This window comes from Pectobacterium jejuense (assembly GCF_026800125.1).
GTDB lineage: Bacteria > Pseudomonadota > Gammaproteobacteria > Enterobacterales > Enterobacteriaceae > Pectobacterium > Pectobacterium jejuense.
Window position 1 is genome coordinate 516554 of the sequence record NZ_JAPQKX010000001.1, and the last position, 57671, is coordinate 574224.

The 57671-nt window shown below is 51.1% G+C and carries 52 protein-coding genes and 3 pseudogenes (2 of these 55 running past the window's edge); 26 read left to right on the top strand and 29 right to left on the bottom strand.

Annotated features, from left to right (window positions below; all coding sequences use genetic code 11):
- Window positions 1–249: the beginning of an EAL and HDOD domain-containing protein gene (locus tag NXT09_RS02305; RefSeq protein ID WP_268578685.1), read on the bottom strand. It extends 969 nt beyond the left edge of the window; 249 of the gene's 1218 nt are visible here — the first part of the coding sequence; its start codon is at window positions 247–249; the stop codon falls past the left edge of the window.
- A 476-nt stretch (window positions 250–725) separates the two neighbouring features.
- Between NXT09_RS02305 and aspS the strand changes: the two genes are divergently transcribed.
- The 6 genes from aspS to ruvB all read left to right on the top strand — a co-directional run bounded on the left by aspS (window position 726) and on the right by ruvB (window position 6046).
- A complete protein-coding gene (aspS, locus tag NXT09_RS02310; RefSeq protein WP_268578686.1) occupies window positions 726–2522 on the top strand; it encodes an aspartate--tRNA ligase in 1797 nt (598 codons plus the stop codon).
- A 1-nt stretch (window position 2523) separates the two neighbouring features.
- Entirely contained in the window at window positions 2524–2967 is a 444-nt protein-coding gene (gene nudB, locus NXT09_RS02315) for a dihydroneopterin triphosphate diphosphatase (RefSeq protein ID WP_010275904.1), read from the top strand.
- Window positions 2968–2990: 23 nt separating this feature from the next.
- On the top strand, window positions 2991–3734 hold the full coding sequence (locus NXT09_RS02320) for a YebC/PmpR family DNA-binding transcriptional regulator (RefSeq protein WP_201878625.1): 744 nt from the start codon (window positions 2991–2993) through the stop codon (window positions 3732–3734).
- 63 nt (window positions 3735–3797) lie between these two features.
- Entirely contained in the window at window positions 3798–4319 is a 522-nt protein-coding gene (gene ruvC, locus NXT09_RS02325; RefSeq protein WP_010307920.1) for a crossover junction endodeoxyribonuclease RuvC, read from the top strand.
- 91 nt (window positions 4320–4410) lie between these two features.
- Window positions 4411–5028, top strand: coding sequence for a Holliday junction branch migration protein RuvA (gene ruvA, locus NXT09_RS02330; RefSeq protein WP_268578687.1), 618 nt, complete (start codon window positions 4411–4413; stop codon window positions 5026–5028).
- A 7-nt stretch (window positions 5029–5035) separates the two neighbouring features.
- A complete protein-coding gene (gene ruvB / locus NXT09_RS02335) occupies window positions 5036–6046 on the top strand; it encodes a Holliday junction branch migration DNA helicase RuvB (RefSeq protein WP_240585181.1) in 1011 nt (336 codons plus the stop codon).
- 76 nt (window positions 6047–6122) lie between these two features.
- Here the strand turns inward: ruvB and NXT09_RS02340 are convergent, their stop codons facing one another.
- The 3 genes from NXT09_RS02340 to NXT09_RS02350 form a co-directional block, all read right to left on the bottom strand.
- Window positions 6123–7502 (bottom strand): carbohydrate porin, encoded by a 1380-nt coding sequence (locus NXT09_RS02340; protein ID WP_268578688.1) that lies wholly within the window; start codon window positions 7500–7502, stop codon window positions 6123–6125.
- 165 nt (window positions 7503–7667) lie between these two features.
- Window positions 7668–7973: a PTS lactose/cellobiose transporter subunit IIA gene (locus NXT09_RS02345; protein WP_039481540.1), complete on the bottom strand. Its 306-nt coding sequence runs from the start codon at window positions 7971–7973 to the stop codon at window positions 7668–7670.
- Window positions 7974–8139: 166 nt separating this feature from the next.
- Complete coding sequence (locus NXT09_RS02350) at window positions 8140–9468, bottom strand: PTS sugar transporter subunit IIC (RefSeq protein WP_268578689.1); 1329 nt, start codon at window positions 9466–9468, stop codon at window positions 8140–8142.
- A 460-nt stretch (window positions 9469–9928) separates the two neighbouring features.
- Here NXT09_RS02350 and NXT09_RS02355 point away from each other — a divergent pair, with 460 nt between their 5' ends.
- Window positions 9929–10888: a LacI family DNA-binding transcriptional regulator gene (locus NXT09_RS02355; RefSeq protein WP_039556801.1), complete on the top strand. Its 960-nt coding sequence runs from the start codon at window positions 9929–9931 to the stop codon at window positions 10886–10888.
- Between the two features lie 100 nt (window positions 10889–10988).
- On the opposite strand, the gene znuB is transcribed toward NXT09_RS02355, so the two are convergent.
- A complete protein-coding gene (gene znuB, locus NXT09_RS02360; protein ID WP_014915159.1) occupies window positions 10989–11774 on the bottom strand; it encodes a zinc ABC transporter permease subunit ZnuB in 786 nt (261 codons plus the stop codon).
- The gene (gene znuC, locus NXT09_RS02365; protein WP_268578690.1) at window positions 11771–12529 is read right to left on the bottom strand and encodes a zinc ABC transporter ATP-binding protein ZnuC; all 759 of its coding nucleotides are present in this window, start codon (window positions 12527–12529) and stop codon (window positions 11771–11773) included. The genes znuB and znuC overlap by 4 nt, the downstream gene beginning before the upstream one ends.
- A gap of 76 nt (window positions 12530–12605) precedes the next feature.
- On the opposite strand from znuC, the gene znuA reads away from it, so the two are divergent.
- The 3 genes from znuA (at window position 12606) to lpxM (ending at window position 16119) form a co-directional block, all read left to right on the top strand.
- Window positions 12606–13625 carry a zinc ABC transporter substrate-binding protein ZnuA gene (znuA, locus tag NXT09_RS02370; RefSeq protein ID WP_205550725.1) on the top strand — a complete coding sequence of 340 codons (1020 nt, stop codon included), beginning with the start codon at window positions 12606–12608 and terminating at the stop codon, window positions 13623–13625.
- 12 nt (window positions 13626–13637) lie between these two features.
- A complete protein-coding gene (gene mepM / locus NXT09_RS02375; protein WP_095699307.1) occupies window positions 13638–14960 on the top strand; it encodes a murein DD-endopeptidase MepM in 1323 nt (440 codons plus the stop codon).
- Window positions 14961–15147: 187 nt separating this feature from the next.
- Complete coding sequence (lpxM, locus tag NXT09_RS02380) at window positions 15148–16119, top strand: lauroyl-Kdo(2)-lipid IV(A) myristoyltransferase (RefSeq protein ID WP_268578691.1); 972 nt, start codon at window positions 15148–15150, stop codon at window positions 16117–16119.
- 153 nt (window positions 16120–16272) lie between these two features.
- On the opposite strand, the gene pyk is transcribed toward lpxM, so the two are convergent.
- Both pyk and NXT09_RS02390 read right to left on the bottom strand, forming a co-directional pair.
- Window positions 16273–17715: a pyruvate kinase gene (pyk, locus tag NXT09_RS02385; protein WP_014915164.1), complete on the bottom strand. Its 1443-nt coding sequence runs from the start codon at window positions 17713–17715 to the stop codon at window positions 16273–16275.
- A gap of 383 nt (window positions 17716–18098) precedes the next feature.
- A complete protein-coding gene (locus tag NXT09_RS02390) occupies window positions 18099–18968 on the bottom strand; it encodes a MurR/RpiR family transcriptional regulator (protein ID WP_039286791.1) in 870 nt (289 codons plus the stop codon).
- A 383-nt stretch (window positions 18969–19351) separates the two neighbouring features.
- Between NXT09_RS02390 and zwf the strand changes: the two genes are divergently transcribed.
- Window positions 19352–20827 carry a glucose-6-phosphate dehydrogenase gene (gene zwf, locus NXT09_RS02395; protein WP_205550723.1) on the top strand — a complete coding sequence of 492 codons (1476 nt, stop codon included), beginning with the start codon at window positions 19352–19354 and terminating at the stop codon, window positions 20825–20827.
- A gap of 172 nt (window positions 20828–20999) precedes the next feature.
- On the top strand, window positions 21000–21641 hold the full coding sequence (locus NXT09_RS02400) for a bifunctional 4-hydroxy-2-oxoglutarate aldolase/2-dehydro-3-deoxy-phosphogluconate aldolase (protein ID WP_010275853.1): 642 nt from the start codon (window positions 21000–21002) through the stop codon (window positions 21639–21641).
- Window positions 21642–21695: 54 nt separating this feature from the next.
- Here the strand turns inward: NXT09_RS02400 and purT are convergent, their stop codons facing one another.
- Window positions 21696–22874 (bottom strand): formate-dependent phosphoribosylglycinamide formyltransferase, encoded by a 1179-nt coding sequence (purT, locus tag NXT09_RS02405; protein WP_161509378.1) that lies wholly within the window; start codon window positions 22872–22874, stop codon window positions 21696–21698.
- Window positions 22875–23074: 200 nt separating this feature from the next.
- Between purT and NXT09_RS02410 the strand changes: the two genes are divergently transcribed.
- A complete protein-coding gene (locus NXT09_RS02410) occupies window positions 23075–25126 on the top strand; it encodes a S9 family peptidase (RefSeq protein WP_268578692.1) in 2052 nt (683 codons plus the stop codon).
- 350 nt (window positions 25127–25476) lie between these two features.
- Here the strand turns inward: NXT09_RS02410 and NXT09_RS02415 are convergent, their stop codons facing one another.
- Window positions 25477–25707 (bottom strand): DNA polymerase III subunit theta, encoded by a 231-nt coding sequence (locus NXT09_RS02415; protein WP_010275841.1) that lies wholly within the window; start codon window positions 25705–25707, stop codon window positions 25477–25479.
- Between the two features lie 372 nt (window positions 25708–26079).
- Between NXT09_RS02415 and ftnA the strand changes: the two genes are divergently transcribed.
- Entirely contained in the window at window positions 26080–26586 is a 507-nt protein-coding gene (ftnA, locus tag NXT09_RS02420) for a non-heme ferritin (RefSeq protein ID WP_010275837.1), read from the top strand.
- 284 nt (window positions 26587–26870) lie between these two features.
- Window positions 26871–27227 (top strand): YebY family protein, encoded by a 357-nt coding sequence (locus NXT09_RS02425; RefSeq protein WP_268578693.1) that lies wholly within the window; start codon window positions 26871–26873, stop codon window positions 27225–27227.
- A gap of 316 nt (window positions 27228–27543) precedes the next feature.
- On the opposite strand, the gene NXT09_RS02430 is transcribed toward NXT09_RS02425, so the two are convergent.
- A complete protein-coding gene (locus NXT09_RS02430; protein ID WP_268578694.1) occupies window positions 27544–28614 on the bottom strand; it encodes a tyrosine-type recombinase/integrase in 1071 nt (356 codons plus the stop codon).
- Between the two features lie 437 nt (window positions 28615–29051).
- Window positions 29052–29339, bottom strand: a complete 288-nt coding sequence (locus NXT09_RS02435; protein ID WP_268578695.1) for a hypothetical protein — start codon at window positions 29337–29339, stop codon at window positions 29052–29054.
- Between the two features lie 313 nt (window positions 29340–29652).
- Here NXT09_RS02435 and NXT09_RS02445 point away from each other — a divergent pair.
- Window positions 29653–30491: pseudogene (locus NXT09_RS02445) on the top strand (terminase small subunit).
- Between the two features lie 218 nt (window positions 30492–30709).
- On the opposite strand, the gene NXT09_RS02450 reads toward NXT09_RS02445, so the two are convergent.
- Together NXT09_RS02450 and NXT09_RS02455 are read right to left on the bottom strand one after the other, a co-directional pair.
- Window positions 30710–30976, bottom strand: coding sequence for a DUF6953 family protein (locus NXT09_RS02450; protein ID WP_268578696.1), 267 nt, complete (start codon window positions 30974–30976; stop codon window positions 30710–30712).
- Complete coding sequence (locus tag NXT09_RS02455; RefSeq protein ID WP_268578697.1) at window positions 30966–31151, bottom strand: YodC family protein; 186 nt, start codon at window positions 31149–31151, stop codon at window positions 30966–30968. The genes NXT09_RS02450 and NXT09_RS02455 overlap by 11 nt, the downstream gene beginning before the upstream one ends.
- A gap of 247 nt (window positions 31152–31398) precedes the next feature.
- On the opposite strand from NXT09_RS02455, the pseudogene NXT09_RS02460 reads away from it, so the two are divergent.
- The 3 genes and pseudogenes from NXT09_RS02460 to cspG form a co-directional block, all read left to right on the top strand.
- A pseudogene (locus tag NXT09_RS02460) lies at window positions 31399–31959 on the top strand (TerL protein); the annotation flags it as partial.
- Window positions 31960–31964: 5 nt separating this feature from the next.
- Window positions 31965–33376 (top strand): annotated as a pseudogene (locus tag NXT09_RS02465) (DUF1073 domain-containing protein).
- Window positions 33377–33749: 373 nt separating this feature from the next.
- Window positions 33750–33962 (top strand): cold shock protein CspG, encoded by a 213-nt coding sequence (gene cspG / locus NXT09_RS02470; protein ID WP_010275831.1) that lies wholly within the window; start codon window positions 33750–33752, stop codon window positions 33960–33962.
- Window positions 33963–34181: 219 nt separating this feature from the next.
- On the opposite strand, the gene NXT09_RS02475 is transcribed toward cspG, so the two are convergent.
- A complete protein-coding gene (locus NXT09_RS02475; RefSeq protein WP_268578698.1) occupies window positions 34182–34490 on the bottom strand; it encodes an excalibur calcium-binding domain-containing protein in 309 nt (102 codons plus the stop codon).
- 237 nt (window positions 34491–34727) lie between these two features.
- Here NXT09_RS02475 and NXT09_RS02480 point away from each other — a divergent pair, with 237 nt between their 5' ends.
- Window positions 34728–34874, top strand: coding sequence for a hypothetical protein (locus NXT09_RS02480; protein ID WP_205550708.1), 147 nt, complete (start codon window positions 34728–34730; stop codon window positions 34872–34874).
- 42 nt (window positions 34875–34916) lie between these two features.
- Here the strand turns inward: NXT09_RS02480 and NXT09_RS02485 are convergent, their stop codons facing one another.
- A complete protein-coding gene (locus NXT09_RS02485; protein WP_268578699.1) occupies window positions 34917–35399 on the bottom strand; it encodes a cupin domain-containing protein in 483 nt (160 codons plus the stop codon).
- Between the two features lie 234 nt (window positions 35400–35633).
- Here NXT09_RS02485 and NXT09_RS02490 point away from each other — a divergent pair, with 234 nt between their 5' ends.
- Both NXT09_RS02490 and NXT09_RS02495 read left to right on the top strand, forming a co-directional pair.
- On the top strand, window positions 35634–36701 hold the full coding sequence (locus NXT09_RS02490) for a malate/lactate/ureidoglycolate dehydrogenase (RefSeq protein WP_268578700.1): 1068 nt from the start codon (window positions 35634–35636) through the stop codon (window positions 36699–36701).
- A 39-nt stretch (window positions 36702–36740) separates the two neighbouring features.
- A complete protein-coding gene (locus NXT09_RS02495) occupies window positions 36741–37436 on the top strand; it encodes an extensin-like domain-containing protein (RefSeq protein WP_268578701.1) in 696 nt (231 codons plus the stop codon).
- 19 nt (window positions 37437–37455) lie between these two features.
- Here NXT09_RS02495 and NXT09_RS02500 read toward each other — a convergent pair whose 3' ends face one another.
- From NXT09_RS02500 to yebS, 4 genes are all read right to left on the bottom strand, one after another.
- Window positions 37456–37647 (bottom strand): YdfD/YebW family protein, encoded by a 192-nt coding sequence (locus NXT09_RS02500; protein ID WP_039344362.1) that lies wholly within the window; start codon window positions 37645–37647, stop codon window positions 37456–37458.
- 125 nt (window positions 37648–37772) lie between these two features.
- Window positions 37773–39227, bottom strand: coding sequence for a 16S rRNA (cytosine(1407)-C(5))-methyltransferase RsmF (gene rsmF, locus NXT09_RS02505; protein WP_268578702.1), 1455 nt, complete (start codon window positions 39225–39227; stop codon window positions 37773–37775).
- Window positions 39228–39371: 144 nt separating this feature from the next.
- Window positions 39372–42011, bottom strand: a complete 2640-nt coding sequence (locus NXT09_RS02510) for a PqiB family protein (protein WP_268578703.1) — start codon at window positions 42009–42011, stop codon at window positions 39372–39374.
- 2 nt (window positions 42012–42013) lie between these two features.
- Window positions 42014–43294 (bottom strand): membrane integrity lipid transport subunit YebS, encoded by a 1281-nt coding sequence (gene yebS / locus NXT09_RS02515; protein WP_268578704.1) that lies wholly within the window; start codon window positions 43292–43294, stop codon window positions 42014–42016.
- Between the two features lie 297 nt (window positions 43295–43591).
- On the opposite strand from yebS, the gene msrC reads away from it, so the two are divergent.
- From msrC to prc, 3 genes are all read left to right on the top strand, one after another.
- Complete coding sequence (gene msrC / locus NXT09_RS02520) at window positions 43592–44098, top strand: free L-methionine (R)-S-oxide reductase MsrC (RefSeq protein ID WP_010275800.1); 507 nt, start codon at window positions 43592–43594, stop codon at window positions 44096–44098.
- A gap of 84 nt (window positions 44099–44182) precedes the next feature.
- Entirely contained in the window at window positions 44183–44926 is a 744-nt protein-coding gene (gene proQ / locus NXT09_RS02525) for an RNA chaperone ProQ (protein WP_014915232.1), read from the top strand.
- A gap of 19 nt (window positions 44927–44945) precedes the next feature.
- The gene (gene prc / locus NXT09_RS02530) at window positions 44946–46961 is read left to right on the top strand and encodes a carboxy terminal-processing peptidase (protein ID WP_205550694.1); all 2016 of its coding nucleotides are present in this window, start codon (window positions 44946–44948) and stop codon (window positions 46959–46961) included.
- Window positions 46962–47098: 137 nt separating this feature from the next.
- Here the strand turns inward: prc and NXT09_RS02535 are convergent, their stop codons facing one another.
- The 6 genes from NXT09_RS02535 to potA all read right to left on the bottom strand — a co-directional run bounded on the left by NXT09_RS02535 (window position 47099) and on the right by potA (window position 52829).
- Window positions 47099–47965 carry a helix-turn-helix domain-containing protein gene (locus NXT09_RS02535; protein WP_268578705.1) on the bottom strand — a complete coding sequence of 289 codons (867 nt, stop codon included), beginning with the start codon at window positions 47963–47965 and terminating at the stop codon, window positions 47099–47101.
- 44 nt (window positions 47966–48009) lie between these two features.
- Window positions 48010–48642 carry a YbhB/YbcL family Raf kinase inhibitor-like protein gene (locus NXT09_RS02540; protein ID WP_268578706.1) on the bottom strand — a complete coding sequence of 211 codons (633 nt, stop codon included), beginning with the start codon at window positions 48640–48642 and terminating at the stop codon, window positions 48010–48012.
- Window positions 48643–48962: 320 nt separating this feature from the next.
- Window positions 48963–50006 carry a spermidine/putrescine ABC transporter substrate-binding protein PotD gene (gene potD / locus NXT09_RS02545; protein ID WP_240585201.1) on the bottom strand — a complete coding sequence of 348 codons (1044 nt, stop codon included), beginning with the start codon at window positions 50004–50006 and terminating at the stop codon, window positions 48963–48965.
- Between the two features lie 90 nt (window positions 50007–50096).
- Window positions 50097–50873, bottom strand: a complete 777-nt coding sequence (potC, locus tag NXT09_RS02550; RefSeq protein ID WP_039277487.1) for a spermidine/putrescine ABC transporter permease PotC — start codon at window positions 50871–50873, stop codon at window positions 50097–50099.
- A complete protein-coding gene (potB, locus tag NXT09_RS02555; RefSeq protein WP_268578707.1) occupies window positions 50870–51730 on the bottom strand; it encodes a spermidine/putrescine ABC transporter permease PotB in 861 nt (286 codons plus the stop codon). Before potB ends, potC begins: the two co-directional genes overlap by 4 nt.
- The gene (potA, locus tag NXT09_RS02560) at window positions 51714–52829 is read right to left on the bottom strand and encodes a spermidine/putrescine ABC transporter ATP-binding protein PotA (protein WP_268578708.1); all 1116 of its coding nucleotides are present in this window, start codon (window positions 52827–52829) and stop codon (window positions 51714–51716) included. The genes potB and potA overlap by 17 nt, the downstream gene beginning before the upstream one ends.
- Before the next feature lie 359 nt (window positions 52830–53188).
- Here potA and pepT point away from each other — a divergent pair, with 359 nt between their 5' ends.
- Entirely contained in the window at window positions 53189–54421 is a 1233-nt protein-coding gene (gene pepT, locus NXT09_RS02565; protein WP_268578709.1) for a peptidase T, read from the top strand.
- 78 nt (window positions 54422–54499) lie between these two features.
- On the opposite strand, the gene NXT09_RS02570 is transcribed toward pepT, so the two are convergent.
- The 3 genes from NXT09_RS02570 to phoP form a co-directional block, all read right to left on the bottom strand.
- On the bottom strand, window positions 54500–55621 hold the full coding sequence (locus NXT09_RS02570) for a ribosomal protein uL16 3-hydroxylase (protein WP_205550684.1): 1122 nt from the start codon (window positions 55619–55621) through the stop codon (window positions 54500–54502).
- A gap of 135 nt (window positions 55622–55756) precedes the next feature.
- Window positions 55757–57211 carry a two-component system sensor histidine kinase PhoQ gene (gene phoQ / locus NXT09_RS02575; protein ID WP_268578710.1) on the bottom strand — a complete coding sequence of 485 codons (1455 nt, stop codon included), beginning with the start codon at window positions 57209–57211 and terminating at the stop codon, window positions 55757–55759.
- Window positions 57208–57671, bottom strand: partial view of a two-component system response regulator PhoP gene (phoP, locus tag NXT09_RS02580; RefSeq protein WP_205550680.1) — the 3' portion only. It continues 226 nt past the right edge of the window; 464 of the gene's 690 nt are visible here — the last part of the coding sequence; its start codon lies off the right edge, out of view; the stop codon is at window positions 57208–57210. The genes phoQ and phoP overlap by 4 nt, the downstream gene beginning before the upstream one ends.

Below are 57671 nucleotides of genomic sequence, written 5' to 3' on the forward strand. Positions count from 1 at the left end.
TTCCTGTGGTAATACTTCAGCCTGGCCGTTGATCAGCATCTGATGGGGAAAATTAATGTAGTAAGGCTGCTCAACCACGGACCTTGTCAACGGATTGGTTAAGAACTGATCGGAAATAAGCTGTGCGGTTGCAAATTCAGGACTCACGTCAGGAAATCTATTGGTGACGTCCATGCGAAAAAGTAGCTCGTAAGCAACGGTTTGGAGGTGTTGATTTAAAATGGGTTGACGGGCAACAAATGAATACATAGTTGTTCTCCATGTAAACCATACGCATTTGCCAGCAATGGGAAAGCGCTTTTTATTAAAATTTTTATAAAAATCAGCAGTTACTTGGTAATTTTAGCAGGTTTTACTAAAAGGGAAGGTCGGTTTCCGCAAATCCTCACGCGATGCGTGCCGGCGAGTTCTGCATCTTTGAGCCGATGATTGGGGGCTTCCGCAGACGTTCAGTTTTGCAACAACTCTATGCGGATTAGTGAACATTCCGTTAACCGGAAAGGAAATTTCGTAAAAAGAGTAGGCGGCAGCGTCGCAGAGCGTTACCTTCATGCTTATCGTTCGGGCGAATATCCTTTATAATAGCCGCCTTTTTTCATCGGACAGTAACCCAGAAAAACCATGCCGTGCAGCGAAAATGCCACTGTTTTTGCACTGTGATCTACCGTGAAAAGTAATCTACCGTGAGAACGTGTGAGCTGGCGGATGAGTAAAAGGACATCGTGATGCGTACTAATTATTGCGGGCAGTTGAATTCGTCCCATGTGGGCCAGGAAGTGACATTGTGCGGTTGGGTTAACCGCCGCCGCGATCTGGGTGGTTTGATTTTTATTGATATGCGTGACCGCGAAGGGCTGGTTCAGGTGTTTTTTGACCCGGATCGTCAGGACGCATTTAAACTGGCATCCGAGTTGCGTAACGAGTTCTGCATCCAACTTACCGGTGTCGTACGTGCCCGTCCAGAAAGCCAAATCAACAAAGACATGGCGACGGGGGAAGTCGAGATTTTTGCCAACGCACTGACGATCGTTAACCGTTCTGAAGCGCTGCCGTTGGACTCCAACCAAACCAATACCGAAGAAGCGCGTCTCAAATTCCGCTATCTGGATTTGCGCCGTCCTGAAATGGCGCAGCGCCTGAAAACGCGCGCCCGTATCACCAGTTTTGTGCGTCGTTTTATGGACGACCACGGCTTCCTGGACATCGAAACCCCGATGTTGACGAAAGCGACGCCGGAAGGCGCGCGTGACTATCTGGTGCCGAGCCGCGTACATAAAGGCAAATTTTATGCGCTGCCGCAGTCCCCACAGCTGTTCAAACAGCTGCTGATGATGTCCGGTTTTGACCGCTACTATCAGATCGTCAAATGCTTCCGTGACGAAGACCTGCGTGCCGACAGACAGCCTGAATTTACCCAGATCGATGTGGAAACCTCTTTCATGACCGCGCCACAGGTGCGTGAAGTGATGGAGAAACTGGTGCGTGAACTGTGGCAGGACGTGAAAGGCGTCGATCTGGGCGATTTCCCGATCATGACGTTTGCAGAAGCCATGCGTCGTTTCGGTTCCGACAAACCCGATTTGCGTAACCCGCTGGAACTGGTCGACGTTGCCGATCTGGTTAAAGACATCGAGTTCAAAGTCTTCTCCGGCCCGGCAAACGATGCCAAAGGCCGCGTTGCCGCTATCCGCGTACCGGGCGGCGCACAGCTGAGCCGTAAGCAGATTGATGAATACGGCAAGTTTATTGAGATCTACGGCGCGAAAGGTCTGGCTTACATCAAGGTCAACGAGCGTGCCAAAGGTCTGGAAGGCGTTCAAAGCCCAGTAGCAAAATTCCTGAGTGAAGACGTTCTGTCTGCCGTGTTGGATCGTACTGCGGCACAAGATGGCGACATCCTGTTCTTTGGTGCGGACAGTGCGAAAGTGGTGACTGATGCGTTGGGCGCGCTGCGTCTCAAGCTGGGTCGCGATCTGAACCTGACGAAAGACAATAGCTGGGAACCGCTGTGGGTTGTCGATTTCCCAATGTTTGAAGAAGATGGCGAAGGCGGTCTTGCTGCGATGCACCATCCGTTTACCGCACCGCGTGACATGCTGCCTGCTGAACTGGCTGCCAACCCGGTTTCGGCAATCGCCAACGCATATGACATGGTCATTAACGGCTATGAAGTGGGCGGCGGTTCCGTGCGTATTCACAGTGGTGAGATGCAACAAACCGTGTTCAGCATTCTGGGCATTACCGAACAAGAGCAGCGTGAGAAGTTTGGCTTCCTGCTGGACGCGCTGAAATATGGTACACCGCCGCACGCGGGTTTGGCGTTTGGTCTTGACCGTCTGGTGATGTTGCTGACGGGTACCGATAACATTCGTGACGTTATTGCCTTCCCGAAAACGACGGCAGCAGCATGTCTGATGACGGAAGCACCAAGTTTCGCCAACCCGGCTTCGCTGGAAGAGCTCGCCATTGCGGTTGTTGTGAAAGGGAAAGCGGCTCAGGATGGAAAATCCGAGAACGAATAAGATGGTATACAAGCGACCCGTTTCGGTTCTGGTGGTGATCTATGCCCGTGACACCGGGCGGGTGCTGATGTTGCAGCGGCGTGACGATCCTGAATTCTGGCAGTCGGTAACAGGCAGCATAGAAGAAGGGGAAAGCGCGCCGTATGCCGCACAGCGTGAAGTCAAAGAAGAAGTTAACATCGATATATCCGCGGAAGCGTTATCACTCTTTGACTGTCAGCGCTGTATTGAGTTTGAGCTATTTGCTCATTTGAGACGTCGCTATGCGCCGGGGGTTACGCACAATACCGAACACTGGTTTTGTCTGGCGTTACCTGCTGAGCGCGAGGTGCAATTATCCGAGCATCTTGCTTACCAGTGGCTGGATGTGCCCCACGCGGCACAGTTGACCAAGTCCTGGAGCAACCGGCAGGCGATTGAGGAATTTGTTATTTATCCGGCCTGAACAGGCTTTTTTCGGAGATTTTTATGGCAGGTCATAGTAAGTGGGCTAACACAAAGCATCGTAAAGCAGCACAGGACGCCAAACGCGGTAAAATTTTTACCAAGATTATCCGCGAACTGGTTACCGCAGCCCGTCTGGGCGGTGGCGATCCGGGTTCTAACCCACGTCTGCGCGCCGCGATCGATAAAGCTCTGTCCAACAACATGACGCGCGATACGTTGAACCGCGCGATTGCCCGTGGCGTCGGCGGCGACGATGATGCCAACATGGAAACCATCATTTATGAAGGCTACGGCCCGGGCGGCACAGCCGTCATGGTGGAATGCCTGAGTGATAACCGTAACCGTACCGTTTCCGAAGTGCGCCACGCGTTTACGAAAACCGGCGGCAATCTGGGTACCGATGGCTCCGTTTCGTACCTCTTCACCAAGAAAGGCGTCATTTCTTACGCGCCGGGTCTGGATGAAGATGCGGTGATGGACGCGGCGCTGGAAGCCGGTGCTGATGATGTCGTGACGTATGATGACGGTGCGATTGACGTCTTCACGCCGTGGGAAACGTTCGGTGATGTGAAGGACGCGTTAGACGCGGCTGGCCTGAAAGCGGAGTCGGCTGAAGTGTCGATGATTCCGTCTACCAAAGCGGATATGGATGCAGAAACGGCACCGAAGCTGATGCGTCTGATCGACATGCTGGAAGACTGCGACGATGTGCAGGAGGTTTACCACAACGGTGAGATCTCCGATGAGATAGCTGAACTGCTGTAATGGCAGGTCGGTAATGCAACGTAGCAACAGCTATCCACACGGGCGAATCGGCGGAACAGCACTATGACAATAATAGTCGGCATTGACCCCGGTTCGCGCGTGACGGGCTATGGCATTATCCGTCAGCAGGGGCGTCATCTGACGTATCTCGGCAGCGGCTGTATCCGTACCGTGGTGGATGACATGCCCACGCGGCTTAAACTGATTTACGCCGGCGTTAGTGAAATCATTACGCAATTTCGCCCAGACTGTATGGCGATTGAGCAGGTTTTCATGGCGAAAAACCCAGATTCAGCCTTGAAGCTGGGACAGGCGCGCGGAGTGGCTATCGTCGCGGGTGTGAATCAGGATCTGCCCGTGTTTGAATACGCGGCGCGGTTGGTGAAACAAACCGTGGTGGGAACGGGCGCGGCGGATAAAAAGCAGGTGCAGCATATGGTTCGCTCACTGCTGAAACTGTCGGCCAGTCCGCAGGCGGATGCCGCCGACGCGCTGGCGATTGCCATTACTCACTGCCACTTTAGCCAAAGCCTGCTGCGAACCGCGGCGGCGAAAGTGAACCCGCTGGCAGGAAGACTGCGCTGAAACAGGAGGCTGGATATTCATCCAGCCTTTTTTATGTTATATACTCGTCATACTTCAAGCCATTCTTTCCCTACGTAAAAGGAAGCGCAACGTGATAGGTCGTCTCAGAGGCATTATTCTGGAAAAACAGCCGCCGCAGGTGCTGATAGAAGCTAACGGCGTGGGTTACGAAGTCCATATGCCGATGACGTGCTTTTACGAACTCCCTGAACTCAATCAGGAAGCGATCATCTTTACCCATTTTGTTGTCCGCGAAGATGCACAGCTGCTGTTCGGTTTTAATGATAAGCAGGAGAGGGCGCTGTTCCGCGAACTGATTAAAGTGAATGGTGTCGGGCCGAAGCTGGCGCTGGCGATTCTCTCCGGGATGTCTGCGACGCAGTTTGTCAGCGCAGTCGAACGTGAAGAAATCGGTGCATTGATTAAACTGCCGGGCGTCGGTAAGAAAACGGCGGAAAGGCTGGTTGTTGAAATGAAGGATCGCTTCAAAGGCTTGAGCGGCGATCTGTTTAATCCGATCAGCGATATTCCGCTGGCCTCGCCCGCGACTGCAGACAGCCGTGTTAGCGATCCAGAAACAGAAGCTGCGGCGGCACTGGTTGCGCTGGGCTACAAACCACAGGAAGCCAGCCGCATGATTTCCAAAATTGCGCGTCCTGATGCTAACTGTGAAACCCTGATCAGGGATGCACTGCGCGCGGCGCTGTGAGGTATTCATGATAGAAGCCGATCGTTTAATTTCCGCTGACGCCGTTCCCGAAGAAGAATTTATCGACCGTGCGATTCGCCCTAAATTACTGACCGAGTATGTGGGGCAGCCGCAGGTGCGTGAGCAGATGGAAATTTTTATCCAGGCAGCCCGCAAACGTGGGGATGCACTGGACCATCTGTTAATTTTTGGTCCTCCCGGTCTGGGTAAAACGACGCTGGCGAATATTGTTGCCAATGAGATGGGCGTGAATATGCGCACGACGTCGGGCCCGGTACTGGAAAAGGCCGGCGATCTCGCCGCGCTGCTGACCAATCTTGAACCGCATGATGTACTGTTCATCGATGAAATTCATCGCCTGTCACCCGTTGTGGAAGAAGTGCTGTATCCGGCGATGGAAGACTATCAGTTGGATATCATGATCGGCGAAGGGCCCGCTGCCCGTTCGATCAAACTCGATTTGCCGCCTTTTACGCTGATTGGCGCAACGACGCGTGCTGGCTCGTTAACCTCGCCGCTGCGCGATCGTTTCGGCATTGTGCAGCGTCTGGAGTTTTATAAAGTTGAGGATTTGCAGTATATCGTCAGCCGCAGCGCACAGTGTTTAGGGCTAGATCTGACATCGGAGGGTGCGCTTGAAGTAGCGCGGCGCGCGAGGGGTACGCCGCGTATTGCTAACCGATTATTACGACGGGTACGTGATTTCTCCGAGGTTAAATCGGAAGGGGCGATTACCGGTGCCGTAGCAACGCAGGCGCTGGATATGTTGGCAGTCGATACCGAAGGCTTTGACTACATGGACCGTAAGCTGCTGTTAGCGATCATCGATAAATTCATGGGCGGCCCCGTTGGGTTGGACAATTTAGCGGCAGCGATTGGCGAAGAGCGCGAAACTATTGAAGACGTGCTGGAGCCGTTTCTGATTCAGCAAGGGTTCATTCAGCGTACGCCGCGCGGTCGAATGGCGACGCAGCATGCCTATCGTCATTTTGGCTTAACGCGTGAAGATTTGGGTTAACGTACGAAGAAGCGTATTGCCTAAGAAATAATTTCCACATTCAGGGAGACCACGCGGTCTCCCTGAGTTTATGTGATTAGAACCAGGCTTCCCACATTGCCCCAACGTTGAACGAATCCAGCTGCGTGTTGACGCCGGTCGTTGTCCGCGCGGTGTGTTTGTTATCCACTTCACCGCCGGTAACGTAGAAGCGCAGCATCGGTCTGAACTCCGGCCCCATAGCGATAGAGACATTCTGGGAAAGCGTCAGCTTCCACCCTTTGTTATCACCGCCCTGACCGTAATCTACGTGCTGGTAGCCCGCTTCAAGCCAGGTGGAATGCACATCATTCCAGAAATACATCGGGCGCACGATGGCATTGTAGTTACGACGATCGTCCTGACTGGCTGAGTCATTCGAGTAGTCGTGGTAGGCCAGCAGGTATTCGACCTGTGTTTGCGGTGTGAATTTGTATTTACCTTCAAAGCTGGCATAGAAGGTTTTCAGGTTGTCCGTTTTGTTGTAAACGCTGTTATCCGCATTGTTCGAATAGCGAGTGATAAACTGATTGAGGCTATTTTTCCCCGTGTGGCTCAGGACCGCGCCGCCTTGCCAGGCTTTCAGACGCGCATCGTTATCTACCGCTTTCGAGTCAAAACCGTAGTTCGCGTACAGCGCGAGATCCAACGGCCCCAGCTTGATGCCATGCACTTTGGACGTCAGCGCGTAATTGCCTTTATCGCCGGTGCCGGAACTGCCAGTACAGCTGATGCGTGAGGGGTTCGAATTACTCGTGATGATTTCGGGGTTACAGGATTCCACGGCCGCGACGGCCGCGACATCGAATTGAATACCGCCGAGATCAAAGTTCTTTATCCCCGCGCCCTGACCGTCGTGGTTCATCCAGAAGTAGTCGTTAATACCTTGTTGTGGACGCTGGTGGAAATCACGCCCGGCCCAGAGATAGGCGTTTGGCTGAGAAGCAAACAGGTTAGTGACGCCCGCATAGGCTTTTTTCAGGTTAACTTCGTCGCCCCAGTGGTCGATCATCACGACGACATCCCAGATTGCGCCGTTGTCACTCTTGAAGGCCTTGGAAAGCTGGAATTCACCGCCATTGCCTTCGTTGCCCAGACGGCCCAGCGCGGAGGCGCCGTTATAGGAACCGTCAACCGCAACATACTTCTGGTCACCGCTCTGGAATTGCGCGCCGTAACGCGCATAGCCGGTGAAGTTGATGCCATAAGGTATAGCCATGTCAGGCGTCTTGGAGGCTTCCGGCGTGGTCAGCGGGTCGACCTGTTTACTGGCAATCGCGTCTAATTTAGCCTGACGTTCCGCCAGCGCTTTTTCTACGGCCTGAGCAACGATACGATCTAATTGCTCTTGAGTAATCGTTTCTTGTGCGAATGCGGAACCGGAGCAAAGGGCAGCCAGCACCGCCAGCGTAACGGGCAGTTTTTTGGAGTTTGTCATAGTCATCTCAATTCGGTAAGTTATTTTCAGACAATAACCATCCCGCTCTGATTGACGTGAATAATGGCACGACGCTCAGAACAAGGTGATTGTTATTTTTTTAACGGTACAGCGTAATTAAATAACTGACGTAATCGACCCTCCCTATAAGGGTATTAAAATGAACTATTGCCTCTGATAAAGATGAATAATTTCTTCTGATAATTCGCGAGCGAGTAATGATGTCATTAAATGGTCTTGCGCATGCACCATAATTAATGTCATCGGCTGTCTGGCTTCTCCCGCATCCTGTTCAATCAGCTGGGTCTGCATATGGTGGGCTTTGCGCGCATAACCATCGGCTTCCTTCAACAGATTTTTTGCTTCATCAATGTGGCCTTTACGCGCGGCGTGTAGCGCCTCAAAACACAGGCTGCGCGATTGTCCAGCATTGACGATAATTTCCATTACTGCATCTTCTAATGTAATCATCATATGACCTATTTTTATGTGAACGAATATTCGCAGCATGTATTTTCTCTGCCGCGTTCTTGAATGTCGTCTAGGTCGGTGAATGTGAATAATAAAAACACTCCGACCCTGAACGATTTATTTTCTTTCTTCTATTTAATATTTATTGCTGTTTTTATTAACCCCATTAATTACTGCTCACGGTTTTCGTCAGTGATAGGTCGCCCTGTATTTTTTGTTCCTCGGTTTTCATTAATGTGCGTTCATAAGCTCGCAGGAACGGTAAATACATCAGCGCGGAAAACACCATGCACAGCAGGCACATGATTAGCGGGCTGAAACTCCAGTTTGCAGCCCACGATGCGCCAATGGGAGCCGGTGTTGTCCACGGCGTCAACGACACCACCTGCGCCAGCCATCCCATCTTGGTTGCGGTGTAAGCCAGCACGGCGTTAACCATCGGTACAAAGACAAAGGGGAGGAACAGCATCGGGTTCATGATGATGGGCGCGCCGAACATGATCGGCTCGTTGATGTTAAAGAAGCTGGGTACGACGCCCATTCTGCCGATGGTGCGCAAGTGCGTGACCTTGCTGCGTAACAGCAGAAATGCCAGCGGTAGCGTCGAACCGACGCCGCCAATCAATAGATAGTGATCCCAAAAGCCCTGTAAATAGATATGAGGCAAGACTTCACCGGCCGCCAGCGCGGCCTGATTCACGGCCAGATTGGTCATCCAGAATGGATTCATGATGCCCGTGACAATCAGCGAACCGTGGATCCCTGAAAACCAGAAAAGCTGGCATAGCAGCACGGACAGAAGAATGGCAGGCAGCGAGTCTGAGGCGGACACCAGCGGGGCCAGCAGGTGCATAATCGCTTCTGGAATGATCATGCCCGTTTGCGCTTCAATGAAAAGATTGAGCGGATGCAGCGTTGCGACAATCACCAACACGGGAATGAGAATTTCAAACGAACGAGCGACCCCCGTCGGTACTTCTTTCGGTAAGCGAATAGTAATGTTGTGCTGTTTCAGCGCCGCATAAACTTGGGTGGCATAGATAGACGTCAGTAAAGCGGTGAAGATCCCTTGCCCTGACAGATACTCGGTGGAAATTTTGTCATCGGCGTAAGGCGCGGCGACAAGCAGGAACGCCATAAACGCCAGCAGACCGGACATGACGGAGTCGAGATTAAGCTGTCGTCCCAGACTGGCACCCACACCTATGGAGATGAAAAAGGTCATGAGTCCCATACTCAGCTCGAAAGGCAGCATCAGCTGTGCGCGATAGGTGATAGAAAAATCGAGCCAGGTACGGGCAAACCCGACGGTGGTATCGGCGGAAAAGGGAGGGAAAATAAACACCAGCATAAATGAGCCGATGATCATAAAAGGTAACGCGGCGGTAAAGCCATCGCGGATAGCGATCACATACTTTTGTTGCCCTAAACGCCCAGCCAGCGGGGTAATCGATTGTTCGATAGCGGCAATCATTGATTGATATACGGAACCCATGTGAACACCTTTTTCGTGTGTCGCCGTAGCAGCGACAGCTCGTCACCAAGTATGTTATCGCCACGTTGTACGCCGTAACCCATTGTATCTAAAACTCTTACGGAAATGTCGCGTGTGGCAGTCTTTTATAAACGTGAGCCTATACCAGTTATCTTTCTTCCGCTGCGGACCGCATTTTCCGCCACGCACAATGTAAAAAGTTATTGCTAATATGATTGGATATCATATGGAAACCGTTTTCCATGCAAAGAAAAGAGAAGTGTGATGACCGTCAAGATGTGATGATTTCTGGCGGTATTAATTAGATTTACATCACATCTTATTGGCAGAAATACGCATTGGATGTTAAATGGATAATCGGTTTCCATGCTGGATAGAAACGGTTATACTGCGAATCAACACAATGCGCGGTTGGTATTCAGGGTTTTGAGTCAGATTTAGCGTTTTCCAGGGGCAAATGATGTCTACAATCAACGATGTATCGCGTTTAGCTGGGGTGTCTAAAGCCACAGTCTCCCGGGTGTTGAGTGGTTCACGCGGCGTAAAGGAAGCTAGCCGCCTTGCGGTGTTAAAAGCGGTTGATGAGCTTAAATATCGGCCGAACGTCATCGCTCAATCGCTGTTAAGTCAATCAACTGGATGTATTGGCGTCATTTGCGCTCAGGACAACATCAACCAGACGACCGGCTACCTTTATGCGCTGGAAAAACACTTTAGCCGACATCAAAAGCATCTCTTGTTGCGCTTTGCCAGCAGCAGGGCTGAAGTGATGAACGTGCTTGATGAGCTGACCAGCGGCCTGTGTGATGACATTTTAATCATCGGCGCGCGTTTTCCGCTGAATCTGGCCGATAAGAACATCATTCTGATCGATTGCATGGAAACGGATACCACGAATAGCCTGCAATTCGATCACGCTTTCGCCACAGAAACCGCGTGTAATTACCTGATTCGGCAAGGAAGACGGCAAATTGCGCTGATCAATCCTGCCGCCAGCAGTTCAGCGGAGCAGGTGCTTTTAGGATATAAGCGGGCGCTGGAAAATAACTTCTTACCGTTCAACCGCAACCTGATCTTTATGGATGCATCTTCATCGTCGTCGGTGGCACTGCAAGTGTTGCTCAATAACAGCACGACGCTGAATTTCAATGCGCTTCTGGTGGCGGATGAGCTGGAAGCCAAACGGGTTATTACGCAGCTTCAGGCGTTTAACAAATCCGTGCCAAAAGACATCATGGTATTCAGCCTGGCGGGATCTCTCGATATTCCAGGCATTCCGGCGATACCGGCCATTGAATATTCGATGGATGCGATAGCGGCCAGAATCGTGTCTTGGCTTAATGAGAAAACACAAGATGTGCTGGGGTCGTATGTCTTGCGGGGTGATTTAATCATTCCAGATATGGCTAACCGGAAATAAACGCTGTTCGTACAGCCGTAAAAATATAAAGCCCTTCTGAATCACGTATTCGGAAGGGCTTTTTGCTATTGAGTTTTTGTACTATTGGGTGATTGATAGGTTAGGCGGGTTGTCGCTTAATCAGGCTGACAATAAACAGCAGCGATGCGCACAGAACCACAGACGGCCCAGCGGGCGTATTGTAGCCCGCTGAAAAGGCCAAACCGCCCGTTACGGCAATCATTCCCACAATAATCGCGATGCTTGCCATTTGTTCCGGCGTCCGTGCGAAGCGTCTGGCGCTGGCGGCGGGAATAATCAGCAGTGACGTAATGATCAGCGCACCAACAAATTTCATAGCGATACCAATCGTTAACGCGGTGGTCAGCATCAAGAGCAGCTTGGTGCGCTGTAGCTTCACGCCATCGACATGCGCCAGCTCTGGGCTGATCGTCATAGAAAGCAGAGCGCGCCATTGCCAGCACATAATGGCCACAACAACGATGACGCCAGCGGCGATAACCCACAGATCCTCTGTTGTGACAGAGAGCAAATCGCCAAACAGGTAAGCCATCAAGTCCACGCGCACGTTATTCATCAGGCTGACGACTACCAATCCAAGCGACAGCGCGCTGTGTGCCATGATGCCGAGCAACGTATCGATAGCCAGATAAGGGCGTCGCTCCAGCCAGACAAGCCCCAACGCCAGAATGAGCGTCACGGCAATAACGGCAGCAAACAGGTTGATGTTCAGCAGCAGGCCGAAGGCGACGCCGAGTAAAGACGCGTGCGCCAGCGTGTCACCGAAGTAAGACATCCGTCGCCAGACGACGAATGAACCGAGCGGGCCTGCCGCAATCGCCAGCAAAATCCCCGCCAGCCAACCGGGAAACAGCAGTTCTATCATGCGTCGTTTCCACCTTGTCTCTTCAAAATGATACGTCCTTGCAGATCGTGACGATGATTATGATGGTGGCGGTAAACCGCCAATTGCTCCGCGCCGCGGTGGCCGAACATTGCTAAAAATTCGGGGTGAAGCGAAACGACTTCAGGCGTGCCGGAGCAGCAAACATGTTGATTAAGGCACAGGACTTCATCGGTTTTTGCCATCACCAAATGCAGATCGTGCGAGACCATCAGTACGCCACAGCGGAATTCCTGTCGTAGCTGATTAATGAGGTCGTACAGCGCCAGTTGCCCATTGACGTCGACACCCTGTGTCGGCTCATCCAATACCAGCAACTGGGGCTGGTTGAGCAGCGCGCGCGCCAACAGCACACGTTGGGTTTCGCCACCGGAAAGTTTCTGCATCGGCTGTTCCAGCAGATGTGCAGCCTGAACCCGCTTAAGCGCCGGTAAAATATCCTGCTTTTTCACGCCGGGGCGCAGCTGCATAAAACGGCTGACGGTCAAGGGCAGGGTGGTATCCAGATGCAGCTTCTGCGGGACGTAGCCGATACGCAGCGCGGGATCCCGTACCAGCGAACCGGAGGTGGGGGAAAGTAGACCTAATACCACGCGCACCAGTGTCGATTTCCCTGCGCCATTCGGCCCGAGTAGCGTCAGAATTCGACCTGCCTGCAAGGTAAGAGAGATATCTGACAGAACTTTTCGGCTGCCAAATGTAACTGAAATATTATTAAGTGATACCAATGTGGACATAGAATTCGGTTTGCATAACCCATGTAACGTTATAATATAACAAACAACACCATAAAAATCGATGGGATCGACTTTCATGCAGCAATCTATTCAACAAAAAAAATCTATTCAGCAAAAAAAATGGTTAAAGAGTGTGTTTGTTGCCAGCGCGCTACTCGCAAGCGGGATGTCAATCAGCGCGGCATCCGCTGCGGTCATTACGTCAATTCGTCCTTTGGGATTCATTGCGTCGGCTATTGCCGATGGCGTGACGCCCACTGAGGTTTTGTTACCTGATGGCGCGTCGCCCCACGATTATGCCTTGCGCCCGTCTGATGTCCAGCGTTTACAGTCCGCAGAACTGGTGATTTGGGTTGGGCCGGAAATGGAAGCCTTTCTCGGAAAGCCGTTAGCGAAAGTTTCACCTGAAAAGCAGATTACGCTTTCCGCGCTGCCAGCGATTAAATCTGAGCTGGAAAAAGAAGCCGGACACGACCATGAGGATGACCATGAACAGGCGCATGATGACCATGGAAAGGGACACGATCATAGCCATGCCGCCCATGATGACGGCGACGATGGTCACCATCATGGTGAGTACAATATGCACATTTGGCTGTCGCCGGAGATGACAAAACAGGCGGCAATTGCCATTCATGCAAAATTATTGGAACTTATGCCTCAGAATAAGGACAAACTAGACGCGAATCTGCTTTATTTCACGGATAAAATCGGGCAAGCAGATGAAAAAATTGTTAAGATGCTAGCGCCTGTGCAGGGTAAAGGGTATTTCGTGTTCCATGATGCCTATGGTTATTTTGAGAAACACTATGGGTTAAGCCCCTTGGGTTACTTCACGGTTAACCCCGAAATCCAACCCGGAGCACAGCGTTTACATCAAATACGAACACAGTTGGTTGAGCACAAAGCCGTATGCGTTTTTGCTGAACCACAATTCAGGCCAGCCGTTATTAATGCTGTTGCCAAGGGAACTGACGTGCGCTCGGGTGTGCTCGATCCATTGGGAAGCAATATTGCACTGGGTAGAGATAGCTATGCCGATTTCTTGTTGCAGCTATCGAACCAGTATGTGAGCTGTCTGGAGGAAAAATCATGAGGATACGAATAAGTGCAGCAGATAGTCCGAACTATCGCTCTGGCGTATAACAGCTTACCTCGGCCCCATCGCGTCATGCTGGGGTCGCTTACCGTTGTGACATTGGCCGTTGCCGTTTGGCGGCCTTTTGTTTATCCCCACGTCGATGATGCCCCCGTCATCGTGAAAGATATCGATCTGGAAACCAGCCAGCTGCGTACGCTGACACCTGAAGCCAGTGAACCGATAGACCAACCCTCGCCGGATGACGACATTCCACAAGATGAGCTGGATGATAAGGTTGCCGATGAAGGCGGCGTACATGAGTACGTGGTCTCTACGGGCGATACCTTAAGCAGCATTTTGACGCAATACGGTATTGATATTGCCGATGTCACCCAGCTCGCCGAGCAGAATAAAGATTTGCGGAACCTGAAAATCGGTCAGCAAATTTCATGGGCTCTGGCAGAGAACGGTGACCTGCAAAGTTTGACCTGGCAGATGTCCCGCCGTGAAACACGTATTTATGAGCGCGTGGGTAACGATTTTAAAGAGCGTATTGAGACGCTGAAAGGCGAGTGGCGCAATAGCGTTCTGAATGGCCGAGTCAGTGGTAGCTTCGTTAGCAGTGCAAAAAACGCCGGTTTGACCAGCACAGAAGTGCGGGACGTGATCAAAGCGCTGCAATGGCAGTTGGATTTCCGTAAATTACGTAAAGACGACACCTTCTCTGTCCTGATGTCCCGCGAAATGCTCGATGGTAAAAGTGAGCAGAGCGAACTGGTCGGCGTCCGTCTGAATACCGGTGGCAAAGACTATTACGCGATTCGTGCAGAAGACGGTAAATTCTACGATCGTGAAGGTTCCGGTTTGACGCGTGGCTTTATGCGTTTCCCAACCATGAAACAATTTCGTATTTCCTCCAACTTTAATCCACGTCGTCTGAACCCGGTAACAGGGCGCGTCGCACCGCATAAAGGTGTCGATTTTGCCATGCCGGTCGGTTCGCCGGTTCTGGCTGTCGGGGATGGGGAAGTCGTGATTGCGAAACGCAGCGGTGCAGCAGGAAACTATGTTGCCATCCGTCATGGTCGTCAGTACACCACGCGCTACATGCATATGCATCGCATCCTGGTTAAACCGGGACAGAAAGTGAAACGTGGCGATCGTATCGGGTTGTCCGGTAACACTGGTCGTTCTACCGGCCCGCATCTGCACTACGAATTCTGGATCAACCAGCAGGCGGTAAACCCGTTAACGGCTAAACTGCCACGTTCTGAAGGGCTGGCGGGTAAAGAGCGTCGTGATTATCTGGCGCAGGTGAAAGAGGTCGTACCGCAGCTTAAGTTTGATTAATTCTATTGACTGCGTGTTATGCCGGTGGCTTGCTGCCGGCATTTTCATTTATAGAACATTTGATAAAACACCAGTTCCTGATTTTTTATTATCGAGCAGACGTGTTTTTACGTAACTGTCGTCGGTGTTGCTAAACGCCGAGCGGCAATTATGATTATGTTCATTGATTGATCTGAAGAGTTTAGGCATGGAAAAAGAAAAAAAATCGAACGCTGAATTTGTTCCCCAGTTTCAACGCGCCTTTTTTCATCCGCGCTATTGGGGCGTTTGGTTAGGCGTTGGAGTGATGGCGCTCGCTGCCTATGTTCCCGCGCGATTAAGAAATCCGGTGCTGGGTGGGTTAGGGCGTTTTGTTGGGAGAATATCAAAAGGCGCACGCCGCCGTGCCCGTATTAATCTGCTGTATTGCATGCCGGAATTAACGGAAGCACAGCGCGAAGCTATCATCGATGACATGTTTGCGACGGCTCCTCAGTCGATGATCATGATGGTGGAAGTAGGGATTCGTAACCCGAAGAAAATCGAAAAATACGTTCGCTGGCATGGCGAAGACATTCTGGATCGCATTAAGGCACAAGAGAAGAACGTGATTTTTCTGGTTCCGCACGGTTGGGGTGTTGATATCCCCGCGATGCTGCTGACCTCACGTGGCCAGCGTATGGCGGCCATGTTCCACAACCAGAAGAATGCGCTGGTGGACTACTGGTGGAATCGATTACGTCGTCGTTTTGGTGGGCGCATCCATGCTCGTAACGACGGCATTAAGCCGTTTATCAGCTCTGTTCGTTCCGGGTGCTGGGGTTATTATCTGCCCGATCAGGATCACGGCGCGGAGCACAGCGAATTCGTTGATTTCTTTGGAACCTATAAGGCAACGTTGCCTGCCGTTGGACGACTGATGAAAGTATGTCGCGCTGACATCGTGCCGTTGTTCCCGGTCTATAACGCTAAAGACGGCTGCCTCGATGTGTTTATTCGCCCGCCGATGGACGACTTGGCAGACGCTGATGATGCATACATTGCACGGCGCATGAACGAAGAAGTGGAAATTCTGGTCAAACCGAATCCTGAGCAGTACACCTGGATTCTGAAATTGCTGAAAACCCGTAAGCCGGGTGAAATTGAACCGTACTGTCGGGATGATTTATACCGCGACTAGTTTATACGGTAGCTAGCAGTGGGCTGATAGGCCGCATAGATAAAAAGCCGGACGAGAAATCGTCCGGCTTTTTGCTATCACACTTTTTAGTCTCACGCTTCGCGCTAGCACAACACCGTCCGCCAACTCAGTCGCGGACGGTTGTGACAATGATTATTCCACGCGCAGGATGCGGATCGTGTTGGTGGTGCCCACGGTACCCATGATGTCACCCTGTGTGACGATGACGAGATCCCCAGACATCAGGAACCCTTTATCGCGCAGCAGGATCACCGCATCATTGGCGGCAGCAACGCCGTCCGTGTAGCTGTCGAAATGCACGGGAGTCACACCACGATACAACGCGGTCAGGTTCAGCGTGTGCTCATGACGAGACATAGCGAAAATCGGCAGACCGGAGCTGATACGGGACATCATCAGGGCGGTACGACCAGATTCCGTCATAGCGATCAGCGCTGTAACCCCTTTCAGGTGGTTGGCGGCGTACATGGAAGACATCGCGATGGATTCTTCGGTGTTATCAAACTGTACGTCAAGGCGGTGTTTGGAGACATTGATGCTTGGGATCTTCTCCGCGCCTAAACACACTTTCGCCATGGCGGCGACGGTTTCAGCTGGATATTGGCCCGCGGCGGTTTCTGCTGACAGCATCACGGCATCGGTGCCATCCAACACGGCGTTAGCGACGTCCATTACCTCTGCACGCGTTGGCATCGGGTTAGTGATCATCGATTCCATCATCTGCGTAGCGGTAATGACCGCACGGTTCAACTGACGAGCGCGACGGATCAACTTCTTCTGAATCCCCACCAGCTCTGGGTCGCCGATTTCAACGCCCAGATCGCCCCTCGCCACCATCACCACGTCGGACGCCAGAATAATGTCATCCATTGCGGCATCTGAGCAAACGGCTTCAGCACGTTCAACTTTTGATACGATCTTGGCGTGGCAACCCGCATCACGCGCGAGGCGGCGTGCGTAGTTGAGATCTTCACCGGTACGAGGGAAAGAGACGGCCAGATAGTCGACGCCAATTTTTGCGGCAGTAATAATGTCGGCTTTATCTTTTTCCGTGAGGGCTTCGGCAGACAGACCGCCGCCGAGTTTGTTGATGCCTTTATTGTTGGACAGCGGGCCGCCAACGGTGACTTCGGTATACACTTTCAGGCCTTCAACCTGAAGGACTTTCAACTGCACTCGGCCATCATCCAGTAACAGGATATCGCCAGGTACCACGTCGCTCGGCAAGCCTTTGTAATCGATCCCGACTTTTTCTTTATCGCCTTCGCCTTTCGCTAAGTTGGCATCCAGCAAAAATTTGTCGCCGATATTCAGGAAGATTTTACCTTCTTTGAAGGTAGAAACACGAATTTTTGGACCCTGTAGATCGCCAAGAATGGCAACATGGCGGCCTAATTTAGCCGCAATTTCACGAACTTTGTTGGCACGTAATAGATGATCTTCTGGTGTGCCGTGAGAAAAATTCATGCGTACTACGTTCGCGCCCGCACTGATAATCTTTTCGAGATTATTATCACGGTCGGTAGCGGGCCCCAGGGTGGTGACAATTTTGGTTCTTCTGAGCCGTCTGGACATGTATAACTCCGTTCACTTGTGAAACTGTAGTGTTGCGATTAAGCGTCGAATAACGGTGCAAAATGTCACTTTACAACAAAACTATTTCACCTGCGTTATCCGAACATCGTGTTGAGTCTGATTATCATACTGTACAGGTAATCCCCGCCATCTTTCCATGCCTGTAGTCTGTGGGCATATCAAGATGAAGCCGGTTGATGATACCGCTCATTTTAATTACCCGTCATACTTCAAGTTGCATGTGCGTTGGCTGCGTTCAGTCACCCGAATCACTTACTTGAGTAAGCTCATCGGGACTCCCTCGCTTGCCGCCTTCCTGAAACTCGAATTATTTAGGGTATAAAATATAACTAAAAAACAAAGCACAGTGTAAAACTTATCTATCACCTGAAGGGGTTAATCAGCCGCTCGTCTTTATCAAAGCGTGATTCACGCAGGGCCTCTTTGACCCGTTTCAGGTTATCACGAAATTTTTCCCCGCGGCGCAGCGTGAACCCGGTCGCCAGAACGTCAATTAGCGTCAACTGAGCGATGCGGGACACCATCGGCATGTAGACATCGGTATCTTCGGGCACATCAAGCCGCAAGGCCAACGACGCCTCACGCGCCAGCGGCGTGCCGTCCGAGGTGATGGCGATGACGGTCGCGTCGTTCTCGCGTGCCAGTTGCGCCATTTCGACCAGACTTTTGGTTCTGCCAGTATGGGAGATCAACACCACGACGTCGCCGTCGCTGGAATTCATGCAGCTCATGCGCTGCATAACGATGTCATCGAAATAGACAACGGGGATATTGAAGCGGAAAAATTTGTTCATCGCATCATGCGCGACAGCGGCGGAAGCGCCCAGGCCAAAGAACGAGATTTTCTTCGCCTGCGTCAGTAAATCCACGGCGCGGTTGACGGCGGCGACATCCAGACTGGATTTCACCTGCTCCAGGCCAGCCATGGCGGATTCAAAAATTTTACTGGTATAGGCATCAACGCTGTCATCTTCTTCAACGTTACGGTTCACATACGGTGTACCGTTTGCCAGACTTTGCGCCAGATGTAGTTTAAAATCGGGAAAACCTTTAGTTTCAAGGCGGCGACAGAAACGATTAACCGTTGGCTCGCTGACATCGGCCATTTTGGCTAAGGTCGCGATGCTGGAGTGAATGGCTGTTTGTGGCGTGCTCAGGATCACTTCAGCAACTTTTCTTTCTGATTTGCTCAAGAGTTCCAGGTGGCTCTGGATTTTTTCCAGCATATTCATACGACAAGGGCCATGTAAGTTTTTTCCAATTTCAACTAAAGGTACACTGGCATGCATTACGTGAAAAAATGTAAGTCGTGAAAATATACTACGACCCTGTAGTGGTTGGCAGAGGGCAACAGGTTAAGTTGGGGCCTTTTTTTGCCAGAACATGACATGTGTCTAACTTTCAGAAAAGTAATCGACTGTCAGAAACGACGGAAAATTTCGTTTTAGGGCGAATGCATAAGTGACTTCAGCCACTGCACAGACCGATTTATGCATGGTTTTCAGTCAATGCCGACCATTATTTGGCATTTTTATGATGGGTTTACTGGCTGTAGTCAAAAAGAGTACATTATCGCTGTAATAAAATTACAGCATCCTGCAACGAGGAGATGAACATGGCGGTAACTTCAACAGCCCAAGCGTGCGATCTGGTTATTTTCGGTGCTAAGGGCGATCTGGCACGCCGTAAATTGCTGCCTTCCCTTTACCAGTTGGAAAAAGCAGGTCACATCCATACGGACACCAGAATTATTGGCGTGGGCCGTGCGGATTGGGATAAAGCGGAGTATACCCGCGTCGTGCGTGAAGCGCTTGACACCTTTATGAAAGAAGCCATCGACGATAAGTTGTGGGAAACGCTAAGCAGTCGGCTGGATTTCTGTAATCTTGATGTGGAAGACACCAAAGCCTTCAACAAGCTGGGCAAGATGCTTGACCAGAAAAACCGTACCACCATCAACTATTTTGCCATGCCGCCGAGTACATTCGGTGCGATCTGCAAAGGGTTGGGAACCGCAGGGCTGAATAAAGAGCCCGCGCGCGTGGTAATGGAAAAACCGCTGGGTACCGATCTGGCGTCTTCTCGCGTCATTAACGATCAGGTCGCGGAATTCTTTAACGAGTGTCAGGTTTACCGCATCGACCACTATCTGGGTAAAGAGACTGTTCTGAACCTGCTGGCGCTGCGTTTTGCCAACTCGTTGTTCTCCTCAAACTGGGACAACCGGACGATCGACCATGTGCAGATCACGGTAGCCGAGGAAGTCGGGATTGAAGGGCGCTGGGGCTATTTCGATAAAGCCGGCCAGATGCGCGATATGATCCAGAACCACCTGTTACAGATTCTGACGATGATTGCGATGTCGCCGCCGTCTGATTTGACGACCGACCGCATCCGTGATGAAAAAGTGAAAGTGCTGCGTTCGCTGCGTCGTATCGATCGCTCCAACGTGCATGAAACCACCGTTCGCGGCCAATACACTTCTGGTTTTGTTCAGGGACATAAAGTGCCTGGCTATCTGGAAGAAGAGGGCGCGAACAAAAGCAGCAGCACGGAAACCTTCGTCTCGATTCGCGTTGATATCGATGACTGGCGCTGGTCTGGTGTGCCGTTCTACCTGCGTACTGGTAAACGCCTGCCGACCAAATGTTCAGAAGTCGTCGTGTACTTTAAAAACCCTGCACTGAACTTGTTCCATGATTCCTACCAGCAGTTGCCGCAGAACAAGCTGATCATTCGCTTGCAGCCGGATGAAGGTGTGGAAATTCAGATTCTGAACAAAATCCCGGGGTTAGAGCACAAACACCGTCTGCAAACGGTGAAACTGGATCTGAGCTTCTCGGAAACCTTTAATCAGCAGCATTTGGCCGATGCTTACGAGCGTCTGCTGCTGGAAACCATGCGTGGGATTCAGGCGCTGTTTGTCCGTCGTGATGAAGTTGAAGAAGCCTGGAAATGGGTGGATTCCATCATGGATGCATGGGCGATGGACAACGATGCACCGAAGCCGTATCAGGCAGGAAGCTGGGGACCAGTGGCATCCGTGGCGATGATTACCCGCGATGGCCGTTCCTGGAATGAGTTTGAGTAATTTTTTGGTAATACGTCAGTAATGGGGAGGCTGGCCGAGAACGGTCGGCCTCCCACAGTTTTTAATGTATGGCTCACGGTGCGGTCGGACATCTGCGGCGACGCAGATCCCTGTGGCAGGGGCGCGCTATATAATTAATGATGCCTTCGGGCATGACTGGAGATAACTTTTGATGAAAAACTGGAAAACGAGCGCGGAACAGATTTTGACAACGGGTCCCGTTGTTCCTGTGATTGTGGTCAACAAACTGGAACACGCGGTGCCGATGGCAAAAGCGTTAGTCGCGGGCGGCGTTCGCGTTCTGGAACTGACATTGCGTACCGACTGTGCCATTGAAGCGATTCGCGCGATTGCAAAAGAAGTACCGGAAGCTATCGTGGGCGCGGGTACGGTAACAAACCCTGAGCAACTGGCTGCGGTGGTTGAGGCGGGTGCGCAGTTTGCCATCAGCCCAGGCCTGACCGAGCCGCTGCTGAAAGCCGCAACGGAAGGCAACATCCCGTTGATCCCTGGTATCAGCACCGTATCTGAACTGATGCTGGGTATGGATTACGGCCTGCGTGAGTTCAAATTCTTCCCTGCGGAAGCTAACGGCGGCGTGAAAGCGCTCCAGGCGATCGCCGGTCCGTTTGCTCAGATCCGTTTCTGCCCAACCGGTGGCATTACGCCGAATAACTACCGCGACTATCTGGCGCTGAAAAGCGTGCTGTGTGTGGGTGGTTCATGGCTGGTGCCGAACGACGCGCTGGAAAGCGGTGATTACGCACGTATTACTGAACTGGCTCGTGAAGCCGTTGCGGGTGCAAAAGCCTAAGTTTGCTCGTGACTGAATGACAAAGGCCACTCACTGCGAGTGGCCTTTTTTGTATTAGCCGCTGACTTTTACGCCCGCAGCAACGCGCTTGGCGATGGCTACAGCATCATCCGTGGTTTCCGCACTGGCTAATGCGACACCCATACGGCGTTTGCCGCTGATATCCGGTTTACCAAACAGGCGAATTTGCGTATGAGGGAGCAGTGCGCTTTCCAGCCCCTGATAGCGCACGTTGTTGCTATCCAGTTCCGGTAAAATCACGGCGGAAGCCGATGCGCCATACTGACGAACTGCGCCAATGGGCAGTCCCAGGAAAGCACGCACGTGCAGCGCAAACTCGGACAGATCCTGAGAAATCATCGTCACCATGCCGGTATCGTGCGGGCGAGGGGAGACTTCACTGAAAATAACCTCATCGCCGCAGACGAAAAGCTCAACGCCGAACAGGCCATAGCCGCCGAGCGCTTTCACAACATCGCTGGCCATTTTCTGCGCGCGTTCCTGCGCCAGTGCACTCATCTGCTGTGGCTGCCAGGATTCCCGATAGTCGCCGTCTTCCTGTCGATGACCGATTGGCGCACAGAAATGAATACCGTCAACCGCATGGATGGTCAGTAAGGTGATCTCAAAATCAAAATTAACCAGTCCTTCCACGATGACGCGCCCGCCGCCTGCGCGTCCACCCTGTTGGGCGTAGCTCCACGCCTGATCTAACTGCTCAGCAGAGCGAATCAGACTTTGCCCTTTGCCAGAAGAACTCATGACCGGTTTAACAATACAGGGATAGCCAATCGCGTCTACCGCCTGACGAAAGTTCTCTTCGCTGTCGGCAAAACGGTAGGTGGAAGTGGGAACGCCGAGTGTTTCAGCAGCCAGACGACGGATACCTTCACGATTCATCGTCAGGCGCGTCGCTTCGGCACAGGGAACAACATGGTGACCCTGCTTTTCCAGCGTCACCAGCATGTCGGTTGCGATGGCTTCGATTTCCGGCACGATGTAATCAGGACGTTCGGCTTCAACCAGCGCTTTTAATGCATCGCCATCCAACATATTGATGACGTGGCTGCGATGCGCAACCTGCATGGCGGGGGCATCGGCATAGCGATCGACCGCAATCACTTCGATTCCCAGGCGCTGACACTCAATCGCGACTTCTTTGCCTAATTCACCGGAGCCAAGCAGCATCACTCGTGTGGCATCCGCACGCAGGGCGGTTCCAATTGTTAACATAACCTTATACCTGATCGGGTTGTGAAAAATGGCCGCAGTATAAACGAAAACGTTTGCGTGCGCATTAAAGAGGGCGTGCAGTGGAATGCGATGCGCAAAAGCGCACCAAGAGACAAGGACGTGGCTTGGCATTGCTGGGCAATCGTGCCACTCTTCTTACAAAGCGAAAATTTTATGTCAAGACAACGAGATCCGACGCCATGAAGACACCGCAAGCTGAAAAAAGACCCCATGCACTAAGTACACATGGCGATACGCGTATCGACAATTATTACTGGCTGCGTGATGACCAGCGTACCGATCCGCAGGTGTTGGACTATCTGAAGCAGGAAAACGCCTATAGCGAAGCCGTCATGGCACCTCATGACGCACGCAAACGGTCACTGTATGACGAAATGGTTAAACGCATTCCGTCGACGGATATGTCTGTGCCGTATGTCAGAAAAGGCTATCGCTACCAAAGTCGCTATGAGCAGGGGAAAGAGTACGCCATCTATCTGCGTCAGCCTGAGCAGGCAACGGATGCGTGGGAAACGTTGCTGGATGGGAATCAACGTGCTGAGGGGCATGAGTTTTACAGTCTCGGCGCGCTTGAAGTTAGCCCGGACAATAGGCTGATGGCGCTCTCGGAGGACTTTTTATCCCGTCGGCAGTACACGCTCCGTTTTCGCGATCTGAACAGCGGCGAGTGGTTACCGGATGTGATCGAAAATGTGACCGCAGGGGCGGAATGGTCGGCAGATTCGACGGTTCTGTATTACGTGCGTAAACATGAACAAACGCTGTTGCCGTATCAGGTCTATCGCCACCGTCTGGGGAGCGATCCGGCGTTGGATGAGCTGGTCTATGAAGAGAAAGACGACACCTATTACGTTAGCCTGAGTAAAACGACATCAGAGCACTACATCACCATTTATCTCAGTAGCACGACGACGAGCGAGGTGTTGCTGCTTGACGCGACGCGCCCGGATGCGTTGCCGCAGGTAAGCATTCCACGTCGAAAAGATCATGAATATGGCATCGATCACTATCAGGATAAGTTTTATCTGCGCTCCAATCGAGAAGGGAAAAATTTTGGCCTCTACCGTTCGGATAGGCCCGATGAGCAAACGCTGGAAACGCTGATTGCACCACATGAACACCGCGTACTGGAAGGTTTTGAGCTGTTCCGTGACTGGCTGGTGGTTGAAGAGCGGGAGCGCGGCTTGACCAGCTTGCGCCAAATTCACTGGCAGACGCAGGAAGAAAAAGCGATCACCTTTAATGATGCGAGCTATGTGACGTGGCTGTCGTACAACCCTACGCCAGAAACGGCCTTGATGCGGTATGGCTATTCATCAATGACAACCCCCAGCACGCTGTATGAATTGAATCTGGATACAGGCGAGCAGCAGTTACTTAAACAAGCCGAAGTGAAAGATTTCTCCCCGGACAATTACCGGAGCGAGCGCTTGTGGATCACGGTTCGGGATGGCGTCGACGTTCCCGTTTCCCTCGTTTATCATCGCGATCATTTCAGCCCAGGCAATAACCCGATACTGGTTTACGGCTATGGCGCTTATAGCCATAGCATGGATCCCGATTTTAGCGTTAGCCGTCTGAGTCTGCTGGACAGAGGGTTCGTATTTGCCTTAACGCACATTCGCGGTGGCGGTGAGTTGGGTCAACAGTGGTACGACGATGGGCGCCTGCTCAATAAAATGCATTCCTTCACCGATTTCATCGATGTGTCTCAGGCATTGATAGAAAAAGGTTATGGCGACAGGAACAACATGTTTGCCATGGGGGGCAGTGCGGGCGGACTATTGATGGGCGCGGTAGTGAACATGGCTCCCGATCTATTTAAGGGGGTTGTTGCCCAGGTTCCATTCGTTGATGTGCTGACGACAATGCTGGATGAGTCTATCCCGTTGACGACCGGCGAGTATGACGAGTGGGGCGATCCGAATGAACAAATCTATTATGACTACATCAAGCAATATAGTCCCTATGACGGTGTTACCGCGCAACGCTATCCGCATTTGCTGGTGACTACCGGGCTACACGACTCTCAGGTTCAGTATTGGGAACCTGCAAAGTGGGTGGCGAAATTACGGGAAGTCAAAACGGACGATCGTCTGGTGCTGCTATACACCGATATGGATGCGGGGCACGGCGGAAAATCCGGTCGTTTTAAACGTTATGATGATATTGCGTTGGAATATGCTTTTCTGCTGATGGTGCTTGAAATGGTTGAGGAAGCGCACGAATAAAGCTTTGGTTATGAGGGTAAACCCGTTTTCGGGTTTACCCGATCGGCACGGCACATTACTTAGGTCACATCACAACTCAGGTAATATCAGCCTGCGGTTTCTTTGCCCTTTTATCGGCCCGTTTTTCGGCGGCCGTTTTCAGGGGCTTCTTCTTACTGTTCTTTTTGCTATCCAGACCTTTACTCATATCTTGCCTCGCGTGATAAAAGGGTAGGTTGCCACTCCATTAACCTCTTGTGCGGGCCGATATGCAAGCAGAAAATCGTTTTTGCTGTGTAAGAATGTAACCCGTGGAAAGGGATGTTTTCCACGGCAAGGTCGTCGTAGGTTGGAATAATGAAGGGGTAAGACTACTTAGACTTCGGTTCGTAGGGTAAACGAGAGAACTGCAGCGAACGCTGGCGATAAAACATCACGCGCTCGCGAAAATAGTCACGCAAGTACTCGGGTTGTTCTCTCTCAACGACCTCGGGAATGACCGGCATATTGTAACGTTCTTTGAAGGCTACGCCTGATGCCGCCAAGTCCACGTTAACTTTATCCATCTCTTCTTTGGACAATTCTGCCAGATTGTATCCCATACCGTTTTCTCCTGCCTATTGGCCACAGACTGATGCGTGTCACGGTAAAGTAGTGACAGGAAAATGGCAAGCGTTCACCTTATTATGTGGATGTTTATTATTCTCATTACGAAATGGGAATCATTTTTAATACAAACGCGTCATACATGATATAACTCGCGGTTGTTATTTTTGATAATAACAATGATTCGCAATAATATATTTATCTCAAGACTTAAGTGATAATAAATATCAATAACATAAATGTTAACTTGTTGTTTAAATGGTATTTTTTGTTAATTTGATATCAATGTTAATAAAGTGTTTTTTATTTTATTTTTTCAGGCATAATGCCCTGAATAATTTCACCTGCCGGGAAAATAGGGAGTTAACATGTTAAAAAAAGAAATGATTCAGAAGCTGAATGAGCAACTTAATCTGGAGTTTTATTCCGCGAATTTGTATCTGCAAATGAGCGCATGGTGCGGTGACAAAGGTTTTGAAGGCGCATCCAGTTTCCTGAAGACGCATTCTCAGGAAGAAATGCAGCACATGCAGCGCCTGTTTGACTATCTGGATGACACCGGAAGCCTGCCTGTATTAGGCGCGATTGCTGCACCGCCGATTGATTTTGATTCTCTGGCTGATGTTTTCAAGCTGACCTATGAACACGAACAGCTGATCACTGCAAAAATTAATGAACTGGCGCATGAAGCGATGGCGCTGCAGGATTACTCTACATTTAACTTCCTGCAATGGTACGTTGCTGAGCAGCACGAAGAAGAGAAATTGTTCCGTTCTATTCTGGACAAATTGGCGTTAGTCAAAGCCAGCGAAGGCGGCCTGTTCTTCATCGATCAGGACCTGAAAAAAATGTCTGCGGCGGCACCGTCAACCTAACGACAAGCGACGCTTCTGTCGGCCAATGATTCATTGAATGACGCGGGATAATATTCTCCTTATCCCGCTATTTTCCTCTCCCGAACGACCTTTCTGCCAGTACCAAACTACCGATATTATTCCTGAACTCCGCACTCGACTTCACCTTCCTCTGCCGCTATGATCGCATCAGTCGTGATATACAACATTCTGTTTTATAAGGTTTGAGGCTGTCTTTCTCTGATTCGGATAAGGCCGCAAAACTTACACACATCATTGTTTGAATACGCCATGTCGGGAATACCATGATGAAGAAATTTTTGCTATCTATCGTGCTTGCTTCACTTTCTGTGAATGCTTTTGCTGCCGCTAAGCTGGCAAATGTCAGCCGGTTTGAATACGGCGATCGCTGGGCTTTTACGCGTGAAGAAGTTCAACTGATTTGCCGCCCTGGCAATGCGCTGTACGCCTTACATACCGGGACGCTGATGCAATATCCGCTAAATGATGTCGCCATTGCGCAAATGAAATCCGGGCAGGTGAGTGCGCAGCCGATAGACGCGATCTGGCTAGACGATCCTAAGTATCCCGGACAGAAAAAAAGCCTTCAGCCATTTATCGAACGTGCAGAGCAGTTGTGTCAGCCAGATGCTAAACCATGAAGTGATTGATTTACCTATTAATGTTAAATAATTACTTCTTTATGGTTAAGATAAAGTGTGAAATCTGTTCCATTTGTGATGATTGCGAATAGGTTAAGGCTGGAAAACGCGAGGGAGTTGGCTAAGCTTAAGTCTACAGGGCTAGTACAGCTTGTATAAATGCCAACTTTTAGCGCACGGCTCTCACAAGAGCCATTTCCCTAGACTGAATACAGGAATCGTATTCAGTCTTTTTTTTACCTATTGTTTTTAAAGGATTTATTTTTAAAAACCACGAAAATACACGAAAAATCCACGAAATTTGATATGCGGTCTTTTATAAATAGACGTAATCTTTCCCTCTCGTATCCAGATATTTTTCCGTCATTTTTGCTGATTTATGCCCCAATAACTTCTGAGCAAATTCCTTTCCTCGCTCTTTCTCATACAGTCTGCCAGCCAAACTTCTTATCTCATGAAACGTTGGCGGCTTCTCATGTAATTCAATCCCCGCCGCCTTTCTTGCTTTAACAAATCCCTTTGTTAGTCCGTTGAGTTCCACAGCCCCGCTAGGGTTATTTTTTCTAATACCGACACTAATCATGTAGTCAGTTTTGCTTGCATTACGGCACCGATCAATAACATCACTCAGGCACAACTCAATAGCATCAATTGTTAGATTGAGCGGGATCGCGATTTTATTTCCGGTTTTCCCTTGTTCGACGAGCAGCCGGTCATCAACAATATCGCTAAATTTAATTGCGGCAACATCCTCCCGTCGCTGACCAGTGACAAGCGCTAAATCCATCGCCAATTGAAACCACAGAGCCTGCTTTTTAGCAGCGATTCGAATGGCTTTATATTGCTCAAGCTCCAGCCTTTCTCGCTTTACGTTCGGCTGGGGCGTTCGCGTTGGCAGCACTGGGTTATTGTCGATATGTCCCTCAACAATAGCTTCTCGGAAGATATCAGATAAAACAGATCGGAAGCCTGCGGCCATTGACAACTTTTCTTGCTGCAAATAAATCTCCAGAAACCCAGCAATATTTTTCGTTGTAACCTCTTTTAATATTTTCACTCCCAGCGATTGCTGAATTGTAGTGAGCTGGCCAGAGCGTGTTTTGTAGGTATTAGCCGCCAAATCTCGGCGCTTAATAATTACATGATAACGTTCTAGCCACTCAGTCAGTGTGAGTTCGTGCCTCACTTTTAGCTTTTCAATAAGAGCGATAGGGAAGATATTTTGCTCAATGAAACTGCTTGCTTCTATAGCCTGGCTAATTGCATCCCTGCGAGCGATCTGTCCAAGAGAGATTTCTTTTCCCGTTAATGGATTGCGCCAATAAAATGATTTGTACTTCTTTCGGTAGACCCGCTGCTGACAGCGATTGAACAGGCCAACAGTCAACTGGCTGGCATTCGAGAAATTGAACGAACCCGACAAGATAACGGTGATTACACTTCGAGGTAATGATTATCTGGGCAGTTTCACGAGTAATTGGAGTAGTTTCCGAAAAACAATTATGAACAACCATTAAAGTGCAGGTGAGCTTAGTGAAGTAGCACGCCGAAATTTGTGTCGTAATTAAACAGTGTTTAGATAATATCCTATGATTATCACCACGGAAATTCTTGGTAATCCGTGATTAGTGATATATCAATCTCGAGCTTTGAAGAAAACTAATCCTGCTAACTGGAGATATGGTGTGCCATTTAATTGCAGAACTAAACGGCAAAAAAGCAAGAAGCTCGCGTAGCGAGAGAATATTTAAGCCATAAGGGCCACGCTTAAGTGGCCCTGTTACTCATCAGCGTCGGTAGTCCGCTTTAAAATTCAAAAATGCGCTAAACATCAAGTTTTTTTGTGGTGTCAATGTTTAACTGTTCAAAAATTGACTTTGTGGCTGGTGAGAAACCAAGCGCATTGACCAATTTATCATCATCCTTATGCTCAATAACTGTATGCTTAATTAATACGTCTTTGCCATCGGTTAGAGCAATTAACCAATGACCTTTTTCAGTGTCATAAACAGTAATAACGATGCCTTTTGATGAGTCGTAGGCCTGGGCTGCAAGCTGACCGTTAAAACTGATGTCTTGATCATTTTTAATATTTAAAACAATAGCTTCCATAATTTATCCTCATAGGGGTACAACATGGAATTCATCAACAATAACAGATTTTTTGTCGTGAATGCCTCATGGGTTTGAATACCATGCAAGCGGTCACCAAAGCATGCTAGAGTTAGAAAACTACAGACTGAGCCGAATCCGATGACCTCCCAAAGCATGTATTCGAGAATAGAATCGCCGAATTGAAACTGGCGATCAATTGATAATGAAAACTTATGGTTAATATAATTTTTTATACTAAAAAATTGGCCTATCGCCATCACAATGCCTGGCGTGCTGGGTATCGTAATGGCTCTAATCGAAGAGAACTCGCATGGCAAAACCGGACTGGGCGTCGCTACAGCAACGGTACCTGTCCGATCATGCCAAAGTCGGCATTTCTCCCAAAGACTGGTGTGAAGCGCAGGGACTGAATTACGAATCAGCACGACGCTACATAAAAAAACCAACTGCGCAAAAAGAGAAAATTGCGCACTGCACAACCCAAAGAACGTGCGAAAAAATCGATTCCTCAAATTGAAAATCAAATTGACTCCACTCGCAAAGCGAAGGCGAAACAGCAGCGCGACGTTTGTATCGAAATGTATCGGTTAATCAGGTTATACGTGATGCTCTGGACGCCGCACTCAAATCACACAGGATGACGTTCTGAAAGTGTGGTGGGAGATTGCGACCGCTGACGCCAACCAGATTACTGAATTGCGCCGCTTGTGCTGCCGTCACTGCTGGGGATTTGGTTTCCACTATCAGTGACAGGACGCCGTAGAATTTGAAGAAGCGTGTGACAGAGCAAAACAGGCCAAGAAGCCGGATCCGAAAGATAACGGCGGCTATGGTTTTGACGCTCAGCTCGATCCGAATCCTGAATGCCCACGCTGCAACGGTATGGGGGTTAGCCGGTCACACTTTCATGACACGCGGGATTTACGCGGTGCAGCTCGGCGGCTATATGCTGGCGTGAAAGAAGGTCAATTCGGTCTGGAGGTCATCACCCGCAATCAGGATGACGCCCTTAAAATGGTCGCTCAACACTTGGGCATGCTGAAAAACAAAACCGAAATTAGCGGACCTGACGGCGGACCCGTCCAAACAGAGACGACAAACCTATCACAGCAGGAAGCAGCTGACGCCTATAAAAAGCTGATGGGGTAAAACTGCAAAAATAGCCGCTTCGCCCTACAAAACGGCTATGCATTTTCAGTCCTGTTTTATGCATTATTTATTCACCGCTTTTTGACCAACTTCCGAGAGAAAACATAGGTAAATAAGCGCTTCACGCGGCCTGCGTGGTGAGTGCTGTTTCGGCGGTGCACAAAACTACTTATGTTAAATAGGGGCCAAGAGGCCCCAAAATATTGCGCTGTATGTATTTAACCCCGAGCGTTACGACCGGGTTCATCTTCTGGAACGCGGTAGCGCCAGTAGAAACCAGACCGAACCCAAACAACGTTGTCTGGTGTTAATTTTTTGAACGCATCTAATACTGGGCGGCCTAATACCTGATTGCCATCATTGTTTTCAACTAAAAAGGATTCCTGTTTCGAGCGAATCAGGAAATCAACGACATCATCTTGATATAGGCAGCTTTCAGTTGCTAAAGCATTTAGCATCCATACTGCGATATCATCATTCGTCATCTTTCACTGGCTTCAAAGATGACTCAGGGAAGCGACCACTTTCTAACTTTTTGCCGGCAAACCACTGACAAGTGTAAGAGTGAGCGCTCGGGTCAGCAGGTGAAACCTGAACCGTCATTTCAGGCCCACCTGAATTTATTTGGACAATGTCCCCTACTTTATATTTTGCACTCATAAAAAAATCTCCGTTATATAAGAGATTCTAATATTAATTTATTTTCTAACTTCTTCAATAGGCTGGAATTAGAATGCCGATCCCGTTCTCATTCAATTTCAATAAGCCTGACTATCAGCAGGTGTTCGAATGGCGGATGGAAAGGTTGCAGCGCATTCGTCAAAATCTGGAAATGCTGTCAGTACTCAAACAGTTCTACAGTTATAACCCGGCGCAATTCATCATCGATTGGGGTATGACTACCGAAGGTAGTGACATTTACGCTTCAGTTGTGAAGGTTTTTGGCTACTGTGATGACTTCGGGCTTGATGAATTCCGCTTCGATGAAGATGGACTGGGAGCGGGGGCGCGTGGCGATGCGAGGGTGATTAACGAGCTTCGTCAGGCCGAACGGTTGGGTTACATCACGGCGACGCCATTCCGAGGCAGTGGTTCGGTCTTTGACCCAGATGATGAAGCGGTACCAGGTGATAACGGTAAGCCAGCACGGCTGAATAAAGATTTCTTCGCGAATGCAAAGGCGCAGAGCTGGTGGCACCTTCGTAAACTCTTCCGAAATACCTTCAGGGCGATTCAGGGCATGGATTATGACCCTGACGAGATAATTTCTATCAGCAGCACAATAGAGAACAAGGATCGACTCCTAATGGAGTTGTCGCAGCCTACATGGTCAAAAAACGCAGTCGGTAAAATCCTTGTGGATAAGCAACCTGAAGGCACGAAGTCACCTAACTTGGCCGACTCAGTGATGATCAACTACGCACCAATGAATACGGCTATGGATATCTGGGCGAAACTCGGAGCATAAACGCTATGGCGAAAAAAACAGGACGAGTCGCCACGGCGGATTCGTATGACAACTTCATTGCCCGCGTAGGCATGCAGCAGCCTAACCAGCACGCCGCATCCACCTATCGGGCAAACTATACCAGCCGCAACCGTCTGCTGATTGAATACGCATACCGTTCTTCCTGGATTATCGGCGCTGCTTTCGATTCAAAAGCAGACGACATGACGAAAAAGGGCGTACGCATCACCAGCTAGATCAACCCGAAACGGCGGGGTATTCTCGAATCGCGATTTGATGAGCTTCAGTTATGGGATTGTATCAACGAAACATTGAAATGGTCCCGGCTGTACGGTGGTGCTGTTGCGTTGCTCCTTATTGAAAGTCAGGCACCATTAACCCCGCTGATACTGGATAAGGTTGGCAAAGGTAGCTTTAAAGGGCTGGCTGTTCTTGACCGTTGGATGATAAACCCACAGCTCAACAGGCGCATTAAGGCGCTAGGGCCAAACCTCGGCAAGCCTGAGGTCTGCGACATCGTGACAACAGTGCAAGGATTGCCAGCCTGGACAGTTCACCACAGTCGTCTGAGTCGCATGGACGGTGTGAAGCTGCCATATCAGCAAAAAATAACCGAAAATGAGTGGGGGATGTCCATTGTCGAGCGTATTTTCAACCGACTGACCTTCTATGACAGCACCAGCGTTGGCGCTGCACAGTTGGCCTATAAGGCGCACCTGCGTACCGCGAAGATCAAAAAGCTGCGCGAGATTATTGCCATGGGTGGTAAGCCATTCGAGGCGCTGCTCAAAAATATGGACATGGTCCGCCAGTTCCAGACGAATGAGGGCATGTCTCTGTTTGATGCGGAGGACACTTTTGAAACCCATTCGTATTCTTTTGCTGGCTTATCCGATCTGTTGAGCGAGTTTAAAGAGGACATTGCGGGGGCCGTGGGTATTCCTCTGGTTCGCCTGTTCCGTCAGTCACCGAAGGGGTTTTCAACTGGCGATGCTGACCTGGCAAATTACTACGATGATGTCGGAACGCTACAGGAGCGAGATTTACGCCCTCACGTCCGCTTGCAATTCGATGTGTTGCACCGCTCAGAGTTTGGCGAGCCGTTGCCGGAAGACTTCACGTTTGAGTTTAATCCCCTGTGGCAGATGTCCGATGTGGACCGCTCTACGGTAGCAACTAACACCACGACCGCGTGGCTACCGCCGTTCGGGATTTAGGCATGTCTCCTGCTGCTGCCCTGACGGACTTACGAGAGCTTGCGGATGTTACTGGTGTCGGCGCTTCAATAACGGACGAGGATATTAAGAATGCGGCGAAAGAGTGGGCGGAGTCTGAACCTGAAGCCGGGCCTCCGCCGCAAATCGGAGCGATCGTGGCTGGTTCGTACGATGGTTTGCGACAGCAGGATCGGGACTGAGCATGCAGATTATCGATATATCAAGTCATTTCCGTGCTTGTCTCAGGTAGTCTATCGGTCAAACTTGCGTGTTTCAGACAGATGTTGTGTCCTTATGGCACAACATCCTGTTAAGGATTTTCGCCAGCAATGTTGGATGTGCGCAGTAACCTAGTTAGCTTTTAAAAATAAACGCTTGCTAAAGATATTTATACATGCGTTAATGAGTGGTCGGTTTGATTCGCAGACCTAAAAAGCAGTTTAGTAAAGCAGTTCTCATTTCCAAGTGTTATCCATAGATATCCCTTCTTTTGAGCCTCCTTATCGTTGCTAATTAAATTCTGTGCACAGGCCCTATTTGCCGGAAGGCACTATACAAATTAAGGTAATTTCTATGTCTAATAAAATGACTGGTTTAGTAAAATGGTTTGACGCTGGTAAAGGTTTTGGTTTCATTACTCCTGACAACGGCAGCAAAGATGTATTCGTACATTTCTCTGCTATTCAGAGCAACGATTTCAAAACGCTGGACGAAGGCCAAAAGGTTGAGTTCACCATCGAAAATGGCCAGAAAGGCCCAGCAGCTGGCAACGTTGTCGCACTGTAAGAAGTTGCGCTGTAATAAGCCAAGTTGAATTAATGTTTCTCTTGCGATAGCGATGATGGTTTAATCCGGAGCAGTCAAGAAAAGCACTTAGAACCCCTAGCGTAAAGCTGGGGGTTTTTGTTTATCTATCCATCATAGAGAATTACAGCAGCTTTTATCTTCCAGCTTTACCAGAATAGCCGGACTATCATCTTAATAGCGCATGTTCTTATGAGATAGCTAATACCGCTTTGCTTTAATTGGAGGAAAACGTGAGTCGTTTTCGCAAGGAATCCCATCATGGTCGCCATCCATTCTGGTATCAGGACAGTTTTGAATGAAAAAATAGGCCTCATCTCTAGAGTCCATCTGGCTACAATACTTCCTGCCGTCACAGACAAATCGATTTTCTTTTTGTTCTCGACTTTCTGTTCTTATTTTTTCCTCTCTGCGACTATCACCATCATTACGATATTGATGGTGCGATGCTGCCTGAACAGTAAAAGAGAATGCTGTAGATAATAAAATAACGAGAAGTTTTCGTTTCATCGATATAGCCATGAAAGAAGTTGTATAGGGCAAGCCTATCACTCTTGATTGAGCATAATGATTAATAATTCTTCATTATCAGCGGAAAAGTTGTGATGGCTACCATATTGAAGCTGTTCAAGAATTAATCTTTTCTGCGCGGGATTGTTCTGTACTCGGTGTTTCTTTACGGGGGTTATCTATCGTTTTAATGACTATCGACTAAATTTATAGAACACGATGTGATAGGAGGAAGCGATGACTGAGAAAAATACGGGTACGGGACGCAAGGATGAAAATGATCATCCGGCAAAAGATGCGCCAAAAGATCAGGGAGAGATTCCGCGCAAACGTGATGACAGCAAGGACGATGTCGATGATCCGTTTGATGCGAACAAGGCTTAATAGGTTGGCGACAGGCTTCTGTCGCCAATATGCAGCGAAAAGCTAGTGCGCTTTAGGCGCGACGGTGGCCGATGCATCGGGGGTGAAATAATCGCTATCATCCACAATTGGAATATAAATCCTGACCCATTCAGTCCCTTCAACCATCTCCCAGCTATGTCCTTCTCCCTGTGTATCGGCAGCAATCAAGACGGTTCCAGGAGAAAGCAGAAAAGTGGAACCATCGCTAACCCGAAATTTCAACGTGCCTTTCAGCGTGATGACATATTGTTTGCGCGGTGCCGGGTGAACGTTCATCTCCCACGCTTCCGTGGAATTACTGAGCCAAAATTTTTGTGCGGTGATTTTTTCTAGCGCAGGCACGCTGCCTGTTACAAAGGCCGAGTGATTATCTGGCGTATTGATGAGTTTGATGGCCGGTATCCGGGTTTCCTCAGTCTGAGTCGAAGAGGTCGTTGCGGAATAAGCCGTAACGGAAAACCATAATCCGGCAAGCGCCAGAAGAAAACGCGATGTCTTTTTCATTTAAATAAAATCCATATTATCTATGCCCGATAAGCAGGCAACCCTATATATGTCAGCCGTCTCTGTGTACGTCTTACAACGTCGGGGATGGTACTGCTGGGGGAGATCCTTCACCAGATGGTTAAAGCAATCGCACTGATTGGTATCTCGCTTGATTTGTTTAGATTTTATTCGCTCCAGTTCCGCAGTAGGATGAAATCGGTGAAGCGTAAATCAATAGATGAAGGGAGAGATATGCAGATTTCAGCCAATCGTCTGATGGCGACGACACAAAGCGTATTGCAAAAAGCAGGATGTGAAGAAAACGAAGCTCGAACTGTCGCTGAACACCTTGTGGCTGCAAACCTGAAAGGGCATGACAGCCATGGCGTGGGGATGTTGCCACATTATGTGGCGTTCATCGAGAAAGGCATCATGCACCCGAATACGCCCGCGCGCTTAGTGCGTGACAGTGGGGCTGTGCTGCAATTTACCGGCGATCGCGGTTTTGGTCAGCGTACGGGAAAAGAAGCGATGCAGGCGGCTATTGATCGAGTGAAAACGACGGGCGTGTGTTTAATGACGCTGTCGTCTACCTGCCATTTGGGACGCATCGGCACCTATGGAGAAATGGCGGCGGACGCCGGGCTTGTGTCGATACACTTCGTCAACGTTAACGATCTCGACCCGATTGTGGCTCCCTGGTGTGGCAGCGAAGCTCGTTTCGGGACTAACCCTATCTGCATTGCATTCCCGCCAACGGAGCATAACGCGGCCTTTGTGCTGGATTTCGCCACCAGCGTGGTTGCGCTGGGGAAAACCCGCGTCGCGTATCTGGCGGGCAAAACGTTTGATGAAGAAGTCATGTTGGATTGCCACGGCGTTTCCACTAACGATCCGAAAGTCATGTGGGAAGGCGAAAAGCACGGTGCTCTGAAACCCATTGCGAAGCATAAAGGCGGCGGGTTGATTTTAGCGGCTGAAATGCTGGCAGGGCTGTTGTCTGGCGGCGGAACCATTCAACCGGAAAACGCGCGTCAGGGTGCGATAGTGAATAACATGACGACGATTGTTATCGATCCCGCCAGTATGGTTTCTATGGCGTGGTTGCAGAAAGAATATGATGCGATGCTGGACTACGTTCGCACGTCAACGGCTCCCGATCCGGCACAGCCTATTTTAATTGCCGGTGAACCGGAGCGTATTTCACAGGCGCAGCGTCGTGCAGACGGTATTTATGTGTCCGATCAGGAGTGGCAGAAAATCGTGGAGGCAGGGATCTCTTTGGGGATGAATCCAGCCGAGTTCACGTTAATAGCATAATATTATTCAGGAGAAGACAATAATCGGGAGACGAAACGGATGCGGGGATGGGTAATAGTTGTGATGATACTCGGGGCGTTGGTGGCTCTGGCACCCTGGATCCAACGTCAACTCCCGCCCGGCTACGATCCCTTTTCTCCGCTGTCTGTCGATGACCCACCTACATTTATAACTCGGCTGAAAATGAAGTCTGTCGCCAGCGATCCTGAGGCCTGTCTGGCAGTGTTAAAGCAGGCGCAGGAAAGCGGGCGACTGCGATTCTCCGAGGCCAATGATATCAGTGGGCAATGTCCGGTCGTGTCACCCGTGCGGATACAAGGCTTTGGCTCAGTCACACTTAGTTCCAGTTTTCTTGCCAGTTGCCCGCTGGCGCTGAGTAGCACCATGTTTGTGGCACAGGTCGCGGTGCCGCAGGCGCAATCTCTTGGCACGTCGCTGACGCGTATCGATCACATGGGTAGCTACGCCTGTCGAAATATCTACCATCGACCGGAAGGGCGTTTGAGCGAACATGCAACGGCGGACGCGTGGGATATTGCCGCGTTTCGTCTCTCTGACGGTCGGCAGATTAGCGTGCTGAATCAGTGGTCGGCAACGGACGACCGCGGCAGCTATTTGCGTACCACGTTCAGGGAAAGCTGTCGCTTTTTCGGTAACGCGCTGGGGCCGGAATATAACGCCGCACACGCTAATCACTTTCACTTTGGCATGCGCGGTTTTGGCGTGTGTCGATGAAAATACGCAGGTGGGAAAACTAGAAATCAGCGTATTCCTGAGCGGGGATCCAGAAGCCGTCAATATACTCTTCGATGGGGAAGCAGCCCGCGCGGCGCAGACGCTGTTCGTCCATCGCTTGCAGACACTGTGCTTCGGTGTTGTAGGCACCGGCGACCAAATCGTCGCAGCCATGCCCGAGATAACAAACAAATATTACTAACGCAAACATGTCGTTCTCCAGACATTGCCGATTTTCTCTATCTGTCAGGATAATTGTAGATGAAAATCAGTGAGGAAAGGGAGAACGGGCGGTTCATCAGGTGGTTTTATCGCCACCTGATGCAGAAACCGCATTTATTCTTTAGAAAGAGGCTGAGCGGAGGCCGCGCCATCCCGCACCAGGTCGCGCGGAAGATTGTTTTTTATCCGGCTGCTGATACGTTTGGCCAGGCCGACAGGCGTGTTCTGGTAGGTCAAAATGAGTTCATCCGCAGCAGGAAGCGGTTCTGGATAGCTGTCTTTCCCCTGAAACCACTCGCAGGCGATGCGATCGGTGAGCGCGTAGGCATTCTTCGCGTTCGGATCGGCCAGCGCAACAATGGCTTCATGCTGCCAACGGAAACCTTTAGGGAAGCGTTCAGCGAGTTTAAGGCCAATTCGTGAGAATTTGATATTGCCAAAAGCGGAAGTCAGCGCCGCAGGGAAGAGCCAGATCTCGCTATCACGCTGCCACAGCTGAAGTAACGTCTCATCCCAGTGAATGCCCTGTTTGCCTGCCGCCTGCGTGAGTAATGCAGAATCTTTGGGCGGCATCGTAGAGAACGGGAATTTACCCACTTTATAGCCAGGCCGCGGCAGCGGTGGCACGCTGGCGGTTTTCCGCAAACGGGCAACAAAGAAGCCCTCGCTGTCATAAATCTGTGGGAAGACGTGCAGGAAACCTTCTTCGGTTGTAGCGCGTTCGGCGTCGGTGAAGAGATCGTGTAGTGATTCAAACTCGCACGCATCAGGAAACTGTGCCTGTAACCAATGGCAAACCTGCTGATTTTCCTGTCTATTCAGCGTGCAGGTGGAGTAAATCATCACGCCGCCAGGCTTCAGTGCATGGAACGCGCTCAGAATCAGGTCGCGCTGTGTGGCGGCAATATCGGTAATGCTCTCTTGCGACCAGTGGCTCATCGCCGCGGGATCCTTACGCACCACGCCTTCACCCGAACACGGGGCATCCAGCAGGATCGCATCAAAATACTCCGGCAGTGCCGCACCGAAAACCCGCCCGTCGAAGTGTGTAATCGCGGTATTGCTGACGCCGCAGCGGCTGATATTGGCATGCAACACTTTTACCCGGCTGGCTGAATACTCATTGGCGACGATAGCCCCTTCATTATTCAATCTAGCCGCAATCTGAGTTGTTTTAGAACCCGGTGCGGCTGCGACGTCCAAAACCGTTTCCAGCGCATCGTTACGATGGAACAGGGCGCTGACGGGCAGCATGGAGCTGGCTTCCTGAATATAAAACAGTCCGCTCAGGTGCTCCAGCGTATTGCCTAGCCGCGTGTTTTCTTCTTCCGCATTCAGCAGCCAGAAACCTTCCTGACACCAGGGAATCGGCTCAAGCTGCCAGCCATAAGGCTGTACAAGCTCAAGAAAGGCATCGACGCTGATTTTTAACGTATTCACGCGGATGCTCCGGCGCAGCGGACGCTGGCAGGCGGCAATAAAATCCTCCATCGAAAGGGATGAAGGCATGATGTCCCGCATAGTGTCGAGAAATTCAGCAGGTAGGTTGGCTGGGGTAAATTTTGCCACGGCGTGGTTCCGTACAGGTTATTCAGTAATACGAGGGGAAGAAGCGGCGAAGTGTAGCACGGATCCTTCATACATCATGTGAAAACGGCAAGACGGCGCATGAAAACGACAGGGCGACCAGTGTCGCCCTGTCAGGTAGTGAGTTTAATTATTGGGGGTTGGAATCGCCGTACCCCATTGCCGCCACTCTTTGGGCTCTTCGTTCCTCAACAGGAAATGCTTTCCTTCCTGTGCTTTGGGGGCGAGCGGTGTGCTGGGCGGTGTGGCAAACGCGATACCACCGCGAATGAACTGTTGGAAGGTTCCGCTCTTGATGACGCCGCCCGTTAGGCCGAATTCCAGATTGTAACCCGAAGCCAGCCAGAAGACGGAATTGTCACGCACCAGATGCTGATAGCGTTTGCTGATGCGCAGCGATACGGCGATACGGTCGGAAAGCGTACCCAGCGACAGTCCGGTTACCGTACCGACTTCAATACCGCGGAACAGCACTGGTGTACCAACCTGCAACGCCCCGGCTTCCGGTGCATCAACGCTGATATTCAAGCCGTCCTGATAGCGAGAATCAGAGATTGTGGCCTGTTGCAGCTCAAAAGTCCGCGTTACGCTGCCGTTACCCGGTTCGACGTTGATATAAGGCTGGAATAGCGTCTCCAGATGATTCACACCGGCAGCGGAAATTTCCGGTGTGACGACGGAGAAACGCGTCCCAGAACGGGCGAAATTACGCACGTATTCAGGGTAAAGCACGGCTTGTACCAGCACTTCATTACGCTGTTCGGACAGCTTCAACGAATCCAACTGGCCGATATCGATTCCCAGATAGCGGATCGGCATGCCTGGCGCGAGCTTGCTGGCATCGTAGGTGCGCAGAATGATGCGGCTTCCCACGGCGCGTGCCGACGTTTCGTTGTTATACAGGACGCGTTTGCCGCCTTTAATTTCTGGTGCGCCCTCCAGATTATCAAAACTGATTGCCCCTTTAAGCGCTCGGTTCAGCGGAGAAGCCTGCACGGTCAGGCCTGACGTATTCAACTGTACACGGGCCCCGCCTTCTGCCCAGAACACGCTGTTTTCCGTCAGTAGCTTGCGGTGTTCGGGACGAATATAAACATCAACCTCAAAAGTATCCGCTTTCGGCCGCACCCGCATGATTTCGCCTACCTGAAATTTACGGTACAGCACAATGGAGCCGTCCTGAATATCCGGCAGGCTGTCGGTCACTAAGGTGAGCGTCGGGGACGGCGTGGCACCGCGAATGCCTTCTTCGGCTTTTTCGAGATCGCTGAACAGCGGGTAACGCGTCTGAACGTCACCTTTACTGCCAGGTAAAACTTGAATACCGCCGCTGACCCACTCTTGCGCACTGGCACCCAACACTTGAATACCATCCAGCCCCATCTTCACATTCACACGGCTGTTCACGATGAATTTGCTATCGCGGTGTAATAGCTGGCGATATCGTGGCTCGATCACCAAAAGGAAGCTGACACCTTGTTCGTCCAGCGTGCGCTTCACTACCTGACCGACCTGCACGCCATGCAGCAGCACGGGTTGTCCACTATCAATGCCATAGCTTTGTGCTGCCGTGAGCTGAATAGAAAGCGCGCCGGGTTGGGTGAGCTGCTGTTGCCCGCTATCCAGTACGTCAAAATGCTGGCGCGGTTCGCCTTCGCCGGGGATGAGCGTCAGCGTTGGGCCGCTCAGCAGACGTGAAACATTCAGGTCACTGAGCGAAAGCTGGGGCTTGCTGAGTTCGATACGCGTGCCTTCCCGCATCAGCGAAATGACGGAAGGATCGATGATGAGCTCTCCGCTGACCTTGCCGTTGGCTGGGTTCAACATGATTTTATTTAGCGTGCCGACTTCCAGTCCCTGATACATCAGCGGGGTGCGCCCTTCAGATAGGCTGTCTCCGGACGGTAAATCCAGCGTAATTTTCACCCCGCGCTGGCTTTGTGCTAGGTCGGGATAGAGGCGGTAGGATTGTTCAGCACCCGCATTCTCGCTCTCTTCCGGTGAATCGAACGCGATCGCGCCGTTAACCAGTGCCGCCAGATTCTCCATCTCAATTTTTGCGCCGCTGACGCTAATGTCCGCATTAAAGCCAGACACATTCCAGAAGCGGCTATTTTTCTTCACCAGATGGGTAAAGCGACGTTCAACCAGCACGTCAATCATCACACCGTGGCTATCTTGGGAAACGGTGTAATCGTAGACTTTCCCTACCGGGATTTTACGGTAGTAAACCAGCGAACCGGTATTCAGTGAACCGAGATCGTCGGCATGGAGATGAATCAGCAGTTCCCCGGTATTCACGCGATATTTGGGCTGCGTATCCAACGCGGAAAAGTGCTCTTGCGCTTCGCCGGAACCGGGCATCATGCCGATATAGTTACCGCCCACCAGCGCATCCAGCCCCGAAACCCCAGCGAGAGACGCTTTCGGGGTAACCAGCCAGAACTGCGTGCCGCTGCGCAACGCTTCCTTCATATCGCTCTTGATACTGGCTTCGACCTGTATGGTGCGCAGGTCTTCACTCAGCTTGATATTTTGCACGGTGCCGACTTCGACCCCCTGGTAGCGCACGGGGGTACGCCCGGCGACAATACCGTCAGCGGAGACAAAATCGATAGTGACCGTTGTGCCGCGCTCCTGCTGATTGGTGTAAATCAGCCAGCCGGCAATCATCAACGCAATCAGCGGCAGCAGCCAAAACGGCGACAGGCGACGCTTGTTCTTCACGGTAGCTTCAGTTGGTGTCCCAGGCGTATTATCTTGCATTGTTATTCCACATCAGTGTTATCCCACATCAGTCGGCTATCCAGCCATTCAACGGCAAGGATAGTGAGAATCACCGCTGCGCCAAAGTAAAAGGCAGCAGGCCCCATGGTGAAAGCGAGTAATTGATCGCGGTTGACGAGCGACATCGTCAATGCAATCACAAATAAATCGAGCATGGACCAGCGACCGATCCAACGGATAACGCGCAGCATCTTCATGCGCATCATTATGTTGCTTTCTGAGCGGAGATGGATACTCACCAGCAGCCCGAACAGCACAATAACCTTAGTAAACGGCACCAGAATACTGGCGATAAAGACCACCAGCGCGATCGGAACATTGCCTGACGCAAGCGAAAGAATACCGGAAAAAATCGTGTCCTCCGTACGCGCACCGTTGACATAAATAATTGATATGGGCAACAGGTTAGCGGGGATCAGTAAAATTATAGAAGCAATGAGCGCTGCCCAGGATTTTTGCAGGCTTTGCCGCTGGCGCAAGCGAAGCGGAATATGGCAACGGGGGCAACGACCCCGGTTGTCGGGTGAACTGGTGAAGTGACAGGAAAGGCAGATTCGATAGCGATCCGGCGAAATCAACGGCCTCATGCGCGGATAAAACCGCTGCCAAAGCTGGTCGGTATTTAAGTGAATCAGCGTCAATAGGCTTAAGGTCATCAGTGCCAGAAAGGCGACTAGCCCGATTCCTGCCTGAACATCCGCAAATTCACGGACTTTGATTGCGGCAACGGCCATGCCGACCAGATAGATATCCAGCATCATCCACTCTTTTAGCCGTTGCAACATGAGGAGGATGGGCCGCAGATTCATCCCGATTCGGGGAGCAAAGAACAGGTATAACAGAGAAAAAACCAGCGTGAGCGGGGCGCCAACGGTACAGAAGGCGACCATGCTTGCCGTCAGTGGGTGTCCCTGCCGTGTGATTTGCCAAATGCCTTCAAACAAGCTGGCATTGATGGTGACGCCCAGCAGCCGAATACTGATCAACGGTTCAGTGAAGGCGAACGGCATCAGTACCAGCATAGCGACGGCCATCGCAGCAAGACGAGAAATGTTCCAATCTCGGCCTGAACTGACTTTGGCATCGCAGCGTGGACAATTCGCCGTCTGCGTTCGCTTCAACTGCGGCAGCGCAAAAAAGGCATCGCATTCAGGGCAGCGATGATAGCGATCGATCGCCGGTACGGTACTTTTCGATCCCTCGGTTAACGGCGGCCGGGGAGAAGGAAACGGCGCAGGGCTGGCTATACTCTGTATTTTCATCTTTCCTGCGATTCGATAGAAGGTGTCAAGTCTACGATGGATAACGTATTCACAGCTATTCAGTGTAACTGAAGGCTCACTGAATGATAAATTCATAATAAGGCTCTGATCTCTGCCCGATATTATTTTACAGGTGGAAATAGCATGATATGTACGACAGCGGTACAGTAAAGTGGATGATTCTTCGCGCGAAGGCGCTAATCTTATGGCATTCTGTAACCGATGCTAATGCAGTCTGTGTGGAAACTGTTTGCACTGTTTTGAAAAGACAACGATATACTTTATGAATAAGCAAGTATGAATAAACAAGAATTTTATCAGGATCTCATTCGCGACATGTCATCGCTTATCGCGGATGAAAACCGTTTTATTACGATTTTATCAAACAGTAGTGCGCTGCTGTTTGAGCGTTTGGATGGGGTTAACTGGGCAGGGTTTTACCTCTTGGATAACGACACGCTTTTCCTGGGACCGTTTCAGGGCAAGGTTGCTTGTGTGCGTATTCCGGTTGGCAAAGGTGTATGCGGTGCGGCGATAGCTGAAAATCGCATTCAGCGCGTGGATGATGTCCATGCGTTCCCTGGTCATATCGCCTGTGATGCCGCGAGTAATGCTGAAATTGTGCTACCGCTTGTCGTTAACGGGCAACCGATTGGCGTTCTGGATATTGACAGTACCCTTTATCAGCGTTTTGACGCAGATGATGAAGAAGGGCTGAAGGCCGTGGTGAGCGTACTTTGTGCTCAACTGGAAGCGAGCGATGTGATGACATTCATCAATTCTCTCACGTTGAGACAAGGTTAACGTGGCAATTGCCGATGGCGTCATTATAATGACGCCTGTTCATGCCTGCGCCGGTTGGCAAACCCGTTGTAATCAGGAAATTTCATGGAAAATCAACCTAAGTTGAACAGTAGTAAAGAAGTCATTGCCTTTTTGGCAGAGCGGTTCCCGCTTTGTTTCACCACTGAAGGTGAAACTCGTCCGTTAAAGATCGGTATTTTTCAGGATCTTGTTGAGCGTGTGCCGGAGTCCGATAACGTCAGTAAGACGCAATTACGCTCTGCGCTGCGTCTTTATACCTCAAGCTGGCGATATCTGTACGGTGTAAAATTGGGTGCCCAACGTGTGGATCTGGATGGTAATCCATGCGGTGAGTTGGAACAGCAGCATGTCGATCATGCTCGTAAGCAATTGGAAGAAGCGAAAGCGCGAGTTCAGGCTCAGCGTGCTGAGCAACAGGCGAAAAAACGTGAAGCAGCCGGAGAATCGGCAGAAGCAGCGCGTACTCCTCGTCCCGCTCAGAAACGTGCGCCGCGCCGCGATGCTTCAAACAATGCATCCCAAAACCGTGCACCGCGTAATCCACGTCAGCCTTCTTCCGGCCAATCGCAGCCTTCTTCGCAGCAATCCGCGAATGCTCAATCTCGTCAGGCAAAACCTGCCAGCAATGAGCGTCAACGGGTAGCGGTTACGGATGTTTCCAAACTGCAAATCGGTCAGGAAATCAAAGTCAGAGCCGGCAAAGACGCCATGGATGCCACCGTGCTTGAAATTGCCAAAGGCGAAGTCAGAGTACAATTGGCTTCTGGACTGGCAATGATTGTACGCGCAGAACACTTGCAGTTCTGATACGGAGGCCAACCTGGGCATGAACAACTTAGTCAAAATAACCGCCATTGCAGGCTTACTGCTGGCGGGCTCTAGTTTTGCAAATGAAAACATTACGCGTGTTGAACAGATTCCTCAGCTACATCAGGAGCCTCAACACGCTACCGTTAGCGACAGGGTGGCCTCACGTTTCCTGCGTTCGCACTATCGCCAGTTTATGCTGGATGCGCAGTTCTCTGAGAAAATTTTTAACCGCTACCTCAATATGCTGGACTACAGCCACAACGTGCTGTTGGCCTCTGATGTGGCACAATTTTCCGGGCAAAAAGCCCAGTTGGGCGACGCGCTGAAATCCGGTCAACTGGATGTTCCGTACGCGTTGTACAATCTGGCGCAGAAGCGTCGGTTTGAGCGTTTTCAATATGCATTGTCGCTGCTGGATAAACCGGTCGATCTGACGGGCAATGAGACGTTTGAGCTCGATCGCAGCAAAGCCCCTTGGCCGCAGAACGTGGGTGAACTTAACCGCCTGTGGGATGCCAAGGTAAAATATGACTGGCTCAGCCTGAAGCTGACCGGTAAAGATGATAAAGACATCAAAGAGACGTTGACCAAGCGTTACCAGTTTGCGATTCGCCGTCTGGCGCAAAGCAACAGCGAAGATGTTTTCCAACTCGTCATGAACGCCTTTGCGCGTGAAATTGACCCGCATACCAGCTACCTGTCTCCGCGTAACACCGAGCAATTCAATACCGAAATGAGCCTGTCGCTCGAAGGGATTGGCGCGGTGTTGCAGATGGATGACGACTACACCATGATTAATTCTATGGTGCCCGGTGGTCCGGCAGCGAAAAGCAAAAACATCACCGTCGGTGACCGCGTGGTTGGCGTAGGCCAAAGCGGTAAGCCAATGGTGGATGTTATCGGCTGGCGTCTGGATGATGTCGTTGCACTGATTAAAGGGCCGAAAGGCAGCAAGGTACGTCTGGAGATTCTGCCTGCTGGCAAGGGGACGAAAACCCGCATTGTCACGCTGACGCGTGAACGCATTCGCCTTGAAGACCGCGCGGTTAAAATGTCCGTCAAGACGGTCGGCAAGGATAAAGTCGGCGTGCTGGATATCCCTGGTTTCTATGTCGGCCTGACGGATGACGTAAAAGTTCAGCTTCAGAAGCTGGAAAAACAGAACGTCAGCAGCATTGTGATTGACTTACGTACTAACGGCGGCGGTGCGCTGACGGAAGCGGTAGGGCTTTCCGGTCTGTTTATCCCAGGCGGCCCTGTGGTTCAGGTACGCGATAATAACGGCAAAGTGCGCGAAGACAGCGACACCGACGGCATTGTGTATTACAAAGGCCCGCTGGTGGTGCTGGTAGACCGCTTCAGTGCTTCTGCTTCCGAGATCTTCGCGGCGGCAATGCAGGATTATGGGCGCGCCTTGATCGTGGGTGAACCGACGTTTGGTAAAGGCACCGTGCAGCAGTATCGCTCGCTGAATCGGATTTACGATCAGATGCTGCGCCCTGACTGGCCAGCACTGGGTTCTGTGCAATATACGATTCAGAAGTTCTATCGCATTGACGGTGGCAGTACTCAGATGAAAGGCGTGACGCCTGACGTGATGATGCCAACCGGCACGGAAACGGTCGATACCGGTGAGAAGTTTGAAGACAACGCGCTACCGTGGGACAGCATCAAAGCGGCTAACTACACGAAGAGCGGCGATCTGAAGGCGCTGATTAGCAAACTGAATGAACATCATCAGGAGCGTATCGCCAAAGATCCTGAGTTCCAGTATGTCGCGCAAGATATTGCCCGCTACAACGCACTGAAGGATAAGCGCAACCTCGTGTCGCTCAATTTGGCCCAGCGCGAGAAAGAGAATGACGATGATGAAGCGATGCGTCTGAAGCGGATTAATGATCGACTGGCGAGAGAAGGTAAAAAACCGCTCAAATCGCTGGAAGAGCTGCCGAAGGACTATCAGGCACCCGATCCTTATCTGGATGAAACGGTGAAAATCGCTAACGATTTGGCACAGGAACAGAAAGAGTAAGAAATAAAGAGTAATTCGCTAAAGTCGTTCCGATCATCTGAGATCATCAAACGCCCTGTCTGGTTTATCCAACGGGGCGTTTTTTTTAACTTATGTTGAGCGTTTTGGGATGACAGCGCTGTACTGTCAATGACGGACTAACGAATCTTGGTTGGCGAACAGCCAAAGCGGGTTTTAAACCGTTCGGAAAAACGCGCTGAGGATTTATACCCGCAGGCTTCGGCCAGACGCTGCATACTCCATGATGTCGTCTGCACCAGCATCATCGCGTGCTGCATTCGCGTCTCCAGCAGCAACACTTCAAAGTGTGTCTGCTCGGCGGATAACCTCCGGCGCAGTGTGGCCTCGCTCATCGCCAGCAGGCGACCCGCAGACTGTGCGGTCCAGTGGTGTTCCGGCTCTTTACTGATAAGTGCACGCAACTGAGTGGTAACACCGGGCTGTGGCGGCGCGCCAAAACGATATCCCCGTTCCGACAGTGCCAGCAGCATATCCATCAGCCGTAGTTCGAGACGTGATTCATTCAGTGCGTTGCCCGTAATTCCCTCGACCAGATACTGCAATGTGTGGGTGAGGTCGTCATCCAGCGTGAGGATAGTGAAGGGACGTGGGTGATGCGCAGGGGCCAATTTCTCAGGGTAGCGGTGATAAAACCGCGCCAGAAGCGTGGAGGAAAACGTCAAAAAGATCGACCGGAAAGCGGAGTCATGGCCGCCGGGCGTTTTCGCCAGATCGGCGCTTGCGTCAGGCGTAATCAGACAAAGCTGAGATGGCGTGTCTACAACCGTCGTTTCGTTCTGTTCAAGAAGGGTTAATCGGCCAGAGAGAACCAGCAGAAACGTGGCCTCATAAAAATGAAAACGCGTTGTCTGCTGCGGTGTGCGCAAGTGGGGCTGAGCTAGCGCACACAGGCCATGCCGCTGTAGCGGCTGGCCTGATGGCAATTGCCAGTCCGCCTCTGCACTAAGAGGCGGAGCAGCAGGGCGTAAAGCGGTCACGCCCATAGCCGGTCATTCTTATAACGAGTCATTATCATAACTTATGATTATCACAACAATGCAGGGTTCAGCGTATACAGCCCGGTGAGTTTTGCTTCAGCCAATACGGGGGCGCTAGCCAGAGCAGCGCGGACATTCGCTCCGTTAAGTTCACCTTCTATCGTTAAAGCAGGCGTCGCGAGAGCGTAGAGAGTGAAAATGTAATGGTGGACGACTGCATCGTTCCACGGTGGGCAAGGGCCATCATAGCCATAGTAGGTGCCTTTCATCTGTTCGTCCGTGGCGAACCAGCCTGTGTAATCATTGATGCCGTGCCTGAGTCCTGCCGGTGCCTCCGGACCTGCTTTCCCACGCGGTGTGATGCCGCTGGAATGTGAAGCGGCAGGAATTTCGTTGATGCTGGCTGGAATGTCCAGCAATAGCCAATGGTAGAAATCGACACGCGGCAGAGAGGCGCTAACCTCGCGGCCTTCCTGATTCACATCGTCACCGCGGCTGGGTACATCTGGGTCGTGGCAGATCAATACGAAAGACTGTGTTCCTTCGGGCGCGCCGTGCCAGGCAAGATGGGGATTGTGGTTAGAAGACAGTGCAATGTGGCTAGTTGCGTCCGGTACGGCAAAGGCAAATTCGCCCGGGATAGTGTCGCCGTCCTGAAAACTGTGGCTGGAGAGTTGCAGCATGGTGGTGCTCCTTATCGTGATTCCGGTGGGTGTGGAATCATTATAGAAGAAGCGGAGCGTAATTATTTTCCTAATGCCGTCAGGATAATGCTTTTAGCTGTCAATTTGATGGGTTGAGATGCTGTGAGGCAATAAGGCAGCCAACGCTGCCGATAAATTTATCTGTGAAATTGAAACGGCGGTAATGGAATAGAAGAGTAAAGCGTTTGCGCCATGGATGGCGCAATCCGAGCGTACAGGGATGTATTCACCGCGTCTTTACGATCATCCATTACCACCGCTCGACAGGTGATAATGGACGCTGTTGTGATTAATCGCGACTAGCGACCCGCTTTTAGCTGCTGGAAGTAGGTTTCATACAGCGTGCTGGCGCTGCCAACGTCGTTCTGCCATTCGCCTTTTGCGATGGTTTCATCATCTGGGTACAGCGTTTTGTCCCCTGAAACGTCTGGCGGCAGTAATTTTTTCGCCGCCAGGTTCGGCGTTGGATAACCGATCGTTTCCGCAACCTGTGCCGCGACTTCTGGGCGCAGCAGGAAGTCGATCAGCTTCATCGCACCGTCAACGTTTTTTGCATTGGCCGGAATCGCCAGACTGTCCATCCAGAAGATGCCGCCTTCTTTGGGCCAAATGACATCCAGCGGAGTACCGGCCTGACGTGCCACGTAGGCAGAACCATTCCACACCATACCCAGATTGACTTCACCTTCGATGAACGGGTTGCCGGGGTTGTCTGAGTTGAATGTCAGCACGTTCGGCATCAGAGCCTGCAGTTCTTTATAGGCCGCTTCAATCTCTTTGGGATCGGTAGTATTTGCGGAGTAACCCAGTTTACGCAGCGCGATTTGGAACACCTCACGCGCGTCATCCGTCAGCAGCAGGCTGTTTTTGTACTTTGTATCCCACAGATCGGCCCAACTGGTGACGCTGGCAGGGTCAATCATTTCGTGATTAATACCAATCGCCGTTGCGCCCCAGATGTAGGGAATGGAGTAGTCATTGTTCGGATCGAAAGATTTGTGCAGCAGATTCGGATCGAGATTATGGAAGTTGCTGAGCTTGCTGGTATCAATCTTTTGCAGCATGCCTTCTTTGCTCATCTTGGAGATGAAATAAGTTGAAGGCACGACCAAATCGTAGGCACCGTCCTTATAGGTCTTCAGCTTGGCATACATACTCTCGTTGGATTCATAGGTGGAGTAAATCACCTTGATGCCCGTTTCTTTAGTGAACTGTTCCAACAGGCCCGGCGGCACGTATTCGGTCCAGTTATAGAAATAGAGCGTTTTGCTATCGTCGGCGTTGGCGGTGCTGATGCCAAACGCCATCGCGCAGGCTGCCAGTAGGTGTGGCCACTTTTTCATTATGTTTACCTCCTTACAGGTCCCAAAGGAAATACCAATGCTATAGAGCATGGTATGAAAAAAACGGTATTCATTGTGCTCGCTGCCACCTTATTTTCCGGTGCGGTCGCGTAAAATCAGCTGGCTACTGAGCACCAGCACCAGCGACAGAATGAGCAAAATCGTTGCCAGCGCGTTGACTTCTGGGGATACGCCGACCTTCACCATCGAGTAAATCTTCAACGGCAGAATCTCATACGCGGGCCCGGTGACAAACGAAGACACCACTACGTCATCCATCGACAGCGTAAAGCTGAGCAGCCAACTGGCGGCTACTGCCGGCATAGCCAGCGGAAGAATGATTTTGCGTAGAATAATCACTTCGCTGGCCCCCAAATCGCGCGCGGCTTCCAACATCCGCACGTCAAAGCCTTTCAGGCGTGAATAGACCGTCACTACCACAAACGGCAGGCAGAACGTGATATGGGAAAACAGCAGCGACCAGAATCCGAGCGATATTCCCAGCAGCATGAAGAGCACCAGCAGTGAGATCGCCATAACGATATCCGGCGACATCATCACCACGAACAGCATGCCGCCGACAAAAGGCTTGCCGCGAAAGCGGTAGCGATACAGCGCCACGGCCGTCAGGGAGCCAATCAGCGTAGCGAACGTCGCAGAAAAAACGGCCATTGTCAGTGAGTGCTGTGCGGCCTGAAGCAGGCTGTCGTTGTTTATCAGCAGCCGATACCAGTCCAGCGTAAATCCCTGCCAGTTGATGCCGAACCGCGCCTGATTAAACGAGTTCACGATCAGAATGATGATTGGGATGTACAGGTAAGCGTAAATGATGGACATAAATCCACCGCGGATTAAGCGTCCGGTCATTCCAGCTCTCCCTTTTTATTCAGCAGGCGGGCCGTGCGGTAGTAGATAAACAGCAGTACGCCCATGACCAGCGTCAGGCAGATGCTGGTGGCGGCACCAAACGGCCAATCACGGATATTGAGGAACTGGCTTTTAATGACGTTACCGATCAGCAAATTCTTGGCACCGCCCATCAGATCGGCAACGAAGAACAAGCCCATCGCAGGCAACAGCACCAGTAGGCAGCCGGCGATAATCCCCGGCATGGTCAGCGGGATGACCACGCGAATGAAGGTTTGCCATTTATTCGCCCCCAGATCGCGGGCGGCTTCAAGGTAGGATTTATCAAGCTTCTCAATGCTAGAGTAAAGCGGCAGCACCATGAACGGCAGCAGGATATAAATCAGGCCGAGAATCACCGCTTCGGAGGTATACATAATCCGGATCGGCGTATCGATAAGGCCCGTCCAGAGCAGAAATTCATTCAAATGGCCGCGTGTACTCAGAAAGATTTTCAGGCCGTAAATGCGGATCAGCGAGTTAGTCCAAAACGGCACAATCAGCAGAAACATCATCAGTGGCTGAATTTTTTTCGGTAAACGCGCCAGAATAAAGGCAAACGGATAGCCCAGCAGCAGACAGCAGAGCGTGGCGATCACGGCCATGTTTAGCGAATGTAGCAGCACAGAGGCATAAAGCGGATCGGCCAGTCGCGTATAGTTTTCCAGCGTAAAGACCAAACTGACGAAATGGGTGTCATCGCGCGTCAGGAAACTGGTTCCGATGATCATCAGGTTGGGCAGGAAAACAAACAGCACCAGCCAGGCAACGATGAGTGTGATAATGATGTTTTGAAAGCGTTTACGCGACTTCTTCATCGTGCAGGACTACCTCCCAACTTTCCACCCAGGTGACGTCTACTTTCTGGTTGAGTGAATGGTCGAAGTCGGGATCGTCTTCGTTAAAGAACTCGCTGACCATGACCATCTTGCCGTTTTCCAGCTCAATGTTGGATTCCAGCGTCATGCCTTTATAGTTGCGCTCGCGCACGTAGCCCACCATGCCTTCCGCCTGCATGCCGTCGCCCAGTTCTTCGACGCGTAAATCCTCCGGCCGCAGCAGCACGTTGAGGTGTTGCCCGACGTTGACCGGAAAGCTGACGGTGATAACGCATTCGTGGCCTTCGACCTGAGCGCGCACCCGCTGTTCGTCCAAAGGTTCCAGCACGATGGCATCAAAGATATTGATTTCACCGATAAAACTGGCAACGAACAGATTTTTTGGCTCTTCGTAGATTTCACGCGGCGTGCCGTCTTGCTCGATGCGTCCATCGCGCATCACGACGATGCGGTCAGACATGGTCAGTGCTTCTTCCTGATCGTGTGTAACGAAAATAAAGGTAATGCCCAGCTTACGTTGCAGTGCTTTCAATTCGTTTTGCATCTGCTTACGCAGCTTATAATCGAGCGCGGACAGGGATTCATCCAGCAACAGAACCTTCGGCTGATTGACGACGGCGCGGGCGATGGCAACGCGCTGCTGCTGGCCGCCAGATAACTGGTGCGGGCGACGCTGCGCCAGCTCCTCCAACTGCACCATTTTCAGCGCGTCAATCACGCGTGGCGCAATCTCTGCGGCAGGCGTTTTCTGCATGCGCAATCCGAATGCCACGTTCTCAAACACGCTGAGGTGAGGAAACAGGGCGTAGCTTTGAAATACGGTATTAACGTGCCGCTGTTCAGCGGGCTGGTGGGTAATGTCCTGCTTTTCCAGCATGACGTTGCCGCTATCGACCGTTTCCAGACCGGCAATCAGGCGTAGTACGGTGGTTTTGCCGCAGCCGGATGGCCCGAGGATCGTCAGAAACTCACCGTTATTAATGGTGAGATTAAAATGTGAAATGATGTCTTTGCCATCAAAGCCTTTATGGACGTTGAGCAATTCAACGACCGGCACAGTCAGGGAGTTTTCTTTCATTAAGGTCTTGCTCTATGTCCTGATTTGGCCGATTAACGGTATGTCCGTTGCGATCGTACCAAGGGTTATCACCTTTCAGCCAGCGTGCGCAGTTAAGGGCGGCATTTTACGGGAAACGTTGCCTGACGCCAACTTGTGTGACCCACTTACTGCCGATTGATGGCGATTAAGCCAATGAGTGAGGGCGTATGTTTCCCGATTGTTACCTGATTTGGGCATTCTTCGTGACGTGGTCATCGCTTTTTGGCCTGAATTCTGGTCTGCCGGTTTGTTAAATCGGAAAAAAACTGACCTGACGCAATATTTACCGTGGTAGCCCTATCCATAATGCCTTTCAGGGTTCAGGGGGCATAAATAAGATGGATAAATTACTCGACAGATTTTTGAATTACGTTTCGTTCGATACACAGTCTAAATCCGGCGTTCGGCAGGTGCCGAGCACCGACGGTCAGTTGAAACTGGCGCGTGCGTTGCAGCAGGAACTGCTCGAACTGGGATTTGAGCAAGTCGCGCTGAGCAAGCAGGGCTGCCTGATGGCGACGCTTCCAGCAAACGTTGCCTGGCCCGTTCCGGCCATTGGCTTTATTTCACATATGGATACGTCACCGGATTTTAGCGGCAAGAATGTTAATCCGCAGATTCTGGAAAACTACCGCGGCGGCGATATTGCCTTAGGCGTGGGAGATGAAGTGCTGTCTCCCGTGATGTTCCCGGTGTTACACCAGTTACTGGGGCACACGCTGATTACCACAGATGGCAAAACGCTGCTGGGGGCGGATGATAAAGCGGGGATCGCGGAAATTATTACCGCGCTGGTGCGTCTGAAGAAAAGCCAGCTCCCGCACGGCGATATTCGCATTGCGTTTACGCCTGATGAAGAAATTGGCAAGGGTGCTCAGTTTTTTGATGTCAACGCGTTTAACGCACAGTGGGCCTATACCGTGGACGGCGGCGGTGTCGGCGAGCTGGAGTATGAGAATTTTAATGCCGCATCGGTTCAGGTGAAAATCGTGGGCAATAATGTGCATCCCGGCAGTGCCAAAGGCGTGATGGTGAATGCGCTGACGCTGGCTTCTCGCTATCACCAGCATGTGCCAGAGAGTGAATCGCCGGAGCAGACGGACGGCTATCAGGGGTTCTATCATCTTCACACCATGAAAGGCTCTGTGGAGCGCGCAGACTTGCATTACATCGTCCGGGATTTTGACCGCAACGGCTTTGAACAGCGTAAACAGACGATGCTGGATATTGCGGAAAAGGTCGGCGCGGGGCTGCACCCGGATTGCTACATTGAAGTCACGATTACCGATACCTATTACAACATGCGTGAGCAGGTTGAGCAGCATCCGCACATTATTGCGTTGGCGCAGCAGGCGATGCGGGATTGTGATATTGAGCCGAATATGAAGCCGATACGCGGCGGCACCGACGGCGCGCACCTGTCATTTCAAGGGCTACCGTGCCCGAATCTGTTTACCGGCGGTTACAACTATCATGGCAAACATGAATTTGTCACGCTGGAAGGCATGGAAAAGGCTGTGTCTGTGATTATGCGCATTGCCGAACTGACGGCGCTGCGCGCGAAGCCGTAAGTGTTTCCATTTTGCAGAGATGAATAAGGCGGGATATTCCCGCCTTATCTTTGTACTAACCCGTATTCAAGATGGGTTTTAATCCGCGAAGTACCAGTAACCGCTGTTAATCAGAACGGTGAGCTGTGCGAGGAAAGAGGGATCTTCCAGCGCATCGCCCAGTTGTTCTGCACCAATAGCAGGATGCTCAGCCAGTGCAAACAGCGCCGCCTTGTGCGTACTGTTCACTTTTTCCCCGTTAACGAAGCAGCTATCGCCAACGCAGATGACTCGCAGGCCGCCTAAACGACGCAGTGGTTCGCCCTGTTGCAGATATTCATACACTTCGCCAGCTTGATAAGGTGGCTCCGGCGGTGAGAGATCGAGCTCGTGACGAGACTGGGAAATAAATTCACCAAACCAGTTTTGGAAATGCTCCGGTTGCTGCACCAGCTCCAGCATCATTTTTTGCAGCGCATCCAGTTCTTGCGGCAGTACGCTGGCGATATGATCGCGGGATGGAACATCGGGGTCGCTGTAGCGATAGCTGCCGAGTTCGCGGGAAAGCACATAATCCGCAAAGCCGCTGACCAGCTCGCGAGCATTCGGCGCTCGGAAACCCACCGAGTAGTTCAGCGAGTTTTCCAGCGAATAGCCTTCGTGCGGGAAACCCGGTGGAATATAGATGATATCGCCCGGTTCCAGTTCCTCATCGATAATCGCGTCAAACGGATCGACCTGAAGCAGGTCAGGGTGCGGACAGTGCTGCTTCATCGGTATTTTTTCACCGATGCGCCAGCGGCGGCGTCCCGTTCCCTGAATGATGAAAACATCATACTGATCCAGATGTGGCCCTACGCCACCGCCGGGAACGGAAAATGAAATCATCAAATCATCGGTGCGCCAGTCCGGCAGCTGTCGAAAGGGCTGCATCAAGGCAGAAGAGGGCTCGTGCCAGTGATCGACGGCCTGCACCAATAGCGACCAGTTACTTTCCCCCAGATGATCGTAGCTCTCGAAAGGACCGTGGCTGACCTGCCAGCGCCCGTTCTGATGGCTGACCAGACGGCTATCAACCTCGTTTTCCAACGCCAGACCGGCGAGCTCGTCGGGTGAAATCGGGTCGATAAAATTCGTGAAGCCGCCTTTAATCAGGAGCGGACGTTTTTGCCAGTAGTTCGCTAAAAAATCCTGCCAGTCGAGATTGAGCTGATAGTCCATACCGTTTTCCAGAAACTTGTTTTTGAGGAAATGACTGTTCTTGAAGATATGATTTTCCGTGAAATAATCAGTATTTTAAAACAATCAGTATTTTGGCGATAAGTATAGCGGAAGCATCGCGCGCTGTACTGCCTTTCACCCCTCATTCTGGCTCAGGTTCTGGCGTGAGAAAATAGCTTCGACTCGGGCACCGCCCAGTGCGCTATCGCTAATGAGGATCTCACCCTGATACTGTTCGATAATTTCGACGGCAACGGCAAGGCCGATACCTTGTCCGGGGCGCATACGGTCGGCGCGTTGCCCACGCAGGAAGATCATTTCACGCTTGTTTTCGTGGATGCCGGGGCCGTCGTCATCGATAATCAGATGCAGTTTGTGGTCGGAGTATTGCACGCTAATTTCGACAAACTCCAGACAGTACTTACAGGCGTTATCAAGAATATTGCCCAGCACTTCCATAAAATCATTCTTCTCACCGACGAAGGTCAGTTCGGGCGGAATATCGAGCGTCAACACCACGCCCTTGCGCTGATACACCTTATTCAGCGCGGAACACAGGCCATCCAGCAGCGCCGGAACCGAGTGCACTTCACGTATCAGCAGATTATGTTCAGAGCGCACGCTGGCGCGATGCAGGTAATAGCCAATCTGTTGCGAGATACGGCTGATCTGCGACAGCATAATAGGCTCAGCCTGATCGATAGTGATCTCTTTGCCGGTTCGCAGCGCACGTAATGTGGTCTGTAAAACCGCCAGCGGCGTTTTCAAACTGTGGGTGAGATCGGTGAGCGTTGTGCGGTACTTGTGATAGCGCTGCCGTTCGTTATTCAGCAGGATATTCAGGTTTTTCACCAGACTGAACAATTCGCGCGGTGGGTTTTCATCTAACTGATCGCGTGTGCCTTTTTCCAGCTCGGCGATCTGTTTCACCAGATGCTGAATAGGGCGCAGACTCCAGTGCGCGCCCAGCCAAAGCAGGGGAAGTACCAGCAGAAGGTTGGCGATCAACACATAGCTGAACCATTCCCACACCACGTCTTCCTGCTGGAGCTCCTGCGGGATGCGGTCAACCACAACAATCGTGATGGAAGGGAGATGATCGGTCCTCGGGTAAACGTTCACGGCGATGGAGTGCGTTAACGCATTGCTATGCGCGCCATTCAGCGCCCGCAGGCTGCTCAGTAGTAAGGTATTGCCCGTTAATACCGCGCTGCTGGTATCGGTGTCGGTATCTAACTCGTGATAGGCCGTTTTGTTCAGCCACTCAGGATTGATTAGCGCTTCCAGCTCGGGAACGTGCTTTTCGCGCCAGAGCACGTTGCCATGCTCATCGTATATCAACACCAGCGTGGGGAAATTGATGTCAACGTCGGGTGGCGTGACGATATTCAGCTGGTTGTCTCGCCACTGCGCAAGACTGTAGTAGAGGTTACTTTCGCCGCGTAGCAAACGGAATGAGGTTTTATCAAAGTTGACGCTGTACCCGATAATGGCGACGACGCCATAGGCGAGCGACAGCGCCAGCACGATGGCCGCTGTCGCGAGTAAAAAACGAATACGAAGCGAAAAGGGTAGCTTCTTATCGCTCATGCTGATCCTGGAGGGGTATCAATATCAAAGCGATATCCTTGTCCGCGCACGGTAGTGATCACATCCGGGGCTTCTGCCTGCTGAATTTTCTTGCGTAATCGCCCCATCAACACGTCGATGGTGTGGCTTTCCCGCAGTTCTGCATCGGGGTACAGCTGTAACATCAGCGACTCTTTACTGACGACTTTGCCTTTATTGCGAATCAACGTCTCGATAATCGTGTATTCAAACGCGGTCAGCTTGATTGGGCCGCCGTGGATCATCAACTCGCGGCGCGATAAGTCGATCTCAAAGGGCGGCAGGCTGATAACCTGCGATGCCAGCCCGCTGTTGCGCCGCATCAGTGCCTGCAAGCGTGCCACAACTTCTTCCATATGGAACGGCTTGGTCACGTAATCGTCCGCACCGGCTTCCAGCACTGCAACTTTGTCCTGCCAGCCTTCACGGGCGGTCAGCACTA

What these genes read in the sequence shown, in the direction of transcription:
- aspS (WP_268578686.1), top strand. Translation starts at nt 726, where the DNA reads ATGCGTACTAATTATTGCGGGCAGTTGAATTCGTCCCATGTGGGCCAG.
- nudB (WP_010275904.1), top strand. Translation starts at nt 2,524, where the DNA reads ATGGTATACAAGCGACCCGTTTCGGTTCTGGTGGTGATCTATGCCCGT.
- NXT09_RS02320 (WP_201878625.1), top strand. Translation starts at nt 2,991, where the DNA reads ATGGCAGGTCATAGTAAGTGGGCTAACACAAAGCATCGTAAAGCAGCA.
- ruvC (WP_010307920.1), top strand. Translation starts at nt 3,798, where the DNA reads ATGACAATAATAGTCGGCATTGACCCCGGTTCGCGCGTGACGGGCTAT.
- ruvB (WP_240585181.1), top strand. Translation starts at nt 5,036, where the DNA reads ATGATAGAAGCCGATCGTTTAATTTCCGCTGACGCCGTTCCCGAAGAA.
- NXT09_RS02340 (WP_268578688.1), bottom strand. Translation starts at nt 7,502, where the DNA reads ATGACAAACTCCAAAAAACTGCCCGTTACGCTGGCGGTGCTGGCTGCC.
- NXT09_RS02345 (WP_039481540.1), bottom strand. Translation starts at nt 7,973, where the DNA reads ATGATTACATTAGAAGATGCAGTAATGGAAATTATCGTCAATGCTGGA.
- NXT09_RS02350 (WP_268578689.1), bottom strand. Translation starts at nt 9,468, where the DNA reads ATGGGTTCCGTATATCAATCAATGATTGCCGCTATCGAACAATCGATT.
- NXT09_RS02355 (WP_039556801.1), top strand. Translation starts at nt 9,929, where the DNA reads ATGTCTACAATCAACGATGTATCGCGTTTAGCTGGGGTGTCTAAAGCC.
- znuB (WP_014915159.1), bottom strand. Translation starts at nt 11,774, where the DNA reads ATGATAGAACTGCTGTTTCCCGGTTGGCTGGCGGGGATTTTGCTGGCG.
- znuC (WP_268578690.1), bottom strand. Translation starts at nt 12,529, where the DNA reads ATGTCCACATTGGTATCACTTAATAATATTTCAGTTACATTTGGCAGC.
- znuA (WP_205550725.1), top strand. Translation starts at nt 12,606, where the DNA reads ATGCAGCAATCTATTCAACAAAAAAAATCTATTCAGCAAAAAAAATGG.
- lpxM (WP_268578691.1), top strand. Translation starts at nt 15,148, where the DNA reads ATGGAAAAAGAAAAAAAATCGAACGCTGAATTTGTTCCCCAGTTTCAA.
- pyk (WP_014915164.1), bottom strand. Translation starts at nt 17,715, where the DNA reads ATGTCCAGACGGCTCAGAAGAACCAAAATTGTCACCACCCTGGGGCCC.
- NXT09_RS02390 (WP_039286791.1), bottom strand. Translation starts at nt 18,968, where the DNA reads ATGAATATGCTGGAAAAAATCCAGAGCCACCTGGAACTCTTGAGCAAA.
- zwf (WP_205550723.1), top strand. Translation starts at nt 19,352, where the DNA reads ATGGCGGTAACTTCAACAGCCCAAGCGTGCGATCTGGTTATTTTCGGT.
- NXT09_RS02400 (WP_010275853.1), top strand. Translation starts at nt 21,000, where the DNA reads ATGAAAAACTGGAAAACGAGCGCGGAACAGATTTTGACAACGGGTCCC.
- purT (WP_161509378.1), bottom strand. Translation starts at nt 22,874, where the DNA reads ATGTTAACAATTGGAACCGCCCTGCGTGCGGATGCCACACGAGTGATG.
- NXT09_RS02410 (WP_268578692.1), top strand. Translation starts at nt 23,075, where the DNA reads ATGAAGACACCGCAAGCTGAAAAAAGACCCCATGCACTAAGTACACAT.
- NXT09_RS02415 (WP_010275841.1), bottom strand. Translation starts at nt 25,707, where the DNA reads ATGGGATACAATCTGGCAGAATTGTCCAAAGAAGAGATGGATAAAGTT.
- ftnA (WP_010275837.1), top strand. Translation starts at nt 26,080, where the DNA reads ATGTTAAAAAAAGAAATGATTCAGAAGCTGAATGAGCAACTTAATCTG.
- NXT09_RS02425 (WP_268578693.1), top strand. Translation starts at nt 26,871, where the DNA reads ATGATGAAGAAATTTTTGCTATCTATCGTGCTTGCTTCACTTTCTGTG.
- NXT09_RS02435 (WP_268578695.1), bottom strand. Translation starts at nt 29,339, where the DNA reads ATGGAAGCTATTGTTTTAAATATTAAAAATGATCAAGACATCAGTTTT.
- NXT09_RS02450 (WP_268578696.1), bottom strand. Translation starts at nt 30,976, where the DNA reads ATGACGAATGATGATATCGCAGTATGGATGCTAAATGCTTTAGCAACT.
- NXT09_RS02455 (WP_268578697.1), bottom strand. Translation starts at nt 31,151, where the DNA reads ATGAGTGCAAAATATAAAGTAGGGGACATTGTCCAAATAAATTCAGGT.
- cspG (WP_010275831.1), top strand. Translation starts at nt 33,750, where the DNA reads ATGTCTAATAAAATGACTGGTTTAGTAAAATGGTTTGACGCTGGTAAA.
- NXT09_RS02475 (WP_268578698.1), bottom strand. Translation starts at nt 34,490, where the DNA reads ATGAAACGAAAACTTCTCGTTATTTTATTATCTACAGCATTCTCTTTT.
- NXT09_RS02480 (WP_205550708.1), top strand. Translation starts at nt 34,728, where the DNA reads ATGACTGAGAAAAATACGGGTACGGGACGCAAGGATGAAAATGATCAT.
- NXT09_RS02485 (WP_268578699.1), bottom strand. Translation starts at nt 35,399, where the DNA reads ATGAAAAAGACATCGCGTTTTCTTCTGGCGCTTGCCGGATTATGGTTT.
- NXT09_RS02490 (WP_268578700.1), top strand. Translation starts at nt 35,634, where the DNA reads ATGCAGATTTCAGCCAATCGTCTGATGGCGACGACACAAAGCGTATTG.
- NXT09_RS02495 (WP_268578701.1), top strand. Translation starts at nt 36,741, where the DNA reads ATGCGGGGATGGGTAATAGTTGTGATGATACTCGGGGCGTTGGTGGCT.
- NXT09_RS02500 (WP_039344362.1), bottom strand. Translation starts at nt 37,647, where the DNA reads ATGTTTGCGTTAGTAATATTTGTTTGTTATCTCGGGCATGGCTGCGAC.
- NXT09_RS02510 (WP_268578703.1), bottom strand. Translation starts at nt 42,011, where the DNA reads ATGCAAGATAATACGCCTGGGACACCAACTGAAGCTACCGTGAAGAAC.
- yebS (WP_268578704.1), bottom strand. Translation starts at nt 43,294, where the DNA reads ATGAAAATACAGAGTATAGCCAGCCCTGCGCCGTTTCCTTCTCCCCGG.
- msrC (WP_010275800.1), top strand. Translation starts at nt 43,592, where the DNA reads ATGAATAAACAAGAATTTTATCAGGATCTCATTCGCGACATGTCATCG.
- proQ (WP_014915232.1), top strand. Translation starts at nt 44,183, where the DNA reads ATGGAAAATCAACCTAAGTTGAACAGTAGTAAAGAAGTCATTGCCTTT.
- prc (WP_205550694.1), top strand. Translation starts at nt 44,946, where the DNA reads ATGAACAACTTAGTCAAAATAACCGCCATTGCAGGCTTACTGCTGGCG.
- NXT09_RS02535 (WP_268578705.1), bottom strand. Translation starts at nt 47,965, where the DNA reads ATGGGCGTGACCGCTTTACGCCCTGCTGCTCCGCCTCTTAGTGCAGAG.
- NXT09_RS02540 (WP_268578706.1), bottom strand. Translation starts at nt 48,642, where the DNA reads ATGCTGCAACTCTCCAGCCACAGTTTTCAGGACGGCGACACTATCCCG.
- potD (WP_240585201.1), bottom strand. Translation starts at nt 50,006, where the DNA reads ATGAAAAAGTGGCCACACCTACTGGCAGCCTGCGCGATGGCGTTTGGC.
- potC (WP_039277487.1), bottom strand. Translation starts at nt 50,873, where the DNA reads ATGACCGGACGCTTAATCCGCGGTGGATTTATGTCCATCATTTACGCT.
- potB (WP_268578707.1), bottom strand. Translation starts at nt 51,730, where the DNA reads ATGAAGAAGTCGCGTAAACGCTTTCAAAACATCATTATCACACTCATC.
- potA (WP_268578708.1), bottom strand. Translation starts at nt 52,829, where the DNA reads ATGAAAGAAAACTCCCTGACTGTGCCGGTCGTTGAATTGCTCAACGTC.
- pepT (WP_268578709.1), top strand. Translation starts at nt 53,189, where the DNA reads ATGGATAAATTACTCGACAGATTTTTGAATTACGTTTCGTTCGATACA.
- NXT09_RS02570 (WP_205550684.1), bottom strand. Translation starts at nt 55,621, where the DNA reads ATGGACTATCAGCTCAATCTCGACTGGCAGGATTTTTTAGCGAACTAC.
- phoQ (WP_268578710.1), bottom strand. Translation starts at nt 57,211, where the DNA reads ATGAGCGATAAGAAGCTACCCTTTTCGCTTCGTATTCGTTTTTTACTC.